This window comes from Cuniculiplasma divulgatum (genome assembly GCF_900083515.1).
Lineage (GTDB): Archaea > Thermoplasmatota > Thermoplasmata > Thermoplasmatales > Thermoplasmataceae > Cuniculiplasma > Cuniculiplasma divulgatum.
Map to the genome: position 1 here is coordinate 633,196 of NZ_LT671858.1, position 57,671 is coordinate 690,866.

The window sequence follows — 57,671 nt, forward strand, 5'->3', positions numbered from 1 at the left end:
TGTTATTTTATCCCCATTAAGATAGAGATCGCTATTTTCCATTTCAATCTGCTTTCTTTTTAGAGAATCAAGATTTTTCAGGCCTTCTCTTAAATCAACAATCTTCCTCTCCAGTTCATCCATCTCTTTCTTTGCTTTTTCTGTAGATTCTATTTGGGACTGCAATTTACCGGTTTTTTCAATAAATTTCCGGTGTTTTTCGTTTATGTTATCTTTCAGCCTTTCCGTCTGATCCATATCCAGATGATTCTTATTTTCCTCCAGAATCACATTTTTAAGTTCTTCCTCCTTTCTGGCCTTCTCATCATTTGTCTTTTTAAGATCATCTGTGAGATATTCATACTGGCCGATCCTTTCTGACATGCCTTTAACAATCCTGTCCACCTCGCTGAACGCCTTATCGTAATTTTTTAATCCTATGATCTCATTGAACACATCCTTTCTTTCGGCTGGTGATTCTTTAACAAGTGAATCTATTTGCCCCTGATCAACATAAATTGAATTTATGAAGGCACTTTTTGAAATGCCCATAATGTTCTGAATTTCATTAGAGACCGCACTTGCACCTTCTGCTAACTTCTGCCCATCCATAAGAAGTGCAGCGCTTCTTGTAGTCTCTCTGTCCTTTTTATTTTCTATCTGTCTGTATACTTCATATTCATGAGTACCTATTCTGAACCTGACCTGTATATTTGCCATTGTTGAATTGTATGAAACAACTCTCTTTCTCTCACTCTCTCCCTGACCGAAGAATGCGACCTTTATGGCCTCAAAGATGGATGATTTCCCCGATCCATTCTGTCCCAGTATGATGTTAATTCCAGTACCAAGATTTACATCACTATGACTGTGTGATAGGAAATTTTCCATCTTCACATTTTCAATGATCATTCAAAATCTCCTCACAGATCTTCAATATATCCTCATCACTGTGTTTTCCTTCCTTTATCAAATTGTATATTGATAGTGCCATGTTACCCTTTTTCTCATCACCAAAATATTTGGTGAATATTGATTCTATACTTTCTTCAAAAGATGGTGACATTTCAACAGCCTCTGCATTCTCTTCTATTATGGGCTGTCTGATTATGAATTTCTCCCTGTATTCACCAAGTTTTTCCCTCATGTATTTCACATTAGGCTTACCATGTATATGCATGGTGATTACTGGTTTCTTTTCAAATTCCTGATTATTAAGTTCGTCCAGTTTCTCAAGACATTCATCCAGGGTTCCTGTAAGATCTCGCTGGACCCTGACACTCTTCAGGATCACCCTTTCCATCTCTGTTTCATCTCCATCTGTATCAATAATATTAACACCCTTTCCCTGTCTTGTTAATCCTGAAATCTCATTTGTGCTTTTCACCTCAGTTGAACCTGCATAACAGAAAAGTGACCTTCCAAATTTTTTCTTTATGAACTGGTGTATATGGCCAAAAGCCAGATATGTGTAATTTACAGGAAGGTCTTCTTCCCTTGCCTCTGAGCTTTCCGGAGGGAATAATGGGGATATTGCCTGATGGGACATAAATACGGAAATTTTGTGCTCCGATGCCTCCCTGCTTGCCCTGTCATATTCATTCTTCAACTGTTCTCTTTTGAATAACTTCATATTGCTGACGCCACCGATGAATACTTCCTCATTTCCTTTCCTGAATATTGTACTTTCAAATCCCTCAAGTCCCAGTATTTTCAGTCCAAAAAGATCGAAAAGGAGGTGAGATGGATTATCCCTTACCTTTGGTCTGTCATGATCACCTGCAATGGAGAATACCGGAATATTGTTCTTTTGTAACAAGATCATAGATTCTTCAGCAACCCTTAGTGCCCTGTTAGATGGTCTTGCTGAATCAAACAGATCACCGGAATGAACGACGAAATCAACGTCCCTGTCTATTCCTATCTGTATGCCCTCCCTGAAGGCGTCATAGAAATCCAGTTCCCTTTCTGGAATTCCATACTGCACTGAGCCCAAATGTGTATCTGAAATATGCAGGAACCTGACCGTTCACACCAGCCCCTTTATGAAATCTCTATTCTTTTCAGGTGAGGTGGCCTTTTCTCTCAGCATTTTTGATTCCTTCATCAATGGCAGTATATCTATATCACCACCACCCTCTCGTGTTTCCCTTCTCCTGACCTTTATTATTACAGGAAATCTGACGAATTCCCCAACAAGTACAGCCTCTCCCGTATTCAGTGAAGGAAGGTCATTTATGATTGATTCACTAACACTCTCGCAGGATTCCTCAATTGCCTTCTGATCCATAGGATTGGTAACACGCAGAATTATTTGCGAGTTGCACTGGCTCAACACATCCTGATCTATCTTTCCGGGCCTCTGGGTGATCACAACAAGAAATGTTCCAAATTTTCTTCCTTCTGCTGCTATTTTCTTAATCAGTAGGGGTAATTTTCCAACTGTCTCTCTCCCAACAAAATTATGTGCCTCTTCTATGAAGAAAAAGACGGGATACCTGAAATTTCCTGATGTTTTCTGGTCGTATATCTCATCCAGAACCTTCAGGCAGAAATATGATATTATATCCTGATCAAGACCTGAAAGATCCAGAATGGAAAGCTGGCCAGGTCTCAGGTAAGATTCGACTGGTGTTGTAACATCGGTAAATATATCCTTTACAGCCTTGAGCAGGGCTATTCTCCCAGCAATCTTTGATTTATCCTGGAGAGGCATGGATTCATAGGCTCGCATGAAATCCTCAAAATTTCCCTTTCCCTTAATATTGGAATATAGACGCCTGACAATCTCCCTCATGTTTGTCCACTGCTCATCGATCCTCATTATGTTGAACAGATCATCCTCCTCAAGATCCTGAAATCTCAGTGAGAATCGTTCAGTTAGGGAATTGAGTTCAGTTCCATACCGGCCTGTGCTCATTGGTGTTTTGAACACCTTCGTTATATTAGCCATGGATTTGCTCGCCTTCATCAGCGAATAGTCCGCATGTGGATCTAATACGACTATGGTCGCTCCAGCTTTTGCAAGTTCCTCTATAAGAACGGCAGCCGTATTACTTTTTCCTGCACCCGTTTGTGCCATAATTGCAACATGCCTTCTCATTCCATTGATGGATATCCCTGTTCTCACATTATCATAATCTGTAAGTGATCCAAGTTCAAGATTTCCATCCTCACTGTAACCGAAGAGTGTCTTCATCTCATTCTCTGTCGATCGCCTTACTGGTGTTCCGGGTCTTATGAGTTCTCTGTTGCTTTTCAGAACTCTTCCATCATCAGTTATTGATCCAACTGTTCTTGCCCTTGCAACATCAACTATCTCTCTTATTTTGGTGCTGTTCAATTTCTTAACGGTCTCAAAATCTATACTCTGTCCAATGAGATCACTGAACGAAAGAAGCTTTTCAACTCTCCCTATAATGCTTCTCCCCTGCTGCACCACTGTTATATACTCCCACCTTTTGAGCACTGCTTCTGGACTGATCACGAACTGAAAATACTCGCTTTCACTCTGTCCTGTCACGTATCCTATATCAAAATCTGATTCTTGCACGTCTTTCACCCCTTGTTTCAACATATTCTGATCCAGCCATTTTTATGAAAAGTTTCATAATAATATCCTCAGTTTCCTCCCTGTGGAATTTTACCCTCTTGTCTGCAAGTGATATCCACAGGTTGTGATTTTTCAAACCTGTATAACCCCACATAATCCATGATACTATATCCCTGTGATCCAGATCAGACCCATCTGGTATGATGAAATCAACCTTCATAGGTGTATCGTCCATGGATGGAAGAACATGCATGGTATAGAATGATATCTTTTGATCCTTTGTGATTTCTCTTTCCACTAATATGGGCTCAGTATATCCTGGATTCTGCACTATAGATTTTATTAAGAGATGATCAGTTATTGACTGTTTTCTCACACTTTCAGGTACATTGCTGTCTGTTTCCATTATAGTTCTTTTGAGAATCATAGTTTCAGAACTCTTACCTATAAAGATCAGAATGACTTTTTTTTCTTTAACGGTTCGAAGGAAATCTACAAGCTTTTCTGTGTACAGAGAATAAATATCAGGTAGATCAGTATCAAATTTCTTTGTCCTCCAGTAAAGCCTGCCGGAAAGTGATCCATCCATAATGCATATTTTTGCGTCTTTCTCCAGCATTGACCTTGTTGCTACTATATGCTCGAGATTCTCCATTATTCTCTTTATGAGCTCACTTTTCTGTTCTCTGTCCACGTGAATAAGATGAAAACTATCTTCCTCAAGCTCTTCTCCTTCTATTTGGGAAACAGCCCTTGCAACTACAAGCTTCTGTCCATTATACAGTTCTCTTGAAAATTCTGAACCATCTGTTGCACTGATTCTGAGTTCAGGTTTTTTCTGCTCTGGGAGTTCATGAAATAATTTTCGAACCCTATCCTTAAAATAAATATACGCCGGATCTTCCTCGTGTAAAATAAGGCTTCTCCTTATTATCTCTCTGCTATTCTGGAGAAAGTCACTGTATTTTTCAATAAAATCCATGGTCAAACATGAATTACTGTATTATATCGTTTTTCAGTATTTCTCAGGCAATAATATCAGGATAGAAGTTTCAGGGCCACTTCCTCCATTAGCCTTGTCCCCTTTGAAAGAGCTGATTCATCAATGGTGAACTGTGGTGAATGGTTTGCTCCTGGATTTTTCTCATTCTTATCTGTTACTCCAAGGAAATAGAATGCTCCAGGAACCTGCTGCACATAGTATGCAAAGTCCTCCCCTCCCATCTGGGGCTTTGGATGTATTATGTTTTTCTCTCCCACAACCTTCCTTGCCACACTCTCTATAACTGACACAACCTCAGAATTATTTATTACAGCAGGATATCCGCGCAGAAATTCAAACTCAAACTCCGCCCCGTATGTCTTGCATAAATTGCTAACCATTTCCCTAAGGAAATTCTCACTCTTCACCCTGTCCTCCTCAGTGAATGTCCGGACTGTTCCTCTCAGTTCTGTATGGGGTGCAATAACGTTATACCTGAATCCCGAATCCATTCTACCAAATGTAATTACAGATGCTTCCGTTGGGTCAAGTACTCTTGACACTATTGTTTGCGCCTGTACTACAAGCATGGCACCAATCATCAGTGTATCAACTCCTGTATGGGGGTATGCTCCATGCCCTCCCTTGCTGTGTATCCTTATTCTGAATTCATCCGCGTTGGCCATGCACTCCTTTGGAAAAATTGCTACAGTTCCACTTGGAGCACCGGACATGACATGCTGGCCAACAACGTAATCAACATTTTTTAGAGCCCCGGCCTTTATCAGTTCTACAGCCCCACCTGGAGGCATCTCCTCTGCTCTCTGAAAGAGAAGCCTCACAGTACCGTTAAACTGATCTCTCTTCTGCATCAATGATCTCGCTACACCCAGCAGCATTGCCATATGAGAATCATGGCCGCAGGCATGCATTACACCATCATTTCTTGACTTGAAGGATATATCATTTTCTTCCCTGATGGGAAGTGCATCCATATCGGCCCTAAGAGCAACGGTTTTTCCCTCAGAACCTCCCTTAATATCTGCATACAGGCCACCCTTAGGAACTACATGGGGTCTCAGCCCCATGTTTTCAAGTTCCTCTATTATCCTTTCCTCTGTCTGTTCTTCCTGAAAACTCAACTCTGGAAATTCATGAAACTGTCTTCTCATCGTAATTACATACTTATCAATATTTGACAAATCATCTGCCATAATGCCAAATATCTAATTCTGATAATAAAGATTGTTGTATGTTATTTACTCCTGCTTAAAGATAGATTGGTACAGGAGTGAATGAAAGTATGAAAAGTATGAGAACCAGTATTCCGACACCTATTTCCAGTGCACCTATTGGTGATGTATCATCAAGGGCTGGTGGATGATTTAACCCAAGGAAAAGCACAAGAATTGCTATAAGTAACCAACCGGTGTAGCTTAATCCAAGATAGAAGAGGACAAGAATGAAAAAGTAACTCAGATATATTGCTTTTCTTCCAAGCATCCCTCTAACGATGTGGCCACCGTCTAACTGCCCAACAGGAAACAGGTTCAGGGCAGTTGCGAATATTCCAACCCAGACTGATATGGTCATTGGAAAAAATGGAGTTGTAACTGGCATTAATAATCCAAGAATATGATAAATAAATGGATAATGAAGGAAATAGGGGATAAAATGATGATAGAGTGGCATTGTCTTCTGAAGATAGTTTGCAACAAACAAAAGGGGAAAGGCGGTTGCAAAACCTGCAATGGGTCCAGCTGCTCCTATATTTGTCATTACCTTTCTGTTTGGAAAAGGGTCTCTTAAGGAAATGAAAGCACCAAATGTACCTATAGAATATGCCAGTGGGATAAAAGGAATGAAAAAAGGAAGGGAAGCCCTAACCTTATAATGTCTTGCAACAATGAAGTGACCAAATTCATGCACTCCCAGTATGGTCAGAAGTGGAAGTGTAAAAAATACAAAACCGTACAGTACAGTTCTCCAGAAAACATCTGCACCAGGTTTTATGAAATCTCCTGTAAAATAATATCCAGCATATAGTGTGGATAGTATGGTAAGAATAAGCATTATGAGGTTTACCTTACTGGATACAAATTTCTTCTCCTGTCCCATTGAAACCTGAACATAATGTTCGTAGCTGTTAACCATCTGCGGAATATAACCCATGGATATTAGCTTCTGACTCAATTCAGAGAACTTCTTCGTTATTAATGGGTTATCTGAATCCAGAAACATGAACTTAATAGAGAGTGGATTTACCTCTATTTCATAGGTATAAATGTAATTCTTTACAAGGTCTACCACTTCTCGAACCTTGGGGTTTTCGAGTTCAATGTTTCGATCACTATCCATGTATAACCTCTTGATCTTTTCCCCGTTCTAACGGGAACCATTCATTTTCCTGGTTCCTCTGACCCCCGGGGAATTTTTCGCCAGCCTCTGATCGGCATTTCATAGCAGGAATTAGATCCTATACTAGTGCAGAGGCCCATATGGCGAGGCGATTTATTGCCCTGTGTCGTCATATAAACTCATGAGATCATTTATACTAATCTCAGGGCGTTTCAGATATGGAAACATTTTAATTAAGGTTTGTTGATAAGAATTTTAAACAAAAATGGAGACTGTAATGTATTAAAACCTGCAGGAAAATAGAAGTGTGTTGCATAATTCCTCCTGCATAGTGAAATACAGAGGAACGATTTGCTGTTATGACAAATCAACAAATCACTGCTGCCGGTAATAGAAGCACAAGAAGGCACTGGATCGGTTCAGACAGAAGGTTTGACAGGTATTACATATCTCGTGTGAATAAAATTGAAGATCTCATTGATCCATCAATTCTCATGGATTGGAAGACATTCCTTATAAGAGAACAATGAGGGTAAGAGAGGACATCCTTCCAGAACACCCAGTGCATTCATAACATTTCTTGTCAAATTAAGGGCAATGTACAGCATTCCCTTCAGATCACATGTGGGAATTGCCAGAATATTTGCAAGGACCACCGGAATCTGTTTAGTGTGTTATACAAGCATATTCAGAAGAATCAGGAAGATCGTGCCAATTCTTCCTCTCAAAGATACCTGTGGAGAGCCGTGGGCTGAATAGATTCCACAGGATTCAAGATAACCATAAGGGGTGATTTCCTGGAAAGAAAATGGAACAGAACAAGAAGAGGATGGTCAAAGCTTCATGCTGTAATATCAATACATGATTTATCTGTACTGTCATTTGCAATAACAGATGAGCATGTGCATGATGCAAAGAGTGGAAAGGAGTTGCTGAAGCCTGTAATGGAAAGGATCAAAAGGATATTCGCAGACAGGGGTTATGATTCAAAGGCAATATTCAATGAATTCGGTTCCAACACTGTAATACCTGATAGAAAGAACGCATTAACCAGGAGCAGGGGATCACCTTCAAGATCAAAAATAGTCAGTCAGATTAAAAGGACATCAGAGAAGGAATAGAAAAAATTTATTGATTACGGAAAGAGATGGAATGTGGAGATATATTTCTCAGGATTGAAGAGAACCATGGAAGAAATAATCAAGGCCAATAGGCCAGACTACATTGCACAGGAGATTGCCTTAAAGGTGCAGTATTATAACATCCTCAGGGAGATAACACAAGCATATTAAATTGTGCAACAAATAGTATAACGAAGACACTAAATCTGGTCAATTTTACTCTGAGAAATTAATTGGTGCTAATATATTAACTGAAAGTAAAGTAAGTCCAAACAGCTATTTTATTAAGAATCTAGTTAGAGTAAATCCAGATAAGTTGCTCGGTATAGTATTAAAGAAAGTTTTTGAATATGAACAGAAGAAAAATATGAAGTCTTTTACTGATACATATTAATATAATATTTTATTTATATTCTCACTCTATTAGATTAATAATTTTGAAAGATAGTGGTTTTAGTCATAAACCCAGGAAGGAGGAATCAAATAATAGTGACCTGTAATTTTCTTAATTTCCTTTTCTGATCTTACTATATTTGTTAATGCATAAATTATACCAATTAAAGAGATTAAGATTTCAATAAATTCTGCATACCCTATAGCACCTGTCGATCTCAATTCTAAATCGGTAAGAACAAAATATACAATGAGCATAACCATTATTGAGAGAGATTTGGTTATGGCAATATTAGTAAATCCGAACAACGACCTTCTCATAGAAAATTTCTTAATAGAACTCTTCTTATATGATTGTTTTTCCTGTCTACTATAATAAACAATTACTCCGAAAAGTAATAAAACTAGTATAAGGGTAAATACAGCATTAAGATCAACATTACTCATATTAATTCACCATTGCTTTTCATATATTTTAATTTATCACGTTTTTACACATATCTCCTTCCTCTTGGAGTCTATTATTGGAATTGATCCGTAGATCATACCTTTTGTCCATTTTCATGAACATATCACCCGAATATTAAATATACAGGACTGGATAAACTTGCACTATAAGTTTCTCCTTCCTTACCCAAGTTTCCTGTAAGTGTTGTATTAAACAGAGTAAATCCCACGTTTTATGTGAAGTGATCAACCTGTTCAACCTGCGATCCTTTTTCATTTATGGAAGTGCATACGATTTGGTTAAATGCGTTTAAAATTAAATAACATCCATAGTTGAAATATCCATATGGCTCATTTGGGGCCTTGGATGTAGCCCTGTCACAGCATTCAAAGTGACCATTACAATTCAAATTATTGGTAATTATTGTTTTATCAGGATTGCACACGTATTCTTCAACTGCTACACCAACTGATATGGCAAACAAGATCACAGGAAGATAATTTGTAGATTCAGTTGCACAGGATATTGCTAGGGGTGTATAATAAAAATAGGTACCTGAGGACTTATCACATTATACCGCATTCTTATAATATACAGATTCTCCTGAATTACATATCTTTTTTGTATCATTTGATCTTAGAAACTTCTGATCACTAAACTATTACTTCTCTTTCAATTCTTTCCATCAATATAAAGCGAAAAAAGGAATAAATTAAAAGAAGGCCATCTTAACCTTCACATGATATCAACTCAACTAACTAATCATAAAATCCCTCTGGAGGTTTAATGGAATAGTGACCGCTATATCTTTTGAATTGTTTCTCTGTTTTTACGATCTGCCTAATAAGATTTAAAATCAGGATTATTAGAATGAATAGGATAAAATAGTCATATACTGCGAGATGAAGTAATTGTAATGCAATGTATACCCACGTTATGAGACTCCCTACAATGATACCTACAACTATATGTGTTATGCTATAGGAAAATACAATTTTTTTTCGGAGTTTGTTCTCTAAATCCGTTTCGGAATGAATTTTGCGGATCAGCCAGGAATTAAATAATAATTCTGAAGGTAGGATGAATATTAGAAGTTCGTCAAAATTGAACATGTTAATCACCCAAACAGCAGATACGCTGGACTGGTAAAAGAACCAGAATAGGTTTCTCTTTCTTCACATACATTTCCTGTCAATGTTGTATTAATCAGCACAAATTTTTCTCCATAGGTGAAATGATCCATAGTCGACGGATCATTATATCCTACTGACAAATTAAACCTTTCGCTAAACATATTTGAGGGTTGATAGCATCCATAATAGAAATAAGGATCTGGTATATTGGGTGCTTTATCAAATGCATTTTGGCAGCAGGTTAATTTCTGATCATTATTAACATTGTTTAATATTACAGGATGATCTGGATTGCCAAAATATTCGCCCAGAGCTATGGCAATGTTTACTGAGACTTCAGGGGCAACAGTAATCAATGTAACAAAAGATATTCCGTCGGTTAATACAGTTAATGAACCAAATATTAAAGCTGCTGCCAAACCTGCAACTAAATATTCCAGTGGAGTGTAATCACAAGTGGTTGATACACACGATGCTTGAAGATTTTGAAAATAGACTGACTGGCTAACACCTTTGCTGTTCCCGGAATATTCAAAGGAGTAGCATCTCTTATTCACACCCATCACATTTTTCGGAGATATCATGCTCTGGTAAAGATATACTCTGTCGGAATCACTCCTCAATATTATTCCTCCAGAAATTCCAGCGATTACCTTTCCTGTTGATGCATCAATAACCTTACCCTGTCCTGGAAACTCCTGTAAATCTGGTAATTCATATCCAGTATTGAAATTTACGTATTCGTTAAAAGAGTGGCCAAGATGATCCTGACATGTCCATTCTGATGTCCCAGGATATTGGTATGCAATTTCAAACCCACTGAAGCAACCTATATTGTTAACAGTTGTGCTGAAACACTTATTTTCGCATTGATATGCGTTTGAGGTTCCTAAAAGAATATCATTACAATTTTTGGTTACCTCAAAGTAGCCCTCTTTAACTGGCCCATTACTAGTATCAGAAGTTACAGTGTAAGATATTTTTACATGTCCATCTGATGAACCATTGGCAAAGCATGTGGATGATGGCTGGCTTATGTCCAGATTGGAGAGAGTTGGAGGATAGGTTGTAGTGGCTGTAGATCCTCCACCTCCCCCACTTCCACCACCACCTCCACCACTTTTGTGGATAGGTCTTCCCTGAGAGATTGTTGGTTCTATATTAGGATCAATGGTGTATGTTTCGTGAGCACTCAATTTTACGGGACCAAATGAAAGAATTAACGCATCATATCCATTCATCTTCTTTATCTCTCCCATGTGAAAGATATTTGAATCACATATCCAGTTTATGTTAAGTCCACCCATTTTAATGCTGGAATCATTCTGATCTAATATGAAATCATTTTGATTCAATGAATGAACAGAATTACCGTCGTTACCTGAAATTTTAAAGTTATTGGAATTTGGTAATACAACTGTGAAATCTACAATGTATACTGCACTTGCATTGATCATATTCTGGAATGCAACTGAAGAACTCATTCCATAACTGTCGAAGAAGAATGCATCTACAGCCTTCGTATGGTTCCCACTTCTTATTAGATCTGCAGATGTACATTTACCGTTTTGAATTTCTTTAGAATGATATGAATTGAAATTCACCACAGACACATTTCCCATGGCTGACGAATTGGAAACATAAGGTGATGCAATTTTATCTGACTGTGTGCCTATTTTAAAATTTCATACTGAACAGGATACTTAAAGGAACCAAAGGATATGATGGGCTGACTTCCCACAAAACAGACAGATTCACCACACTTTGAATAAAGGGCTTCAGGGACATTGCTGTTTACATTTGATACTGAATTAGAGTTCTGAGACGAATTGTTGAAAGTGATTACCGTAAAACCTATGGAAAAAATCATTATTAGAGAAAGGAAAACAACTGTTATTTTGCCTATACTTTTTCTTGCCTCTTTATTTATGTTAAGTTTCACTTCCACTAAAAAATATAAATCGCAATTATTTTTATATCTTGTGGATACTCAAATTGTGTTGCATAAACCATTTAATAATTTTTCCTGAAAATATAATGGATGCTGTTTGTGAAATTCAACAAACCAAATGATCATGGAAAAGATACGGTCACTGTACAATAGTTAAGTGTTAAAAGCCATGAGACGCATTCCAGTTCTTAATGATATTGAAGTTCACATGTATGATCTGAAGAATTATAACAGGAAGAAGAATGAAAGATCGTTTATCATTCCAGACAGGATCATTGAATTTATTGCAGAATCAGATCAGTGTTCAATGCATTATTCAGGTCACTGGAATCGTATCTGATAGTATTTGTATATGGCAGAGATTCCAGAAATATATTCTATATTTTGAGCAATAATAGCATAGATACAATTACTTCACTTATGAAGAATCTGAATTCGATGTCAAGAAATTTCACAACCTGAGGAAGAACGGATAGGAAGATCAGGGAACCTGGGTTAGATGAATGAAGATGTTTTGAGTAATATGTGAAAAGATGGACAGTTGAAACAGACATTTTAAATCCTAAAAGAATCATGAAAGAAATCATCAAAGCAAGAAAAAAGATTACATGATTCAGGAAGTTTGGCTGAAGAAGCTCTATTACAACACTATGAAGGATGATAGATTTTTATGCAACACAGTTGGAAAATAGAATAAATATGTGAGGCTATATGTTTAAGAATGAAAACGAATTTTATAATTATGGTGTTTTTATGGACGAAGATCAGGTAAAAAAACAGGAGGCAATAGTAAGAAATGTTTTGTACAAGAATCTAATGGAAGCATATATTCCCTTTCCGATGGACAGAAAAATTTCCACCCAATGGGCTGAACAGATGAACATTCCAAGAGGTGGGAAAGTCATAATCTACACGTCATTCATGTATCAAATGGCAACCATTTTTAAGTCATATGAAAAATATATCCCTACTTTCGGTTCACTTGGAACTTCAAGAATAGTTGCATCAATCGGTTCAAAACTGATCAGACCAAAGAAAGAGGATGTGGTAAGAGCAGATAGCATACTGAAGAATATTTACAGAATGATTTCAAAAAACGTTGAAAATGTAGGATATCTCTATGAGGATGAACCATACAGTGGTTCTCTCCTTCTGGAACTAGGGTTTATCGATGAGTTCAGGGAATATGGACTGAAGGTAGAATCTTTCTTAAAACAGAAGGGTGTGGAATCCATAATCACTGTTGATCCACATACAACCAACACACTGAATAACCTGAAAAGGTATATTGGCTTTGATATACCATTTACTTCATACCTTAAAATCATAAGAAGTGGAAATGGAAAGGGATCATTTGTCCTCCATGACTCATGTCTTTACTCTCGTTTTCTCGATATGTATGATAGTGTAAGAGTTCTACTAAAAGATTCTGGGGTAGAACTGAAGGAAGATCCCGTTGTGACAGGAAAGGGTAGTAGTTTATGCTGTGGAGCACCAATGGGTCCCCTAAGTGATCATCTCAGCAATGAGATGGCGAAATCAAGGGCAGAAGATCTAAAGAAGATCAGTGAAAACATACTGGTGGCATGTCCACTATGTTATGCCAATCTCTCGGAGTTTGCAAATGTGAAGGATATTGCAGAGGTGATAGCATGACCTGGGAACAGACAATAGGGCCAATAGCTAGGGGAAATAATGCGGAAGTTGAAAGGGTTTTGAAGCAATATCCGTATATAGAGGAAATCACGAAGCACCTAAGGGAACAGAAATTAAAGGTTTTGGATGATCTTGACAGTTACATAAAAATGACTGTAAAAAGTGTTGAAAGTGTTCATGGACATGTTCATATGGCCAGGGACAAGGAAGAGGCCAGGAAAATCCTTGGAGAACTTACCGGGCAGAACAAAACAATTGTGTTTTCTAAGACAAATGTTGCTTATGAAATAGGCCTTAGAGAATATCTGGAGAGCTTAAAAAATGAGGTCTGGGAAACAGATCTGGGCGAATTTCTCATTCAGATATCTAAAAGCTGGCCTGCACATATAGTAGAGCCTGCAATCGGGATGACACTTCAACAGGCTTCGGAAGCAGTTAATAAGTACGATGGTACAATAAACAAAAGCTCAAGCATTGAAGAAGTCGTTGCCGGAGTGAGAAAATTCCTCATGTCAAAATATCTTAAAGCAGATATAGGGATCACGGGCGCCAATGCGGTCGCAGCAGATAGTGGTTCTGTAGTTCTGGTTGAAAATGAGGGCAATATTAGAATGGATACAGTAATGCCACAAACCCATATTGCAATAACAGGAATCGACAAAATTGTCCCAACCATGAGAGATGCCATGGATGAGGCTATCGTTCAGGCTGCATATGCAGGTATATTCCCGCCTACATACGTTAATGTTACAACAGGACCAAGTTCAACAGCAGACATTGAATCACACCGTGTTTCACCTGCCACTGGACCGAAGAATTTTCACCTGATCTTAATTGACGATGGAAGAACAGTGGCAAGTAAGGATCCCGCCCTGAAGGAAGGTTTACTGTGTATAAAGTGTGGCAGGTGTTATTTCTCATGCCCAACATATAGGGTAATGGGAACAGACTGGATTTCAAGGGTATCTCCATATAATGGACCAACCGGGGTTATGTGGAATTATATAACAAACAAGGATCCATGGCCTGCCAGTTACTGCGTTCATTCTGGTGGATGCAAAGTAGTATGCCCAATGGAGATAAATATTCCTGAGGTAATAAGAGAAATAAGATACAGGGGATCAAAAAAACTTAAGAAATGATATTCTTAACAGCAAACTTTACAACATATCTCGCAAATAGAGTAAATAATGAAGAGGAAAAAGAATGACACATTAGAATTCAATTTCATTTGAATTGATAATCATAGACATTTTTCAGTCATTTTCAATTTTTACATTTTGCCTTTGATTTGTAGTTCTCATTAATACAACAAGGGCACACGAAATAATTATATTTATAAACATGATCTAATTCTGATGAGATTTAAGAATGCTTCAATGGAAATAGTCCCCATTATCATCGTAATACTATCCTTATTTACTGGCATTCAACCCACAGCCATTAATAGCAATCATAGTATAGCAAATGTTGCGAGCAATGATTTAAATTTAAAACTAGAACCAAAAATAGATCTGGCAAATGTTACCTAAGAAAGGAATATGATAAGGGACAAAAGATTTGTAGAGATCAAGAAAATTAATGAAAAAATTGATTCATACATTAGCATAAATTTAATATATTATACATCGGAAGCTAATGCCAAATCTAACCTTGCAATAAAAGAGACGGTATATCTAGATGGATTAGCCTTTTCATCGGCATTCATCTCAAATGTGAACAATAGTCTTGAAATTTTAAACCTTAAAACAAACGTTGAATCAACATCTATAACAAACGGAATAAAGATACATACAGAAAACGTAAATCCGGGACAAATTTTGTGCTGGACAGATGAAGTAGGCGCGAATGGAGGTTTTGTTTTGTCTTTTAACAACATGAACACTCAGAGGCTGGTGGAATATATCGGTCTTCCCACTTCAGGTGGCGTTACTGCAGTTTTGACTGGTTTAGTAGATAAAGCTGCACCCACAATCGCCATTGCATTAGGTGTCACAGCAGAATCACTTGAATTAGCTTTCTCAGTGGTATTAGTAGTAATGGCAGTTACTGCCGCAATTCTCGAACTCACTAATGCTCTGGGCGGTTATCATGGAATCTATTTTGGAGTAGGATTTAGTGTGGTTAACCTCTGGTTCACAACAATCTACGTGCCTTATCCCCTCCTTAATTCCAACCCGGCTTCTGGATTCGTACCTGTATCAACACAGAGCGTTTGAGAGGGATGAACATGGGAAAGGTAAATAATTTTATTAACCATTTCATAATACATATAAACTGGAACAAGAAGAATCTTGTTATTCTTGGAGTTCTGTTTACACCACCGACTCTATACGAATTTTATAGCATTTATCAAGCTTTGGCTGGTAACACTCAATCACCTGCAGAAGTGTTAGCATTTCTGATTTGTATCTTTTTTACTTTGTACGGTCAAATTGGTGGTATAAAATTTATGGACAGACCATCACGAAAGCAGAGTGAAAGTAATAAAAGACACATCGGATGACCATGATGCGCTATACCTTGTGGCAAGAGTATTTACCTCTTTTTCTTTTCAATTATTAGATATATCCTTCTTGTTATATTCCTCAAGAACCCCTTTTGGACCAACATGCATCAAGGACACGTCATGGAAGCCAATTTATGGGGAGAAATCAGATGTTGATTGAGATGCATATTTTACTAAATTGTTACCTAGAATAAAGAAACGCATATCCTACCACATCCCGAAGTATTGGAGGCACCTGATTCATAGATTGGTAATATGTGACATTCCTTCGAGAGTTCTTTCGCAGTCGCACCTTCCACTAGAGTGAAATCGGGAGGAAAACTCCACACTTTTGACATACCAACTTTGAGTAGGTTAATTGTTAAATTTAGATTACTATTTATAGTCATGTTTCATTTATCCCTCTTATCTTTCCGTTTCGAAAGTTTAAAAGCATGCTTCATTTTTCAGCATTTCCTGAATTTGCCTGCACCACTTCACAGTTAAAAAAGGGATTTGAATTCAAACATACTAAATAATGTAGTGAAAATGAACCATTGGTTTGTATCATTTGGGTTAGGTAACCACTATCGGCATCTGAACCAAAATGTAATCTCATGATTTGTCACCAAAAGTTATAAAGTGTCATTTTGTAACGAGAATCGAACAAGTTATCTCCATCTGACTTAGGTTGGTTCTTACTAAAACAGTTCATTCTCACCCCCTTTGTGAAATTCCAATTAAGGCAGTCACGAGAAGAATACCCAAAAACTGTTTACATATGGTCTATATACGTTTGAACTTAAGTTGTTTTTCTAGCGGTCCACGGTGAGCTACATTAAGACAACTCTTATATAAAAAAGTTAATGTAAGTATCACACTTAATGAAAGCGTGATAGTGGAAAGCGAAGATCTGAAGCAGCGAATACTGGATCAAAGACATGCCAACTTCGAAGACTCTGTAACTTATAATCTAACATCTGTTTTAGATACCAGTAATATCTCTCATCTCGCTTCCGCTTTAGCCGAAGTCATATTTGATCAGGAAATCAGTAATTGGATAGCTGTCAATCAGAATAAGATAAAGTCTGTCCCAGGGCACACTGTTACTATTACGTTATCGGAACATAGTAAAAGGAAATTGAAAGTATTAAATAAAAAATTCTGGAAAAGAATTATGAAATTATTATTACATTCTGAACCAGGAATATTTTTTAGAAATACCATATCTAAGGCTATAAATCAATCGACTTTTTTGCCTGCTCCTTGGGTCAAATATAGTGTCCTAAGAATTACAGTTAAAACGTGGGCCAAAAATGAGTTAAAAAAACTTAAGGGAAATATTTTCATTCATTAATAAAAACATATTTCAATTAGGTGTTAGTACATCATTGGATGCAATACAAGAGCACAGATGCTGATATTCCAGGACTCTTCAGGGTCATACTTCCTGTAAACGATACAGAAATGGCCTATAAATTTTACTCGAAATTACTTATCATGTGAGGAAACCTGGTCTCTACTGGAGACATTACTTTCAATATGGATATACCATACCTGCCTGTTTTGATCCAAAGAGAGACGGCGATAATTTTGAGTTACCACCAAATCCGGATCATATTTACTTTTCAGTCAAGAATCTCAATGATGTCTTTAAGAGAGCACAGGAACTGGGTGCCATGTTTTCTGATGGAATCGCAAAAAGACCCTGGGGAGAAATTTCATCCTATCTAAAGGACCCCTTTGGAAATAAAATCTGTTTCGTTCAAGAGGAAACAGTATTTCGAGGAAATGATATTTAGAAAATATCACTAATAGTATATCTAACTAAAACTCATTATTAACCCACAATCTCGTGTTTTAAACATAAAAGGAAATGGGCCTGGCCGGATTCGAACCGGCGGTCTTCGCTGTGTGAGAGCGACGTCATAACCACTGGACTACAAGCCCATAAAAGGGTTAATGCTCGAATGTGTTTAAATTTTGTTAAACCATTCATAAAATTCGTTTGCTATATAACGATAACCAGAAATCAGAATATTAATAAATTGTTGCACATTATTTCACTATGAAAGACAAGTTCAATGAAATCTTTAGAAGCAAGGGGATCAATTATTTAAGTGAAGATGTACCACTATCAGAATTCCTGAAATTCTTTGACTTTCATGGTGATTATGATCTTTTGGATCTGGGTGAATATGTTTCAAGTGAACTCATAGAAATAATGGATTTTGTCGATCACCATGGGAAGCCTGAACTCATTATGTGGAATCTTGATGGAAAGAGGATAGATTATGTAAGACTATCACCTGAGCACAGAAGGGCTCTTAAAAAATTGCAGGATTTTGGAGTTGTCACAAAAAGTGTTTCTGGCAAACAGCCATGGATGTACCATTTTGTATCCGGTTATCTTATTTCTGATTCAGGAATTTTCTGCAGCTTAACACTTACCGCACAGACAGCTTATGCGTTAAAAAAATATTTTAAAGGAAAGGAGAAGTTCTCTGATAATTATCTGAATAAAAATGATCCATGGTATGGTGCAACCTTTTATAGCGAAACGCAGGGAGGCAGTGATCTTGGTGCAAATAAAACGAAGGCTATTGAAACAGAAAAAGGATGGGTTCTAAATGGATCAGATAAATATTTTGCCAGCAATGCTGGAATAGCTGATGGTGCCATAGTTACTGCGATGACAGGAGATAAAGGAATAAGATCACTGGAAACGTTCTTCGTTCCTGCAATTAGGAAGTCTGGTGATCTTAATTTTAACATAAGAAGGTTGAAAAACAAACTTGGCACAATAGCTGTACCCAGTGGAGAAGTTGAGTTCTTGGAATCAGAGGCTTACCTGATTGGAGAAAGGGGGAGGGGAATATACTACGCCATGGAGATTTTAACCATTTCAAGAGTGGACGATGCTCTGGCAGCGGTTGGAATTGCAAGAAAGTCATTTTGGGAAGCATATCTATTTACAGAAAGAAGATCATCCTTCGGAAAGAAACTTAACGAACATCCACTCATGAAGAAGGATTTGATAACGCTGGAAGCTGAACTCGAGGCCTCTCTCATTATATCGTTATATGCGGCCCATCTATTCTCAGAATCATCTCATATAACACCACCATACAATGACACTTACAATTACGCCAGGTTCATCACGCACATTGCGAAGAATATGGCAGCCTGGGCATCTGACCATATTACACAATACTCAATGGAGATCTTTGGTGGCATAGGTTTCTTTGAGGAATTTCCAATGTCAAAGTTTCACAGGGATGCGCTTGTAACTTCAATTTGGGAGGGTACAAGCAATATTCAGGCTCTGGATATGTTGGAGACAATCATGAAGAAAGGAGTTGCAACAATCTTCTTTAACGACCTGAAAACAAGGAAGGAAAAGGTAAAAGATTTAAAAATGAAAGAAAAAATCGAAGAAAGAATAAAATTTGTAGAGAATCAATTTAACAGCCTGATGAAAAGTGATTCTCTGGAGATGAATTCGAAGGACCTTTTGAAGCTCTTTGGTCAGACACTTTCCCTAACACTTCTAGCACAGGCCGGATCTGAGATCGGAAGTGAAAGGCTTTTGGGGGTCTCCAAAGTTTACGATATAATAGCCTTTGAACCTAGCATGATTCAGTATGAGGAGATATTACAAAAAATGGAACTGGTAAAGTGGATGCATAAGAACTAAATTGGTACTTCCATTTATTCAGGAACCTTGTCTCTAATAATAGAAAATTATATTGAGATCTACTAGAATCACTGTAAGCTTTGTTAAATTCAAAAAAGTGGCGCCATCCATCACGAATAGGGATTACTTTCTGGTTTTAGGCTGGAAGTTCAGTATAACACTCTATGCTTGTTACATCTTAAATATTTTAGGAAAAGAATATTAAAATTATGAAGTATTTAAAAAATGAGTTAAATGATATTAAAGTATAAAATATGGAAATAATAAATCTTACTTAATATTCATTTAAATCTTGGCCAGTGGGATGTAACTCTATATATAAGCTACGAGAATTAAAATACGGTATTTCAATCATCCACCATAAGTGTTTTTCATGCTACCAAATCTTATCAATGATCTATGGGTTTTACTTGCGAGCTTACTTGTATTCACTATGACTATTTCTGTAGGGTTTCTAGAAATTGGAGAGCTAAACCACAAACTTGACAGAAGTCTGTATAAGACTCTAATAATAACTGGATTTTCGTTATTTTTTATGGGATTGATTGGCTTTAACATTGCTTTTGCACCAACTATTGGTGGGGTAATCGGCAATCCATTTTACAGTAACATTTTCATGGGTCTATTTTCTACAAACCTCTCGGGTGGTCTATCAGGTGTCTTCTGGCTTACTGGGAGAAATTTTTTTGACACTGGGCTCTCTACAGGGACATACTTTCTTTTTGAAACGGCATTCGCATCCGTAACTCTTGCTCTGGTTGGAGTTGTAGTTCTTAGAAAAATGAAGATGTCTGCCTTCATTTTATTTTCAATTATTTATTTTATATTTATATATACTCTTCCGGCTGCATGGATTTGGAATCCCACTGGATGGTTATACTTGATGGGCGTCCGTGATTTTGCAGGTGGTCTAGTTGTTCATGGCGCTGCGGGATTTGCAGCACTGGCTATACTTGTAAGAATATGGCAGGAAGAAAAGAAAAAAGGGCTCAAGCAGTCTAAAATAGAACATGCAAGCTTAAATTCTGGATGGTTGACACTGGCAATCATTTTACTATGGGTCGGATGGTTTGGATTTAATCCTGGAAGTGAACTTGCATTTACCAGTGAGACAGTCATGGTAGTTATAACAACCTTCCTGGCAGCTGCATCCGCAATGGTATCAACCTTGGGAACAAAATTCTTAATTTCAAAACATGATCCTGGATTAATATATGGCGTAAATGGTGTTTTAATGGGCCTAATTGTCATAACTCCACTCGCAGGATATGTTAGTCCAGGGAGTGCAGTTATTCTTGGTTTAATTAGTGGGCCAATATTTGTATATGCAGAAAAATTACTTTCAAGACCAAAGTGGTATAGTGACCCAGTAGGCGTATTACCAGGACATTTGGTTGGTGGTGTTTTCGGTCTTCTTATGATTGCCTTCTTTACACAAACAGCATTTGCAACTGCGTCAGGGGCATCAAATCTCCCTAATGGAATATTATTCGGAGGAGGTATAATGGCATTACATCAGTTTGGATTTGAAGCTTTTGCAGTAGCTGTAGTAGGGATTTTCGTTTTTACAGCATCTTATCTTTCAGTATTTGCCATAAGTAAATTACTGAAAGGGATGCTTCAGGAAAATGAATATACAGATCAAATTATAAACAACACAACGAAACCATAAATATTTTTATTTTTTAAAACAAATAGCTTTAGGAGGAATCACACTAAAAAAGAAGAATCATATTTGAAGTTTGAAGGGATTGGCTTACTTACTCAATAACACGTTATAATCGCATAAATGAGTAGGACGTAGTGTTATATAATTTAGTGTTCAGTTGTAGGATGCGGCCTTATATAAGAGCAATATATTTTCACATCATATGTATAAACCTATTCTATTAGATACTAAAATTCAGTTACTTTTCATATGAAAGGAACCCACATATTTTAACGAAATACAGGCAAAAATAAATATAGATTGGTATCTTACCTGATTACCAAGCTCTGATGGTGTAGCCAGGCCAAGCATACCGGCCTTTCAAGCCGGCGACTCGGGTCCAAATCCCGGTCAGAGCATACAATCATTAGGTATAGTTTACGCCAATTAAGGTTAAAGTTGGTATATAAAGAATAATTAAATAAGGTCATTAATATATTTGTAAACGCTGATCTGTGGTTAATTTTATTTTTTTATTTAGGTTATTTTTTTACTTCTTATAGTGTTAGAGATATAAGAGATCATTTCAGACCCATGCCATTTATGACACTAGTACATGATAAAGTCAGAATATTGCCTAATATACTATAGAAAACGATAAGAAACCTTACAGAAATAATTACTTCGTATAGTATACTGATCTACCAGAATGTATGTTAGAGAATTACTTAATATAGATATAGGAAAGTCATGCAGATTTCCTTACAGACTATTACGATTATTATATAGCACTAATTTAAAAACGATTTAAGGATAGTCCTTTTTGGTCATGGTAAAATTATATCACAGACCTGTTGGAGAAGCCTTCTACCTATAGCATTGATAGGTCTATCTTTTAGGATCAGATAAAGTTAGTTTCTAATGCTGATTTGTTCGATTGCTTTCTTATAGACTTCTTTATGAACGTATTTGTAGTGTGAGATGGATTTTATTTCTTTGTTACAGATGGTACAATAGAATCCTGACCTTATATCGCCTGAGAGGACATGCAGACGCCTGTACTGGAAATTCTTTCCCATTACAGACCCCTTTCTGAAAAATCGCCCGATGGTTCTGGATGCTTGTCAGATTTTTCAATGATCTTCTTTGCATTTTTTATAGAATCGTCTTCGGATTTTTTTATTTGTTTTTCGTACCTTTCTTCTGGATCATTAAACCCAATTTTCTTTATTTTCCTGCAATAGCTTCTATGAAATGTGCCTGACCTGTCCCTGTATGATTCCACGTATTCGTAGCCCAGTGGACAGCGTCCCTGTTCATATGTTTCTGAGTATTTCTTAAAAACCAAGATTTTCACCTACCTTCAATTGTTCCAGATCAGTAGGATCTGGTTCCCTTCCCCGATCTTTTGCGTACTGAATTTCAAATCTTAATGACTTCATAACATGGTAGTTGTGTATCATTCTGTCTAGTATGATTTGATAAACTTCCCTGTCAAAGACCATGTTTGGTGGTAAGTAATAGTCTATTGCCTTTTGTGGAATATATTTCCTTGCAAATCTTATAGCATTACTATTGTATAAGTCGATGTCATTCATGCAACTTATTACTATTAATTCCTTAAAGTCCTTTTGTTCCTGACTAAGTTTCCTATCAATATTATCTATACCTATGTTCATTTTACACCCCCTTATTTTGTACCAAATTCCTTAAAGAATTTGGATTTTTACCCCTTCTATCATCGGTTCTATCTTCCGTGCTTTCTTCAGTGCTAGTATGCTTATCCTTTTTGATTAAAGTATTTTGAAGGTCATCTAACTGTCGCATGTTGTGTATCCTTCTTTTTCTTTCATAGTCTTCTATTAGAGATGGTCTTGGTAAAGGAAAGTAGACGCTTCTAATAATGGTCTTTCCCTTAGTGAATGGTATAAGTTGGATATCTTTGCCATCGTCTGTAAGGACTGGAATATATGGACTGAATTCGCCCTGTCTTTGATCTTCTGTGTGGTCGAAGATGATGTCAATCATTAACCTGATGGACTTATCTAAGAAGTTTATGTTTGGTAGTGAGAAAATACTACAGTGTTGCAAGTACCTGATGGATTGGATGACCTTACCTAATGCTTTGCTTTCTTTGGTCATGCTATCCCGATTTCCTGAGGTAATGCCTGCTTCGTCCATAATCACGGTATGTCCTGCAGGTAAGGTCTTTACTGCTTCAATAAAATCTTCGATGGAATAGACCATGCTTGCGAGGTCATAACCTGTTTGCATATCTGGAGTAAGGTAATCTGCTACAGATAAAGACCCATAGGATTTGCCCCCGCCGACTTTTCCAGAGAAGAGAATGACCAAATTTCTATTTTCCCTTAGACGCCTACGGAAGAGGTCATAAACCAATTGCCTTCCATCGTAGTCATATGTAAATGAATAAACTTCCCTTTTGATAGGTTCTGGTCTTTCGTCTGTCCTGGTCAGACCTAAATCATATGCTAAATTTTCCAATAATTCCTTACGTTGCTTTGCTTCTTCCGTGTTCATTTCCCAATGATTCAGATATGGATCACCGTAGTTAAAATTAAGATTTTTCACATTGGAATCATAGGTATTTAGAATGTCTTTGAAGCCCCTGGACTGTGCCCGTGCCATCTGTTCAAAGATAGCCATTTCAGGAAACTGACCTTTTGTAAAGCTTCCATTGATCCTTAGTTCGTATGAGAATTCTTCATTCATTTTTATGTACTGCTGGAAGATGACTGAGTTAATCGGAATACGATGCAAATCAGCTTCATTACTGGATATGTCCATATAATTACATGTAGTTTTAAATTTTAAACCTTTCGTACAATATTAACTGAGGATGTAGTAATTTACCGAATCTTTCCGAAACATTACCGAAAATATGCCGTAAAATCCCGATTCCTTCCGAAAAATATTTTAAAAAAACCCATTAAGAAATATATTGCACATACACGCGAGGATCGGATTTTTGATTTTTGATTTTTCAGATTGAGATTGTTCTTTGGCCTGGATATCAATCCGATGTATCCTTTCCGATTTAGTAGTGTTATTTTTTCCTGATTAGTTAGGTTCTTTCGATTTATCGGATATACGATCTACTTATCATGGTGTTTGGTTTATGGTATTCTTATTTTCCATTCAGACCTTTATTGTTTTGTAGTAATGCCTGATTAGTTCCCCTGCATAGTCTGTTTGTTTCTGTACCATACTAAATGGTATAACAAATACGTTTGAATCTTTCATACTATAGTAACGGTCTATTGTTTCTGATGTAACTACAGTCATACAATGGTCTGTGACTTCAGAATACTTATAATGGAAAGGAGAGACGTCTTTATTGTTTTCGTTATAAATGTTTAGATGTTTAACGTACTTTGCTGTTATAGGATCTTCTAATATATCATAGTCTTCTTTGTACCTACAAAAACTTTCTAAATTTTCCTGGACACGTTTCTGAAATTCTTCTTTCCATGCTTCTTTGTGTTCTTCCCATACCATTCTGTTCAGCAGGTTGATGTCGTCTTCAGGATCTGGAAAATCAGGATCGATTGGTGGTGGTCTGTCTTCCTGCCCTGCAAAGACCTTCACAACGTATATTCTTTCCATTGGTATTCGTGCGTTACATTTTCTGCAGTAGAATTGAGGTTTTTCCTTCTTATAATGCCATATAAAATTTTTGGAATTGCTAAGGATTCCCCAACTACGCATGACCATGCTTCTACCTTTTTTTGACATTTTCTTTAACGATTTACTATAGTCTATTTTGTCTTTTATTTCACTGATTCTAGATTTTACTTTGCGTCTGAGGATGGTAAACATTTTACCTTTTTCTGTGGTTAAAAATTTTTGATAATTCAAACTGTTGGAGAAGTTGATGATGGAGATTGGTAGAGGATCGGAGTCAAAATTACTTAATCCGTTAGACAGGATAAATGTCCCATCTTCTTCGCCATCATGCAGATCGAAGAGATGGTATTTTGAACCGTATTTTAAGTCCAGATCAATACGATCCTTATAGACCATTACGCCCACATGATCAAGGATGTATTGAATGGTCATCCTAACGTTTTTAACAGGTTCGACACGACCATTTTTATAATGAAGGTTTTTAATTATGATCCCTTCATTGATAGTTAGTTCCTTTTGTCTGTCAGCCATAATATGCCCGAATCCGACAAAATGATAGTGAGAGCCATCTATACAATCTTCTGAGTAATGTTTGTCCCCATTCCTTCGGTAAGGATGCAGATAAATATAGCCCCCGAAACAACCCACTTCCCTGAGGATATTTATAATTTTTATGTTATTGTCTTTAACGTCTTGGTCAGTGTCAAAAACCATGTTTGGAATTGAGACAACCACATGATAAATCCCAAGTGGTGTGTGTGTTTTGGTAGCATAAATTAGAGTATTAATGAGATTTTTGCGCTGAATTTTTCCCATATTTTTATCAACCAGACTGTAAAAGACATTGCTTCTTCGATGATTAGTTTGGTGTTTGCTGAAAAAGAATTTTAGAAGTTCCTTTAAATTATTACCAGATTCTAGATTTATGAGTTTTGTTGTAAAGGACTGAAATTTCAATAACTTATCCGATTGAGATTCTATAGTCTTTTTGTAGACGCCAGCAGGTTCTGGATAACCTAAGTCATTGAGGATCAGGTTACCGAGAGAGTCACGTTTATGATTGCAGAGTTCACAGAGAATCGAGTTACAATTCAATCTATTAGTTTGATGGATATGCGCAGAATGAGTTAGATCGCCATACTGATCAGTAAGATCAGGAAGGGTGGATGTATGAGCATAAAATTTGTTTTCGCCATTATTATCATGAAGAAACATGCCACAATCATTTTTTTTAGGTTCTGTAAAAGGAAGAATGAGATAGATTTTCTTTGGTTGTTTGACTTCTTTTTTCTTCCCATTTTTGTTGACTAATTCTACATTAAAGGTTTCCGTTATAACTGGATTTTCAGATGGATCAGAATGATCAGAAGGTTTATTTACTGTACTTCGATTTATCATTGTTGTTAGTTACCCTGGTCTGAGACTTGTGGTTAGGTTTCAGACTTTTATTTTTTTCTTTATCATCGTCAAACAGATAAGCGAGAATACGATTTAATTCTTTCATGAGTTCAGCGTGTTGCATTTTCTACACCGTTAACTTTCATTGGTTTTACAATGATTTTGCCATTTTCGCCGATGAATATATCGACCGCCATGGTTTCATTTATACGATGCTGTTTTACGTATTCAAACGGAAGTCGCACGTAATAAGTGCTGTTATTCCTGGTTACATGAGATTTCATGATAATATACTAATAATATCTTATTATTAAATACTATCGTATAGATCGTTCGGAGAGCCAGTAATTTACGGTAAAAAAGATAGATAGACGGTATTTAAAAATATCGGTAATTTATTTTTTGATCCTTTTCTTAACGTCTTCTAATTTCCCATTCTTTTCTAATTCTACTAGTAGAGAAGCGAGGAGATCCAACTTAGAATCGTCAGGAAGATTATTCATGGTAGTCTTAAGTTCAGGACTTAATAGATCAGATTCCTGTAAGGTTTCCATGACCTTTTCCCTTTCTTCTTCAATCTTTACAAAGTCTTCCTGCTTCATTGGTGATCCACAGTTACTACAGAAGCGTGCTGACCCTGTATTGATTACGTGACACCTTGGACATTTCCTATTAACCTTAGATAATGGTTTCTTTAATTCTTCGTCTGTTATTTCGATTCCCTGAGCCTTTAGAATTGCAGTTATCTGACCTGTTTTGTCTAAGTGAGTGTAGTTGTCAGCCATTTTATTGGAAGCCCAGCCCATTTGCTTTACAAAGACCTGTAACGGTGTTTCTACTGCTAAGCGAGTAGCACAACTATGCCGGAATAAATGCGGTGAAATTTGCTTGGTTATTCCTGCCCTGTTCACAGATTTCCTTATCAATGCCCTAAGGTCTTCATAGGTTAGTGATTCCCCTAAATTTTCCTTACCAATGCCTACAAACAGATGGTTGTTTTGGTCAAATCTATCCTTCTGGATATCCTTCAGGTATTCTATATATTGAGGAATGATTACTACGCTGTCGCCTGTAAGGACAACGCTTCTTTGCCTGTAGTTCTTTGATCCTTCAGAAATGTTTAGGACTGCGTAAAGACCGTCTGTGCTTTTACTAAAGTCCTTAATCTTTAGCTTAAGTAATTCGCTTGCCCTGATTCCTGAATCCCACAGAAGTGAGATTATGGATTTATCCCTAATATTCTTACACGCCTTTAGGATTGCCTGTAGTTCTTCATAAGAAATCATTTGGTCAGGTCTTTTGTATCTGCTTCCTATTTTTTCACTGTGTATGTCATTCCAGAATTCTGGAAAGTCTTCCCTTTCTTCCTTAGGTAATTCTGCGTTGTATTTTTTGAAGCAGAATTTAACAAATTTCTTCATAGTCTTCTTAAGATCGGAGATAGTAGCAGATGAGTAGTGAGTTCCCCTTATGGTTATTTTGTCCCTTAATTTTCCTATGACCATTAGCACGTCTTTTTCTTTAGGATTTATTCGACCCTTAGAGTCCAGGATTTTATCCCCGAAGCTTTCGCCCAGTATCAGAAGTCTTTCGTAATAGTAGTATTCCCTGTGTTGTTTTATACCTGAGCCTTCCCTAAGAGTAAGGACAAATTCAAAAATTTTATCCTTCAGTTCCTTTGGAAGTCCTGAATTTTCCAATCTTTTTTTGACGCTTTCCACATTTTTACTGACATTATATATTTCAGCCATGATAGAGAAATTACGTAGCGTAATATATACCTATCGTTTTGAATTTCGGTCAGAGCATTTTGGTAAATTTAAACCAAGTTAATTTCCTAAACGTAGTTTCTTAACTTATATCGGTATTATACAGAGGAATCCAAATATGTTGATTTTAGGAGTTTGGTATCTTCTCTTTATAACCGGATTAAATTTATTATAAATATTGGATAATATCACGGTTCGCAATCAATGCACATTCCATTATTAACATATAAGAACATCATAATTATCAGTGTGCCACTGGCAAAGATTTCCATTCCACATATTATTTAGTTAATCTCCCCATATCCGGAACCGCCAGGGGTCATTAGAATTACTTCATCATTTGGCCCGAGTTCAGTTGTAAATTTGCTTCCCATTTTCTTTTTCTTACTACCATGCTTTATAAGCACAGATGATGGTTTTCCTTTTTTTCCTCCATTAAGTGCATACGGACTGATGATGAACCTATCTGCTATGAGGGAAAAGGAACTATTTTCCAGAACTCTGAAAGATCTGATAATACCATCTCCACCATTAAATTTCCCCTTGCCTCCGCTCCCTCTTCTAAGTGTATATGAGGTATAGAACAGTGGATATTCCTTTTCGGCCACCTCCACGGGTGTATTCAGTGTGTTTGTCATATTACTGTGTACTCCTGAGTAACCTTTATGTCCTGGTCCAGCCCCGTTACCACCACCAATGGTTTCATAGTATGACCAGTACTTTCCATTTTTTCTTCTACCGCCAATCATAACATTGAACATCGTACCGGATGAGGCAGAAGGTATCCCCTCAGCACACTGACTTAGTGCATGTAGCACCAGATCGGCAATTCTCTGTGTAGTTTCAACGTTTCCACCCGAAACTGGATATGGCCTATTGGGATTAACAAGAGAACCTACAGGGGCAATTATGTTTATAATGGAATAGAAGCCTTCATTTGTTGGTATATCAATATTTAAAGCACTCCTTATGGCAAAGGAAGTAGCAGCAAAAGTCATGCCAGGTACGGCATTGAGGGGATATTCAATTTCACTTGAAGTACCGGTAAAGTCAGCTGTAATACCTCCCTTCGAAATTTTAATTGCTACCTGCAAAGGTACCTTTTCTTTACCAATTTCAAGATAATCAACTGCCGTAAAAGTTCCTTCGTTCCACTGTGACATGGCTCTTATGCTTAAAACCCTAGAATTTTCAAGGAGGTTTTCCCAAGATGCATACACTACCTCTCTACCGAATCTGCTAAACAGCTCACCAATCCTCTTTGTCCCAGTTCTATTGGCAGCAACCTGAGCATTAATGTCACCCAGTGCAGTCTCAGGATCTTTGAAATTATTCAGTATAATAGCCAGTAGTTCACCGTCTAAAGCATTATGTTTTACCAGCTTTACTGGAGGAATTATAAGACCTTCCTGGAAAAGGTTCTTAGCATTTGGATTAAGACTTCCAAAAACTGGCCCTCCAACATCCACTATATGCGCTTTGTTTACCACATATGCTACAATATTATCCTCAATATACACTGGCGCAATTAGGGTAACATCATTCATGTGTGTACCAGAAATATATGGGTCATTTGTCATTAGCATTTCTCCATCTTCAAGTATAATTTTTCTTTCCTTAAGCCAGTGCATAATATTATTTATTCCAATCCTGAATGATCCAAGATGCACTGGTATATGCTCCGCCTGAGCAACTATGACACCTTCAAAGTTAGTTATGGCGCAGCTGTGATCCATTCTCTCTCTGATATTAGGGGATATGGCAGATTTCTTAAGTGCCACCCCCATTTCCTCTGCTACAAACTGTGTTGCCTTGCTTATAAATTCCCAGTCTGCCATTTATTTCAACCTCAAATTCAGTTCTCCAAACTTTCCAACTTCAGCAGTCCACCTCTCAGGTATTAACGTTGTTGACCCTGGTTCATCCAGAAGAGCTAAACCATCTATTTTTGTACCAGATGGAAGTGCGTTTCTTGCATATACCGGTACATCAATAAATTCAGCTCCTGAATATACCTTTCTGAGTCCTGTTGAAACAGTCTCGCTCACATCTTCAACAATTTCAGGCTTATCCCTTCTTCCAATGCCAAAGGCACGAATCGTAAATATTTCCACATCTCTATCAAGAGTAAACCCATAAGCTTCTCTGTGTAATTTTACGAATTCTCTTATGATCTTTTGTCTATCAGGATCAGATACCTTTACGGTTATTTCCGAACCCTGACCCGTGTACCTGCAATCTGCATATAAAATAAATTCTTTAGTTCCGAATTTCGACTCAAGAGCTTCTTCTAGATCTTGGAAATCCTTCTGAATATTATCCGGGAAGGATTTTCTCATCTCATACTTCCAGTCTGAGTTGAGTAGTCCAAGAGCGCTAAAAACTGCTGGGTCATGCGGAATAATGACTTTCCTTATGCCAATTTCCTGAGCTATCCTAACTGCATGTTGAGGCCCAGCACCCCCAAAACCAAAAAGCGTGTATTCCGTTGGATCAATTCCTCTTTCAACTGTCACCATTCTGATGGCTCTTGCCATTTCAAGATCAACAAGTTCTAGCGCTCTTTTCGCAACTTCAAATGGTTGGCCGAGCCTGCTGAACGCTTTTATTGCTAGATCTTTTCTAAGCAAGAAATTGCTCCCTGACATCTGTTCATTGAGAATTCCAAGCACCAGATTTGCATCAGTGATAGTTGGAAGTTTCCCTCCCCTGTTATATGCCACAGGACCTGGCTCTGAGCCAGCACTCATTGGACCAATGTTCATTCCTCCGGCAGAATCAAGCCATATAACGGTACCTCCACCAGCAGAAACTTCCGCGAGGTCAACAAAAGGATATCTCACAGGGTAACCACTACCCTTTATCATTCTTCCGTAATGCGACTTACCACCAACTTCATATTCCGAAGTGATCTCAATCTGTCCATCTGTAACTGTGCCTGCTTTTGCAGTTGTACCACCCATGTCGAAACTAATTATTTTCGAAATTCCAATCTTTTCGGCTAATACACCTGACGCAACCACACCTGCTGCGGGACCAGATTCAATTATTCCAACTGGGTTATTAGAAGCTTCACTTTCATCTATCAGTCCTCCGGAATTTGACATCACACTTATTGGTGGTGACCCGAAACAAAGCAGATTACCTTTTAATTTTGATAAATAGCTTGATATTACCGGCATAAGCATACCATTAATAACAGTGGTAGATGTTCTTTCATATTCCCTGGGTTCTGGTGCAACAGAACTTGAAACAGTAACATAGCTGAATTCCTTAGACAGCTCATTTCTAACAAGCTCTTCATTCTTGCTGTTCACATAAGAGTGAAGGAAGGAAATGGCGACACTTTCTGGTTTAACTTTCCTTATCTTATCAACAAGTTCAGCAATCTCTTTCATTTCCGGTGTTTTTAAAATCTTTCCAGTAAAATCGGTTCTCTCATCGACCTCGAATCTTAGATTTCTCGGAACAATAGTTCTGGGCCTTTCAAATTCCAGATCGTAGAGGGATGGTCTATTCTGTCTTCCAATTTCTATTACATCTCTAAATCCTTTAGTTGTGATAAGCGCGGTTCTTGGTAACTTCATACCAAACTGCCCAAGTAGTGTATTTGTTGCAATCGTGGTCGCATGAACAAAATTATTTATTTGGATAACACCAGAGTCTTTTAATCCATTAACAACTCCTATTTCTGGGTTTCCAGGGGTTGTGGGGACCTTAAGCTTTTTTACAACTCTATTATTTTCCAGCACTACTATATCTGTAAAAGTGCCACCTATATCAACAGAAACCACTATCTTACCCATGAAACCACTCAAACTCCTGATCAGGTAAAGGTTATATTTTAAGGTTGATCTGCGTTCTATACTTCTTTCTTTGAAAGATGTAATATAACAATAGTTTACAAATACTATTATGGAAGTTTAAAGTGAATTTCTAATATCGTCTACAATACTTTCAGCATCCTCTATTCCTACGGATAGTCTGTATGTTCTGTCTGTAATTCCAAGAATGCTCAATTCTTCATCATTTAGTGATCTATGAGACATGGTTTTTGGATGGGCTATAATGGAATTAACGCCTCCCAGTGTATTTGCAGGTCTTACTCTCTTAAGGGATTTGAAAATATGGTACGGATCATCATAATTATGAGTTATCCTAAAAGTGAGGACGCCACCATATCCTCTGAGGTTATCTCTGGAGTATTCAAAATCTTCATGATTTTCCAAACCTGGGTAGTCCACATTTTCTATTCCCTTTATGGAGGAAAGATTTCTTGCCACACTTATTCCGTTCTTGTTTATTTCTTTCATTCTTAATTGGAGTGTCTTTATTCCTCTTATGGTCTGATATGCTGTATTTGGATCCATATTGGTACCCATTGTTCTCCTTGTGAGATCGATCTTATCCATAATTTCGGCACTTCCAGATGCACTTCCACCTATGACATCATTATGTCCAGAAATGAACTTGGAAAGGCTGTGTATGATAATATCTGCCCCATAGTCTATGGGATTAATGTTCTCAGGTGTTGCAAATGTTGAATCACAAATTAGTATGCCTCCCATGGAGTGTACTATATCTGCTATTTTTCTTAAGTCATAAACTCTTAATGAAGGATTCGACACCGTTTCAACCAGTACCACAGATTTCTCGGTTATTGATCTCAACAACGAATCTGTTCCGGGATTTGTGATTTCACTTCTGATCCCCCACGTTCCCAAAAAATCCCTGATAAATCTGGAACTCCTGGCGAAGGTGTCAAGAGTTGTTACTACTCTGTCTCCAGGTTTGAGGAGTGAAAGTAGTGTTGTGGTGATAGCTCCCATTCCAGAAGAGAAACAAACAGTTTTCTCTGTTTTTTCAAGAATACTTATCTGTCTCTCAAGCTCCTCAACAGTGGGATTCGCCTCTCTTGAATATCTATATTTCTTTCCCTCGGGGAATACATAGGAAGACGTTTGAAAAATGGGGAAGGTAATTGGGAAATTCGGAGGGATAGCATTATCATTTATCACATGATCTTCGGTTTCATTCATAGACACCACCAGAAGGATATGAATCTGCCATTATAAAGTCTAAGCCCCTGGAATGGAAGTAACTATCCAAATTCTTACTGATTTCTAACCTGTCTGTTTTTCTGTCAATGAAGCATAGCATTGCAGGGCCTGCGCCACTCAATATAAGACCAATGGCACTATGCGCTTTGCATATATTCCTCACATCTGCCAGAAAGTTGTACCGGGTTTTTCTTGCCTGTTCCACTATGTGATCATCAAGACCGTATTCTATAAGATCTCGATCCCCAGTCAATATTCCTGCAAGTAGTGAATTTGAAAAATTTATGTTTTGTACTGCATCCTTAAAAGTTACCATATCAGGTATGAGTTTCCTGTTTTCCCTCGTCTTATTCTTTGATGTAATCAGTGGAACAATTACCATAAATTCTATACCATCTGGCACATTGAACTTCCTGATTCGCAGAGGATTTACTGAAAATACTGCAGAGAAATTCCCTAGAGTGGATGCAGTTATATTATCAAGATGGGGACTTCCCGATGCATATTTTTCTCCATAGGATGCGTATTTTACTATATCATTCACAGAGAGATTCAGATTGAATAGTTCATTTATGAGTACTGAAGATGAAACTGAAGCAGCCCCACTGCTACCAAGCCCCATACCTACAGGAATATTCGAGTTCACCTGCAGCGATATCTGGGAGCTAATATCAAAATCCTCTACCATTTTCCTCACCACATATATGGCACTGTTTTCTCTTATGTCAACTTCATTCAAATTGCTCTTGAAGTCAATTTTAAATGGTCCCTGTTCATCTATGATTGATAGTTTCACATCAGAAAAGAATGCGTTATGACATATACCGAATGAATCAAATCCTGATCCCACATTTGCAGAAGAACAATAAACTCTCCTGGATACTGTTTTCACAACAAGGAAGTGATTGAAATTAATTAATTATTTAGTCATTCAAAATTACTCTAAAGAATATTTCTACTTTCTGCTCTTTATAACATCAATAAGCAGCATCTTATCGTAGTCGATCTTGAATTTTATTTTTTTTGCCTTCAGAATCTTTGCAATCTGATCTCCGATCTCATGAATATTTTCATTTGGTGATAGTCTGGCAACTATCATTTCCTTTCTGTCCATAGGAAATAACAGAGATAGATCTGTCTGATCGGAATAAAATCCCAGAGGCTTTTTATTATTGTTTATTTCCCTCATATTAAGCTCATACTTTACCTGTATTTGCTGTTCCTCTTCGGGGATCTGCTTCTTCTCACCCTTTATCACAGCAAATATCTCCGTAAACGCCTTATCCAGTGATTTCCATGAAAAATCATCATCGAAATAGAAATGTACAGACCAGTTTTTCACATAACCATATATCTTGTCTTTATAATTAATTTGTTATAAGGAGTACAGTTTTTTCAGATACCAGTCTTGATACGAATCTATTGAAAGATTTTAATATAGTTGTTAAATAGGGAGTCATAGCTCTGTGGTGTAGTGGCCAAGCATAGTGGGCTCTGGACCCGCCGACGGCAGTTCGAATCTGCCCAGAGCTACTTCAAGATGATTGGATTTTTTGCTGGCATTTAAAATATACAAAATGATCGCTGTGATCTTTCAGAAGGCAATTCAAACTTAAATGTAAATAGTTTGACTTAATATGTGGTCATGGATTCAGGTTCCGATAACAGTGAAGATGTGAATAAGAGGTTCTGTGATCTTCTTGGGGATTTTATTGATAATAACTCACCCTATTTTCAGTATGATTCCAGCATGAAACTGGCATTTTCATCCTTTGGACTTGCAATATCGACAGGAATAAGGATAGATGCAACCAGAGAACTTCTAGAAATGGCAGATAAACTCTATCAGAACATCTCTGACACTGATACAGTACTATCAGATGAGCACAGGAAGAAATTAAATCATGCCGATGATGTGTGGCTTGACATGAAGGCAAAGATGTCAGCAGGAGATATACGTGCTTCGCACCTTCTTGCAGCTCATGCACACCTATCTGATGCGCTTAGCTATCTGACAGTTATGAAGAACGATGAAAATTTCAGGGAATTTATTTCTGATTATAATATGAAATATCTATCAAAATTGAGTGTTTTTGTCTACAGGGAAGCCATAGGTCACGTTATGCTTTAGGCAGATCCCTTATATAATCTTCGAACTTTTTCTCGTCCTTAATGAACCTAATAACTGAACTAGTTTCTCTATAATAATCCGTTGTTAACCTATCATAAAGTATCTTGTCCATCTTATTTTCTTCAATTAACTTTTCCTCAAGATTTCTAGATAGAAAACCGCTTGCCTCTTTTACTTCCCCTTTACCCATCTTTCTCCCATATATATTCATGGCATCGAGAAAGGTGATCATGGAACTTGAATTCGTATATATTGCCCCAATGGTCTTATCACTTTTTTTCAGTGTTTCAGCAAGATCATCCATATGCGTTGGACAAACTCTCCCTGTTTTTGGGAATTTATCGACACCCTTTGCAAAGAGATCATCAATAATCTTTAGAAAATTGTCGCCCTCCCCTCCGAATACAAATGATAACCTCACATTAAGATGATTCTTGGCCAGTGTGGTATTGTCCTCTCCTGTTCTCCTCGTTCTGAAATATTCATTGGTTCCATAATGGACATTAGCAGACGAAAAATAAATCAATCTCTGATTCTTATCAATCCTCTTTACCTCGTTTGCTATTGTTTTTATGCCCTGAACATTTGCATTGAAAGCCTCCTTCTCATTCTGCGAATAGGAATTGGCCATGTAATATATTATGTCAAATTCCTTAACTAATGGCAGTAATTTTTCCTGGTCTCCCACATCCCCCTCCATCCAGGTAAAAGCCTCATAACCCTTTTGATCTATCTTGTGGCGTGAATAGTATGAAGTTTCCTCATGATTCATTCTCTTCATTAGATTCCTTCCTATGTAACCGCTTCCTCCCACGAATAATGCTTTCATTACACTGGTATCCAGCCAAACAAAATATATTTTGTTATTTTATTTAACCCGCATTTGTTTTCATTTATTAAAAACATGGTTGCCTGAAAACAAAAAGAGCGTTTAGGATGGATATTATGGATCTTTTTTAAGAGCAATAGGTATTTAATAATTATTCATATCCAAGAATATTTTAATAGATATGAACAATATCAGTAAATGAGTGATTATAGGGATTTTTTTGGAAAAAATGCTGAGAAATACGCAGCAAGTGAGAGTCACAGAAATGGGAAAGATCTTGAAATATTGATTAATCTGCTTGATCTAAAGGACTCTTACAGGTGCTTAGATCTGGCAGCTGGAACAGGCTTCACCTCCATTTCACTGGCTAAAAAGGTGCAAAGTGTTGTTGCATATGATGGTACAGAGCAGATGCTTGAACAGGCAAAGATATTATCCGAGCAGGAGGGTGTTCATAATATATCATTTGTACTTGGTAGGGTAGAAGATCTCCCATTTAATGAATCTGAATTTGATGTTGTCACAACTCGAAGGGCAGCTCATCACTTTCATGATAAGGATCAGTTTTTGAGGGAGGCATTCAGGGTAATGAAAAAAGGTGGTAAACTGGGAATAGCTGATCTAGTTGAACCTGAAACAGATGATCAGGGAAACTACAATAAACTGGAAATTCTAAGGGATCAATCACATGTTAGGGCAGAAAAAATTTCACAGTGGAAGATTCTCGTTAAAAAGGCAGGATTTAACAATGTAATAGCTGAGGAAATGGTAGAGCCTACACATTTCCTAAAATGGCTATATCCCGTCGATGAGAATAGTAAGTCTGGAATGGATGTAAAAAAATACATTGAAAGTTTGGGCGATGAAGATTTAAAGAAAATGGATTTTGATATTCATAATATGATTCTACAAAAGCATAGAATGGTTCTGACTGCAGAAAAGCCTTAGATATAAAAGATCAGTAACTCAAATATTCAGGTTCAACATGGTGAATAATGAGTTTAGTTAATCTGTATATTATACCACATGGAGATGAACTGATAGATCTTCCGGATAAGGAAAGCGTCACAATGAGGAATTATATAGCCGAAATAGCCGGAAACGATGACTCCGATGTAATTGTTATACTTTCTCCGCATGGAATGACCATAAAGGATCATATGGCTGTTATAAATACTGAATATTTCAGGGCAGAAACAAAACTTGTGAATAAGAAACTTGATTTTCTGTGCAGTAACGAGAGAAAACTAACTGAGGAAATAATAGAAAAGTTCCCTGAATTCTGTCTGGATGTTAGATTTTCTACCTATTCTGGTGAGCTTAGTGTATTCCCTCTGGATTTTGGTAGTTCAATACCGCTATATTTCTTCATTCAAAGAAAAATTGTGATGATAGGTCAGCCAAGGATAAATGACAGAGCAAAACTTGTAGATTTCGGAAAATCACTATTTCACATTGTAAAAAATTACCCAAAAAAGGTAAGTATCATATTGAGTGCAGATCAGGCACATACACATTCTGCAAAAGGTCCTTACGGCTATTCAGAAGATGCAGATAAATACGAGAAGATACTTGTAAACGCCATAAAGAATAATTCATTAGATCCAATATACACCATTGATCAGGAGACAGTAAACAGGGGAAAACCTGATAGTTTCTGGAATATGTTGATATTAAAGGGTATAATGGATGAATCTGGGATAAAAATCATAATAGACTACCATTATGTTGCGGTTTATTTTGGTATGTTGCTTGCGCACTCAGTCACAGAAAAATGAAAAAATAGCTATTATATTAAAATTTTTCAAATATAGTTTTTAATACGCTGAAGTGATTATTACATGAAGAAGAATGATAACATTAGCAGCAAAAGCCAAATTACCAACTTTGGCAGGATTTTTTGATATATACACATTCAATGATGGGGAACCCAATGAAAATGCAGTAATTGTAAAGGGTGATGTCACAGGAAAAGAAAATGTTCCTGTTAGAATACACAGTGAATGCCTGACAGGAGATGTTTTTGGATCAAAGAGGTGTGATTGCAGAGACCAGCTACTGAAGTCTCTTGTATATCTGGGAGAACAACCCTATGGAATGCTTATTTATCTGAGACAGGAAGGCAGAGGAATTGGACTTGTAAACAAGATAAAGGCATATAGCCTTCAGGAAGAGGGATATGATACTGTTGAGGCAAACCTTAAACTGGGACTTCCAGCAGATCAGAGAGATTACACATTTGCAGTGGATGTAATAAATTATTTCAGGATAAAAAGCGTGAAATTAATGACAAATAATCCTGAAAAAATAAAGTTTCTTGAAGAAAACGGAATAAACGTCTCCGGGAGGATATCCATAAAAAGCCAGACGACGGAGTATAACAAATTCTACCTGATGACTAAGAAGGAGAAGATGGGTCACCAGATTTGATCAGAAACTAAAAATCACTCATGGAAAAATTCTTTTTATTTTAACATAAATAAGCTGTTTTGCAACAGACTGTGAATCCTGTTAAATTCATGTACAATATATTTCTTGTTCTAATTGGGTGGCAAATGTTTTTTAAAAATAATACACTGATCATATATGACAGCCGTAAATGCTTATATAACCAATGCACCAGATGGTGGGATAAAATATGAACAAGTTGAAATCAAGGATTCTCCAGGCAACGTTTCACTAAAGCCATTAGTAACTGGAATTTGTGGAACAGACAGAGGAATTGTAAACGGGGCACTTTCCTTCGCATACAACCCGGAAGGATATAATTTCCTGGTAATCGGTCACGAATCATTATGCATGGTGACCGCTTCCAAATCTAATAAATTCAAGAAAGGAGACATTGTTGTACCCATAGTAAGAAGGCCCGGTGATTGCCCAAATTGCAGGATAGGCAGGCCAGATAACTGCTCGGATGGGAACAAGCATGAAGCTGGAATTACAGGTCTTCATGGCTTCATGAGGGACTCGTTTAACGAATTCGATTACAATTTAGTTAAGGTTAAGGATACCGATCTTGGTGAAGTTGCAGTACTCACAGAACCCACAAAAAATGCTGTTAAAGCATTCGAGGTCTTTGATAAGGTAAGAAGCAGATTTATCTATGAAAATGAGTATTCAACTTTTGAAGGAAAGAACGCACTTATAATAGGTTCAGGTAGTGAAGCTTTTATTTACTCGTTCCTCGCAAGGGACTATGGTTTCAACACATACATGGTCAACAGGCATCCAATAGACCAGATACCCACAGAGCTCTGTAACGCATTTGGAGTTAATTTCAGGGACACATCAAAAGAACCTGAATTTCCAGGAGAAATGAAGCTTGATTTTATAGTTGACACAAGCGGTGATCCTGCTACAGTGCTAAGGTTTCTAAGAAAGATGAACCATAATGGCATCCTCATACTCTTTGGAACAAATGGAAAAGCACCTCAGGCAGGATTGTCAGGGGAGGACATAGATTTCATCGTGGAGAGAAATATAACAATAGCCGGTTCAGTAGACGCCGCTGAGATCCATTACCTTAAGGCGCTGGATTATCTTTCAAAGTGGAACCGTCTTCACAGGGGAATACTAAGTAGAATGATTACTAATAAATTTGCCCCTGGTGAACAGGGGGTTTTTAGCAAAAAGCCACAGGGAGAAATCAAAAGCGTAATTAAATGGGAATAGGATATAGGTCAGGTAGTGAAAACAGAAATCTTTAGTGGGAAGGCGTTTTCGAGCAACATTGATAGGGAAACTGAAAAGCTGGTAGAGAGGTTTGTCAGCATACAGGGAAGAAAACCAAAGCTTCTCATAATAGATCCAACACAAAGTGAAGAAACAAAAGTTTATGGCAGAAGTAAAATCAGGAAGGCTGACAGACTTGGAATAGAAACTTTCCCACTTTTTCTCACTTCCCCTGATTCAAATGGAAACCCGCTTGAAATTATGGAAAACATAATTTCTGAAGTTAATCCAGATGGAATAATTGTGGAAAGACCATATCCATTCTGGCTTGATTCATTTTATATAGAACAGATAATACCAGAATATCTCGATATCGAGGGAATTTCAATAAAATCACAGGGAAAGAACATGATCGGGTACCCATATATTCTTCCAGCAACTGCTGATGCTGCAATGCGGATAATATTGAGTCTGGGAGAAGATCACAGTAAGAATGTTTGTATTATAAACAGGTCAACAATAGTGGGAAGGCCCCTAGCAATGGCTCTTCTGAATAAGGATTTTACAGTAACCATGTGTCATAGCAAAACCAGAGATCTGAAGTCAATAACACGTGCAAGTGATATAGTTGTTTCTGCCATAGGAAAACCAGGTTATATAACTGCAGATTTTATATCAGAGGGTGCTTCACTAATAGACATAGGAACAACTGAAGTGAAGGGTAACATTGTAGGTGATATAGATTATAATTCAGTATTAGGAAAGGCTGCATTTGTGACACCTGTACCAGGCGGAGTTGGGCCAGTAACAACATCAGTATTATTCAGCAATATGATGAAAGCTTCCATAGACAGAATTGAAGAAAGGCTTAATTTTTGATCTCTCTCTGTTAATAAAATAGTCTGTGGGATAGAAATTCAACGGATAATTAATTAACTGGTAAGTTAATATCTTTTTTATGGCTCTATCTGAGAAGGAAAAATTAGTTAACTTTCTAAAATCTTCATTGAAGGATAAATCCGCAATTTTAGGGGTTAGCAGTGGAATTGACAGCTCACTGGTACTCATGTTACTTACGCTTTCCATACCAAAAGAAAAAATAATACCCATATTCCTTCCAGAGTCATCAGTAAGTCAGAATGATTTAAATGATATCATTGCACTGGAAAAAGCTTCAGGCATTAAAATAAAGACAGTATACATAGAGAACATAATCAAGGCATACAGCAATTTACTGGAAATAAAGGATATGAAATCACTGGGAAATGTAAAGTCAAGAATCAGAATGACTGTTCTTTATTATTATGCTAATATCAACAGTGGAATGGTTGTGGGAACAACAAACCTGACAGAATATATAACAGGATACTTTACGAAATTCGGAGATGGAGGCTGCGATATAGAACCAATCATAGGTCTTACAAAAACAAAGGTAAGGGAACTTTCTGCAGAAGTGGGTGTTCCAGAAAGCATAATAAAGAAGCCTCCCAGTGCAGGTTTATGGAAGGATCAAACTGATGAGAAAGAGCTTGGCTTTTCCTATTCATTAATCGACGAAGAGGTAGACTATTTCATCAGAAACGGAAGTTTCGAAGAAAATCATGTGGGTAAGAGGGTTAAATCCCTTTATGAGGCAAGCATGCACAAGAGAACACTTCCAGTGGGACCGGAAAAAGATTAACAATGCTGACACTTGAAAGTAAGGATTTCATTCAGCTCAGTTTGCTTCTAGTGATCGCATCTTTCTCTATTCCTATAGCTAGGAAGGTATCACTTGTTGAAATTCCAATTCTGATATCTCTGGGATTGTTATTTGGACCAGGTCTCGGAGTAATTAATCATAGCTTTGCGGAGTACATGATTCAGGATTTTGCAGGATTTGGCGTGGGAATACTCGGACTGGTAATCATACTGTATTACGAGAGTCATAACATAAATTTTAGGGTAATAAGGAAGTTTCTTCTTAACATCATATCCCTGAATACAGTAGGTATGGTTGTTACTTCTGTAGTTGCGGGCGTATTCTTCTCACTGCTCACAGGTGCGCCATTTCTGATTGGATTCCTGTTTGGAGCAATAATATCCCCAACAGACCCTTCAACCCTAATACCGCTGTTCAGGAAGATTAAGATAAAGGATGATTACTCGGGCACACTCATAGGTGAAAGTCTTTTCAATGATCCACTGGCAATTATTCTTGTTACACTGGCTATATCATTCATTTATTCAGGATCTTCGTATTCTACACTTTTCAACAGTGTTACAGGTGCAGTGGGCATTATTGGTGGCATTCCACTTTTCCTCGTGATCCAGATAGCTGTCCCATCGGTATTTGGAGTTGCCATGGGCTTCGGAATTATATATCTCAATAAATACCTAAATTTCGAGAACCTTATTGTTGGTCTACTCCTTGGTGTGGTATTGTTTGAACTTACTGTGCTTTACGGATTAGGCATAACTCCATTCCCAGCAATCATTGCAACGGGTGCAATAGTCGGAACATTCACAGACAAGAGTATATTCTGGTCAAGGGAATCAAATTTTCAGGAAAACCTCTCTTTCCTGGCACAGGGTATAATATTCATTCTGGTGGGGAGCCTAATAACGATTGGTGACATTACAGGTTATTTGCTGCAGGGCTTTATCCTTACACTCATTGTCATTTTTGTGGTAAGACCAATGGCAGTATTTATATCATTACCACCTGGAAGATCCAAGAATAAGGGTCCGGCAAAAAGCTGGAGAACAAAAACTTTCATAGCGCTTTCAGGACCACGTGGTGTCGTTTCTGTGGTTGAAGGGGCAGTTCCCTATTCAATTGGATTACTGTCTGGTAATGCCTTACTGCTTAAATGGGGACTCGTACTTGAAATAGATGTTACTTTCATAGTATTAATATCAATCCTTTTACAGACAATATACCTCCCAATAGTAGCAGGGAGATTATTGCCCCAGGATGCAACTCAAACCTGAATTTCCTCTGTCATATCCAGAGATTGAAAAACCCTTCTCCTATCTTTATAAAACTGGTTTACCATATAATAGAAGTCCTTGTAGTTTGAAATTCCCTTTTCGATCATCTTATCCAATATCCTTGTCCTGAGGTCTATCTCTTTCTCAAGTTCATCCTCAAATTTCCCCTCCTTCTCGGCTATTTTCTTTATGGCATAACTGAAGCCGGAATAGTTCTGGGTATCTGACTGTTCATTGAGGATGAATGCATTATTGATCAGTATATCCTTAGAAATGCTGTCCTGTCCAGCTATTTCTGAAATTGTCTTTATTCTCCTTCTTGATCCACGATCATCAGTTACATTCTGCAGTATTACTGCAACATCCAGTGTCAGGAGCAGATTTCTGGGAATGTTAATGGGTTTAGACTCCATCCTGTGAATGAAAGTACTAATATCATCTGCGTGGAAAGTGCCATAAACATATCTTCCAATGGACATTGCCTGGAATAGGGTGAACGCCTCAGCACCTCTTACCTCTCCCACAATAACGTAGCTTGGTCTCTGTCTCATAGTTACGGTAAGAAGGTCAAACATATCTATCTCCCCTGCCCTCTTTCCTGTTTCAGGGTCAAGTTTTCCATATCCCGTTCTTGTTACCATTGGAACCCAGTTTTCATGAACCAGGTTTATTTCTCTCGTATCCTCTATGGAAACAATCTTCTTTTGTGCAGGAATGAATAAAAGTATGGCGTTCATTAGAGTTGTTTTACCTGTGGCAGTACCACCCACAACCATCACATTTCCGCCATATTCCGTAAGCAACCAGAAGTATGCAAAGACCCTGGTGTTACATAGAGACCTCTGTATTAGGTCAAGTGGTGTCAACGGCTCTTCCTTGAATTTCCTAATGGTAAACGATGATCCCTTATTTGTTATGTACTTCCCTATGGATGCAGATATTCTGGAACCATCTTCCAGTGTTGCATCAACAATGGGGTTTGATATGGATATATGCCTTCCCACGTCCTGAAGTATCTTCTTAACAAAGGTCTCGAGCTCTTCGACATCGTCATATATTATATTAGTTGGAATAAATCCAAAGGCCTTGTGATAAACGAATACGGGAACCCCAGGAGCATCACAGGAAATATCCTCAATATTAGCATCCCTCATGATCGGATCTATTTTTCCGAACCCCTTTATATCTCTTTCAACATAGTATGTCAGGCTATCCATTTCATCAGGTGTGAAGGAGTTAGTCATTCTAAGTGCTTTTGTGAACTGGTCGACTGCATCATCCTTTGTTAGCCCACTTATGTTATACATTTCAGGGTCTGTTATGGATGCAATGAATTCATTCCTGTACTTAGCATATAACTTCGCAACTCTTTCTTTCACCTCAGGTTCATTAACCTCGTACCTGAAAATGGTAGCTCCTCTATCAAAATATACCCTTGAGAATACAGTCCCGGGTATCAACTCCTGAAAGAACTTATCCTCATTTGTCCTCTTCACAGTCCTGACAGGTGTTATTACCTGCCTGCTGAGGAATTTCCTCTTTTTTGTCTTCTTCTTTTTTGTTTTAGAAAATAAGGCCATTTAGAGCACCCCTATTATCGCTAGAACCATTATACTTATCAAAACCAATATTCCTGACATCATGGCACCTGAAGTTAGTCTTCCGTCCCTGAAAACTCCTGATATAAGTCCACTTGCAGCACTTTGAACAATTACACCTGCAGAGAATAACTTTTCTATCAGTCCATAGGAAGAGGAAGCAAGATTCAGAACGCCTCCACCGCTCAGGCCTCCACCTGCAATCTGCGGGAAGAAAAATGTATCCAGCATAACAATAACAAATAGGAAGACTCCGAATGATGTTGCAAGGGTAGTAGAATAACTTCTCATATCGGCAAATCTACTTTCCCTCATTAGGTAGGTTTGTGTTGTGAAACTTGATACCAGGGATATAACATCAGATGTATTGCTGCCTGATTCACTTGCCTTTTTTATAATCTTGCCAACCCTTATAATGGACGGTGATTTTAGCCTCTTCCCGAAATCATTCAGGGCAGTTTCTACCGGTATTCCAAGCTTAACCATTCCAGCTAGATGTTCAATTTCAATAGACAATGGACCATATTTATTTTCCGCTGATCTCAGTATAGCTTCTGACATTGGAGTTCCAAAATTTGTATGTCCTGCAAGATCCCTAAGGAAATCAGGAAGTCTTCTTTCCGCTTCCTCTATTCTCTTAACTCTTGCAAAGTCCGCAAGACCAAATGGGAAGAACAGAATTACCATGGCAATGGAGGATAATGTCAGCGGATGAACCAGTGGGTTGAGATCGTTTATCTTGAAAAAATACCCAGTAAAGAATAAAACGAACATTGTTAGAACTGATCCTGCAAGCGCCACATATCTAAGTTCAACCCCACCAATTTCACCCTTCATACATCCACCTCTCCAATGGTACTGCTAAGGATCAGAGCAAACATAACCGCTATTATTGGGATAATAAGGAACACAATTAGATATAGCACAGTATCTGTCAGTGACCCTTCCCCTGGTATCACGGAAGTTACCGTACCTATGATTACCATTAATATTAGCGGGAACATAATTCCAACTATTATATAACTTTCAGCGAGTACTGAGAGAGACTCTGTGTTCCTTTTTATTAGCGTGCTTAGTTCGGTCTGATACTGTACCGCCTTATCCTTGAAATAGCTCTTTAGGTCGCCACCAGAAGTGAGAGTGGTTATGATTCCCTGGAAGAATTCTGAGAGTCTCTGAGACGGAGAATTCGCGGCTCCATCCTTAACAGCATTGATTATATCCTCCCCAAACAATCTTGTTGAAACTGCAATGCTTTTTGCCTCTCTCGCAAGTTCACCATATTCAGTACTGTTTGAAAGCTCATACATAATATTTTCAACTGGCATATCAGCAGAGGCCATTGTTGCGATGTAACCCATGGCCAGTGGCAGTACTGCGTCAATCTTTTTTCTTCGCGTACCAGCTATTGAATTTGGATATCCGGCCATGACAGCGAAATAAACAATGACTGCAAGGAACCAGAAGGCAAAGGAAAGATATGTGTAGGATGGAAATTTCAGTGAAAATATATTAACCGCAATAAAGCTGACGACCATGAATATGACTGCAATCATGATGCCTCTTGAATAATATTCTATAGCATCTATCGGCATTTTAGCCTTTCTCAGGCTCTCATCCATTTTTTCAGTCTGAACATATTTTTCTACCAGATGTCCAAAGACTCTGACTGCGAACACGTCAAATATGGTAGGAGCTGGAATAACTACCTTTACGGGTTTTGGATTTAATTTTTTGTTCAGATTTGAGAGGAAACCATTGCTTTTGTTTTCCTTCTTTATCTGAATATCCTGACTTTTATGCATTAAATACCACTCGCCATTTTCATTGCAGTTTCTGGATCTTTATAATATATATTGATTATCCTTGTTATATTTGTATAATCTGTGATATTATTCTTAACCAGTCCGTCCAGTAGAGACTTGCGCCTTTCAAACTCAAAGTTCATTTCCTCCTGAGTCCACTGTTTTGCATCTCTTATTTCATTCAAAATTTTGCTGAAACCTGAAAAGACCTGTTCATTTTGGTTGAAGTCGTACGAAAATACCTTATTGTACATTATCTCTCCCGAATCCTGATCAGTACCAACAATTTCGTCAATCTCCATGAGTTTTCTCATATTCCTGCTTCCCACTCTTACAAATTTATTGAATATCACAATATTAAGTGCACCGATAAGTACCCTTGGTATATTTAACGGGTTTGATTCCAGTCTGTTTACAAGGGTTTCCATGGAATCTGCGTGAATGGTTGAGTAGGCAGTATGTCCTGTTGATATAGCCTGGAAGAGAGAATATGATTCTCTCCCCCTTATTTCACCAAGAACTATGTAGGTAGGTCTTTGCCTCATAGCCATCTTTACCAGTTCAAACATACCAATTGGTGGATTTTTTGAATCACCATTAGCGGTTGAATATATACTTTCTCTGGTTGAAGTGGCTACCCAGTTCTGATGCATTATATTTATCTCCCTGGTTTCTTCAATAGAGAAAACCTTTGTATTAGATGGGATAAACATTAAAATTGCATTTATGGTACTTGTTTTCCCAACACCAGGAACACCAGCAATGATTGCGGATTTTAGATTTTCGACAGCGAACCATAAATATGTAGCGAGTTCAGAGGTTGCTGCACCATACTTTATCAACTCCACAGGCGTGAATGGAGATTCTCTAAATAGCCTGAAGGTAAAAGCAGAACCTTTGGTTGAAATTTCATTACCAAATGTTAACTGGATTCTGTGACCCTGGGGAAAAGTTCCATCAATTATAGGTTCATTCATTGAAACTTCCTTTCCACACATCTGTGCAAGCCTTACAACATATGAATCCAGATCCTTCTCATTATCAAAAACTATGTTTGTTTTAAGTGAACCGTGTATTTTGTGTTCAACATAAACTGGAATTCCAACTCCATTACAGGAAACATCCTCCACTAGCGGGTCTCTTACAACAGGTTCCAGTGGCCCATAACCTTCGTAATTCCTCTTAATGAAATACTTGATCTTATCCACTGTTCTTCTATTAAGCTTATATTTCCTACCTTTGAGATAGGAATCTATAACTTTCTCTATGGTTAATTGTGATAGATCTTCTGGAAGATTCTTTGAACTTTTAACAATTTGTTCCATATTCTTTGATATTTTTTTAAGAAGTATCTCCTCATCTGAAGATAAAACAGGTTCATTTGCAATATATATTGATTCCATGCTCGTTGGATTCCATGAAATTTCAACAGTTACAGTCTGTGGTATGATATTATATTCATCAAGAATTTCGTACTTTCCTACACTCGGAACTTCAGTTATTCGTTCTTCCCTTTTGCTTGGGACATTTTTTACAGGTTTTTTTTCCTTCTTTTTGGTAGGAGAAAATAAAGGCATTAAAACATCTAATATAACGCATTAATTAAAGATTATGGTTGTCAGAAAATATAAAAATAGAAATAACACTAAAATATTATACCAAAGAAGTATTATCGGGACTATAGGGCTGGTAGATCAGAGGTAGATCGCTTCCTTGGCATGGAAGAGGCCAGGGGTTCAATTCCCCTCCAGTCCATAGGTAATGGTTTTGGGATTGCTGCGGTTTGAACCGTTGAACAATTTTGACTTTTTGTACAAATATAAATTTTTCACGAAGCTGTATTTAATTCATAAAATTAAAGAGTTCTGTCTAATTGAATTAAAATTATGTTCAAATACCAGATCTGATACTTTTATATATTCTTAGAGAAATGCCAAGGAAAACAAGCATTACTATGAGTAATATACCAGCATAAAAGAATGTGCCTGAAGTAACAGAAGATATAAGTGAATCTCTTAGTATATTGGCAATGAAACTCAGTGGATTTGATCCTGAAAGTGTTCTCAACCATAGTGGGGTAGTGGATGTTATAGGATAAAATGCAGTGCTTGCAAAGTCAAGCATAAAGAATAGAACTATTGTGATAGTGTTATATGCCTGCATGGACTTTGACAGTCCTGATATTATGAGGAATAGAGAGGAAAATAACATTGTTCCAACAACTATTGCAAATACTGACAGCAATATGCTTTCTGGAGTAACAATCACTGTAATAGGTATAAGTAGGGAAAATCCAAGCATGATCAGGGAACCAACGAGTGCAAAAATAATGGAAACAGTTATAATTCCTAGAAGATAATCTATTCTTCTGAATGGACCAACCATTATCCTTTCAAACATACCCCATCTTCTGTCGGACCACAACATGCTTCCTCCTATATTTCCTGCAGTGAATGATTCAAGTGCTATAATTCCCGGGGCTAGAAACGTTGTATATGATACAGAACCACCCGACTGGAGTGGAACACCTGTTGTGACTATGCCCTGAAACATGAATCCCATAACAAATAGATAGAGAGTAGGCAAACCAAGCATAAAGATAAGAGTTCCAATATCAATGTTTACGATTATATTCCTGATGGTTAACCTTATAAAAGCAGGTATCTTCATTTTTCAACCACCTTCATGAACACATCATCAAGAGTTGGATTATCTATCATTATCTTGTCAGTCTTTATTCCCATCTCAGACAGATTTTGAAGTATTTTTCCAACTATAGTTTCTATCCTGTCAGATACCACCAGAATCTCATTATTTGTAATATCAACCTCTGCAATATTTCCATTCTCAACTCCAGTGGTGATATCCTCTTTCTTAACACCTTTCTCAGAGGTATATCCTATTTTCAGTGTTCTTAACGAACCATATTTTGTCTTCAGATCTGATGATGTACCCTCTGCTACTTTTTTACCATTATTCACTATGCCAATCCTGTCACATATATAATCTGCCTCTTCGAGATTTTGTGTGGTAAACAGTACGGTCATTCCCTTCTTTGCCTGTGATTTTACATAATCGAGTATGGTCCTCCTCATTATTGGGTCAAGTCCTACCGTTGGCTCGTCAAGAAAGAATACGTCCATATTATGCATGAATTCCCTTGCTACCTGCACTCTTTTTTTCTGACCACCACTCAGGTCATACATTCTTTTTTTCCTTAGTTCATCAAGATCAAAAAGTTCTATAAGCATCTCCTTCCTTGATTTTGTCTCCTCTCTTGGCAATTCCCACATCATACCATACAGTTTGAAGTTATTTTCAACTGTGGTAAAATCAAAAGCTTCCTCCTGTTGTACCACACCTATCCTTCTTCTAATTTCAGTACCGTTCCTTGAAACATCGAGACCCAGAACCTCCGCTACACCAGAATCATATCCAATAAGAGTTGTAAGAACTTTTATTGTTGTACTCTTTCCAGCGCCATTTCTTCCAAGCAGACCGTAAACTTCCCCTTTCTTTACATTGAATGAAAGATGATCAACTGCTAGTTTCTTTCCATCGTATGATTTCACAAGTTCATCCACAATTATAGCGTCTTGCACGTGACCATGATGCTATAAAAGATAAAAAGAAATTGTATACACTTAAATGGCAAAAACATTTTCGAGAAAAAACTTAGAAATGTTCTTTCAGTTTAAGGAAATACACTCATATACAATTAAGTAAAGCTTAGGTGGTTAAAATGATTGAGGAGGATTACAGATACATCAGTTGCGGTGGTGATCCACTAACTTATCTGAAGAGTGCATTTAAAGCCATGAAAATCGAACTTGAACCAGGACAGGAGGGAAGAATGCTTCTCACGAAGGAGAAATTTCCCTATGAAAGGAACATATTCTCATCACTGGCGACTCAAAATGCAATGGACATCACAAAATTTGAGGAGAAGGATGGAGAATTAACCATAGAAATGGTTAGGAACCAGCAGAATTAAAATAAAAAAAGTCTATTTTACTTTTAGGAATTATCATTGTATAAGTAAGTTTTGGGAAACAGTTTTATTAAATCCCGCGTTCAAAATACATGAATGAAAATTATCCAAAGTTGGCCTATAGATTTCAACTTAACAACAATTTCACATTTTATGATGTTATCAGTACTATCCCATATCTGGCAAATTTAGGAGTGACACATATATATGTTTCTCCCATCCTCAAGGCTAGATCAGGAAGTTCTCACTGTTATGATATTGTTGATTTTAGATACGTAAACGAGGAACTTGGAGGGGAAGAGGGATTGAGAGAGATGGTTGATAGGGCAAGGGAGAACAATATGAAAATTTTAATTGACATAGTACCAAATCACATGGCTTACTCCCTTGAAAACACCTATATTCTTGACTTCATCAAAACTGGAAACCCTGATATACTGAGGTTATTCGACATTAAGCAGTCTCCATTGGTTATGGATGGAAAACTCATTTTTCCATTTCTTTCCTCTCCTTTGAATGATCTAATAAATATGGGAAAGGTGGCTATAACACTGGAGGGTGATATTTACTTAGATTTTGATGGAAATAAAATTCCCTGCTCTGACAGATCTAAGGAGTGGATAATTAGAAGATCAGGAGAGGAATTCCTGAGTGTGAATGCAATATTTGATAATAATGATGATTTCACGAAGAAGCGTATCGAAGAAATAATTCACGATGTAAATGGAAACAGAGATTTACTTAACAGTTTCATTGATTTGCAGAACATTATACCAGAATGGTGGCAGAGTAGCGGGAAAATCTTGAATTACAGACGTTTTTTCGCTGTAAACGATATGATTGCACTGCGTTCGGAAGATGCAACGGTAATAGAATCGAGACACAGTACAATAAGGAGACTAATAGAAGATTATGGTATTTCTGGACTTAGAATTGATCATCTTGACGGAATACATGATCCAGAATCATATCTTCACTTCGTACAAAGCGAGCTCCATCCTGAATTCATAATAGTAGAAAAAATCTTATCAGAAAACGAGTGTCTAAGTAATAAGCTGAAGACTGACGGCACAACAGGATACGATTTTCTCTGGAAAGTGATATCGCTTTTTACGGATTACGAGGGTTTAGACGAGATCAAAATAAACTACAATAATGATCAGGGGAAATATGAGCAGACAAAGGCAGATGAAGAACATTTAGTTTATAATCTTAAGGATCTATTTATGAACGAAGAATTTGCTGGGGATATACTCAATCTATCGTGGAACATATATGAAAATCTGGTTTTAAGGGATCACTATGAATTCTCAATAAAACAAATTGAAAACGCAATAAAAATTTATTTCAAGAATTTGAAAAAATACAGAAGTTATTCAAATCTTAATTCAATTGGGGAGCTTTCAGAAGATTTCACTAGAATAGGGCTAAAAACCAATGATCCAGTACTCGTCACGGCCGGTGAATATCTCAATCACAAACATAAAATGGGTGCTGATGCGTTCCTTCAACTTCAGGAATATTCTGGCGCAGTAATGGCAAAATCAGTGGAAGATAGGGCATTCTTTGCCTACAACCCATTTGTTTTTCTGAACGAGGTGGGAGGTAGCGTGTGGAATAGTGCCGTATCTAATAAAAACTTTATAAAGTTCCTGAATGAAAGAAAAAAATTTACACATTCAATGAATGAAACTTCAACTCACGATACAAAATATGGGGAGGATCTTCGTGCTTCAGGCATAGTGATTTCAGAATTCCCGGATCTTTTTAGAAAGGCAATAGAAGAGGCCAGGAACTCATATATAACTGAGGGATTGGCAGGGAGATTGCGCAACGAACATTTATATTATATAGTTCAAATGGTGGTTGCATCTGTGAAGTCAAGAGGATTATACAAAAGTTATAAAGATTCACTAAATTCACACATCATAAAAGCAGTGAGAGAATCAGGATTAAAAACAGGATGGAAAAACATTAATGTGGAATATGAGAAAAGCTGCATAGAATTAACGGAGAAAGTTGTTGAATTTGCAGAATTAAAACCCTCCTCAAACATAGGCAGATTATCTCAAATGTGTAAAGAGTATGGGCAGTTGAATTCCATATCCATGCTTGTTTTAAAGTTCATGCTTCCAGGATTCACATCAAACTATCAGGGTTCAGAAAACCACAACTATCACTTTACAGATCCAGACAACAGGATTCCAGTGGACTATAGTTTACTGAAGGATCAATCAGATCTTGACCTTAAAAAAGATTACCTCTCCATAGACAGTTTATACGAAAATGGATTCAAACTTTCTCTCTTCAGGAGACTTAGTCAGATCAGAGAAGAGAATCTATCTCTTATAAATGAAGGTGACCTCAGTCTTCTAGAAACTCAGGGAGAAGGGAGTTCAAGCGTAATCATAATAGGAATTAGAAAGAAAAATAGGCGGCTCATAATTTTCACTGGTAGATACTTTTCAAAAATAAAGGAAGGAAGTGCTCTCAATTATAGTAATACATTTTTAAGTCTTAATAAGGAATGGCAGGGGAAGTACACTGATCTGTTAAGCAACTCCTCGTTAGAAATAAGAGAAAAAGTGAATATAAGCGATCTAATGAAGCACAATTCATTTTTGATTATAAAGGCTGATGACTAAATTGAAACCAGACACTCTATCGTACCGGAAACTCAGTTATGAGGATATAGGACTGTGGAAGAATGGCAGCGAACTACTTGCAACAGTATGGGCACCTTTTGCAAAAAAAGTTGAGATCAAAATAGATGATCAGAAACTTATGGAATTGAGGAGAAATGACTATGGTATATGGGAAGGTTCTTCAAGCTTCAGGGAAGAATATAAGGAATACAGCGTAATACTCAATGGAAGAGAAAGATTACCAGATCCTGCTTCAAAGTATCTAGTGAATGGAGTTTATGGTTATAGCACCATAGTCGATTTAGACTTCAAAAATAATCTGGACACTGGCATTAATATAGATCTCAAGAACGCGGTTATCTATGAATTACATACAGGTACTTTCAGCGAAAAAGGTAATTTTGCAGGGATCAAGGAAAAACTAGACTATCTTGAAAAACTTGGAATTAATGTAATAGAATTAATGCCAATAGCGCAGTTTGAGGGAAGAAGAAACTGGGGCTACGACGGTGTGTTCCCTTACGCTGTCCAGAATTCCTATGGCAGTATATCAGAACTGATCAAATTAGTAAAGGATGTCCATTCAAGGGGCATTTCCATAATTCTTGACGTTGTCTATAATCATGCTGGACCAAGAGGAAACGTATTAAATAGTTTTGGACCATATTTTTCGGATAAATATAAAAGTCTATGGGGAAATGCCACGAACTTTGATGGCCAATGGTCAGATTACGTGAGAAATTTCTACATTCAAAACGCAGTATACTGGATTGACTTTTTTGGATTTGATGGACTCAGGCTCGATGCAATTCATGGTATTTATGATAATTCCCCAGTACATTTTCTTAAGGAACTCAGGGCAGATGTTAACAAATATTTTGAGAATAGTAATAAGAAACCAATATTGATCGCAGAAAGTGATGCAAACAATCCACTCACCATATCTAGCATCGACCAGTGTGGCTTTGGAATGGACGCTCAATGGTGTGACGATTTTCATCACTCTATCCATTCATATCTGACAGGAGAAGGCCAGGGATATTATTCTGACTATGGGCATTCATGGCAAATACTGAAGGCCATGGAAAGTGGTTTTGTTTATCGCGGGGAATATTCCATGTTTTTGAAAAGAACAAGGGGTGTGAGAGGTAAACAGATAAGCCCTAGCAAATTAATAGTATTCTCTCAAAACCATGATCAGGTAGGAAACCGTAAGAATTCAGATCGTAATGGCAGCTACTACGGAAAAGAAAAATCATTGCTATTTGGGGCAATATGTCTCTTGTCACCTTATGTTCCTATGATATTCATGGGAGAAGAGTTCTTCTCGAAAGATCATTTCTGGTTCTTCATTGATACAGATGATGCTACCTTTGCAGACATTGTTAGAAAGGGAAGAAATGAAGAATTCTCATATTTCACAGGCAATGTAGATATACCAGCACCTAACTCATATGAGGCATTTCACGAATCGCAATTAAGCTGGGGAGTTTTGAATAATAATGAGAATCTGGAATATTTGAGAGTTTATCAACAGTTGATAGCCATAAGAAAGAAATATAAACTCGGATATGGAGTTAGATTTGAGACAACATTGATTGGAGAAATTTTAAATATAAACTATTTCATTGATAAAAATAGTAAATTGTTATGCTTTTTCAATCTTTCAGGCAAATCAGTAAATATTAATCACATAAAGGGTGATGTAATTGTGAGCAGTACGGATAATACCTTGTCAAATTCCAAAATTGAGGCATATGGATTCAGGGTTGTATTTTGTTGTAATTAACTCGAGACAGCGAAATCCATTAAGTTTTATCTATCATTTCTTCATAAAATTACGCATTCTCTTGACATTGAGTTGAACGCAACACATTTGCTTCCATTAAAGTAATTTGTATCTTCAATTCTGACACCTCCCAGATTCTCAATGTACACTCCAGGTTCTATTGTAAAAACAGAATTTTTCAGAACTCTGTAATTATTTTTTGGAATTAAGTATGGCTCCTCATGTACTTCCAGTCCTAGCCCATGACCCAGTCTATGTATAAAGTATTTCCCGTAACCCTTACTTTCAATTATGTTTCTTGCGTTGCTATCCATTGCAGCATATGTTGTATCCTCTCCTATCATATTTCTCGTATCTTCATTAGCCTGCTTAACAGTTTCATATACGTCAAGCATCTTTTCACCAGGATCACCAAGGAAGAAAGTTCTGGTGCTGTCAGAAGCATAACCTTCATATTTCCCACCATAATCTATAACCACTGAGTCTCCCAGTTTTGCTTTTGTATTATCCGGAGAATGATGAGGCATTGCAGCATTTTTTCCAAAAGATACAATTGTAGAAAAGGCAACTCTAGACAGTCCTTGATTGAAAAATTCATTTTCGAGTATCCTTGAGAACTGGATTTCCGTTATTCCAGGAATAAGTTTTTCCAGGGATGCTTCAAGAGATTTTTCAGACCGTTTGACTGCCTCTCCTATAGCCATCAATTCATGCTCATCCTTCCTGATCCTCAGCTCTGTAAGTATATCATCCTTTAATTGTAACTCTTTCTTTAGAACCCTGTTCATCTCGTATAAATGAAAGAACTGGAGTCCTCCTTCAACTGCAATATTCTTAAATCTGCTTAACAGCTCACCGGTCATATTATAGGGATTATCATCATCGTTCCATGATAATATATTTCTTATAGGGGTTTCTTCAATTATCTGTTCCTTCATTAAAGAAGGACAGACGACTGTAAAATTGTCAGCATCTACAATCAGGAGAGTCAGTCTCTCCATTGATTCAGCTTCCATTCCCGTGAAGTAGGTGAAATTTGCACCCGGAGGAATTAGAAAAGCCTCAACTGAAGCCTCATCCATTTTCCTTCTTAGCTTTTCAATTCTGTTCTTAAAAGTAAAATTATCCAGTTTCATAATGTGATATAATTAACCAGATATTAGCAATTATGTAATATAAGAAGTGGCATCAGAGTCAAAATTATTTACAATCTTCATTTTACTTCCGTCTCCACTGGGTAAGAGAAGAAGGCTGGGATAAAGGTGCCACAGGTCAGAGGCTCCAATTCTAGCTGCAATATGATCCTCTCCAAAGGTCATCTTTGTTACAAAAGCTGTCATTCTCCTTGCTTCCATCTCATCAACATATCCAACAGAGTGAATGTATTCATGTGCTAGAACCGTGAAGAGGAATGAATTAAATTCTTTTGTTGTGTGAGTGGCTGAACGCATATACCCAACTATAGTTTCATTGAGAACTATATAATTTCCTCCAAGTTGCCAGTAGGCACCTATGGTGTTTGGGAGGTTTGATAGGGCTAACCCCAAACCAGTTCGTTCCTTCCCTAGAATATTCTTTACGCTTTTCTTAACAAGTTTGAATATCCTGTTATAATCGGTTCTTTCAGATTCAAGTATTTGGTCACCGAAAGTGCTTATATGTGGAAACTTATCTTCATTGAATGAGAAACTAAAGTCTGAGTGGTTACGTTCTCCAATATTGGTTACTTCATCAGATAAAAATAACATTTTAGATCACAGCAGTTCCATATTTATTGAATATTTATTGATTACGATTATTTTGTAAAGATTAAATCTATCTTATTCTTAATTTAATTAATGTTTATATCAAAATCAATGTAATATATAAAGACGGTACTTGGATAATTTTTTTATTAATAAGATGTGTATTGAAAATTATAGAAAATGATACGGGGTAACTTTATTGATGGTTACGAAACAACAGAAAATGTATTAAAAACTAATAACAACTTGTCGCATCACACTTTTACACTTATGCGGGTGCCGGGATTTGAACCCGAGGCACGAGCTTGGCAAGCTCGCGTGTTACCAGGCTACACCACACCCGCTTCGAACCCTTATAGTTAGAATAGTAATAAATTTTAGGTTTAATGATCTATCTGATTCCCTCCAATGTTTCCATACTGGAAAGTATTTCCCAGCCTACTGTCCATATGGTCAGTTCATCGTCAAATATGGAAATTGGGTTCAATTTCTTGTATACCGGACTTACAAAATCACCCTCAGAGAAACCTCCTATAAATACGCTGAAATCGGTTTTCCTAGTGAATAGATTGCTTGGTTTTATTTTTGCACCCTTCGGAGAAAGTAATATGCTGTCGTAACTATCATGGATAATAGAATCCCATTTTCCCTTTTCAACGTTCATTAGGATTTTTCCATCTGGTGACTCTACTTTTCCATTCCTCAATAATTTCTCCATCAAACCAATGAATCTATTATAAGACTTAGGAATTCTGGTTTCCCTATTTATTCTGATGATCTCATCATTTTTAGTATGAATTATAGTTTCCAGATAGCCCAATCTGTTTAGAATGGAATCCTGAGTCACGTTCAACAGGTGATAAAATATGTCTGGCCTTCCCACTCTATTAGATTTTCCCGGAAAAGCTCTATCTATTGCACCATGCATATAATTGGAATCAAGAATCATATCTTCTGGTCTTTTGTTTCTAGTATTAGCAATCTTTCTGATCTGATAATCGTCACACATCTCCTCAGGTACGAGTTCCAGTTCTGAGTCAATAATGTTAAGTTGAAGCATAAGTACCCATATGATTACATTTTAAATATGTCTTTTCTGCATTTTAGATGGAATCGCTGGGAATGATTAAAATATCTTAAAGAATTACAGTGTCACATGGCCGGGTTGGGGTAGGGGATATCCTTGGGGACTGTGGATCCCCGGACCCGGG

The 57,671-nt window shown here is 37.2% G+C and carries 52 protein-coding genes, 6 tRNA genes and 1 pseudogene (2 of these 59 only partly in view); 24 read left to right on the forward strand and 35 right to left on the reverse strand.

Annotated features, from left to right (window positions below; genetic code table 11):
• The 6 genes in view from CSP5_RS03135 to CSP5_RS03160 are tightly spaced (at most 56 nt apart) and all read right to left on the reverse strand, a layout consistent with a single transcriptional unit that may run on beyond the window.
• Positions 1 to 891 carry the beginning of an AAA family ATPase gene (locus CSP5_RS03135; protein WP_077076043.1) on the reverse strand. The gene continues 1,815 nt to the left of window position 1, outside the view, so the window shows 891 of its 2,706 coding nt (coding positions 1–891); the start codon lies at positions 889 to 891; its stop codon lies beyond the left edge, outside the window.
• Positions 881 to 1,996, reverse strand: a complete 1,116-nt coding sequence (locus CSP5_RS03140) for a DNA repair exonuclease (RefSeq protein WP_077076044.1) — start codon at positions 1,994 to 1,996, stop codon at positions 881 to 883. Before CSP5_RS03140 ends, CSP5_RS03135 begins: the two co-directional genes overlap by 11 nt.
• A 12-nt stretch (positions 1,997 to 2,008) precedes the next feature.
• Positions 2,009 to 3,532, reverse strand: coding sequence for a helicase HerA domain-containing protein (locus tag CSP5_RS03145; RefSeq protein WP_241810775.1), 1,524 nt, complete (start codon positions 3,530 to 3,532; stop codon positions 2,009 to 2,011).
• Positions 3,513 to 4,514 carry a DNA double-strand break repair nuclease NurA gene (locus CSP5_RS03150; RefSeq protein ID WP_021789804.1) on the reverse strand — a complete coding sequence of 334 codons (1,002 nt, stop codon included), beginning with the start codon at positions 4,512 to 4,514 and terminating at the stop codon, positions 3,513 to 3,515. The genes CSP5_RS03145 and CSP5_RS03150 overlap by 20 nt, the downstream gene beginning before the upstream one ends.
• Before the next feature lie 56 nt (positions 4,515 to 4,570).
• Positions 4,571 to 5,728 (reverse strand): M20 metallopeptidase family protein, encoded by a 1,158-nt coding sequence (locus CSP5_RS03155; RefSeq protein ID WP_021789803.1) that lies wholly within the window; start codon positions 5,726 to 5,728, stop codon positions 4,571 to 4,573.
• A 55-nt stretch (positions 5,729 to 5,783) separates the two neighbouring features.
• Positions 5,784 to 6,872 (reverse strand): site-2 protease family protein, encoded by a 1,089-nt coding sequence (locus CSP5_RS03160; RefSeq protein WP_021789802.1) that lies wholly within the window; start codon positions 6,870 to 6,872, stop codon positions 5,784 to 5,786.
• A 359-nt stretch (positions 6,873 to 7,231) separates the two neighbouring features.
• Here CSP5_RS03160 and CSP5_RS03165 point away from each other — a divergent pair.
• A pseudogene (locus CSP5_RS03165) lies at positions 7,232 to 8,164 on the forward strand (IS5 family transposase).
• A gap of 282 nt (positions 8,165 to 8,446) precedes the next feature.
• On the opposite strand, the gene CSP5_RS03170 reads toward CSP5_RS03165, so the two are convergent.
• The 4 genes from CSP5_RS03170 to CSP5_RS03185 all read right to left on the reverse strand — a co-directional run bounded on the left by CSP5_RS03170 (position 8,447) and on the right by CSP5_RS03185 (position 11,915).
• Positions 8,447 to 8,833: a hypothetical protein gene (locus tag CSP5_RS03170; protein WP_021789799.1), complete on the reverse strand. Its 387-nt coding sequence runs from the start codon at positions 8,831 to 8,833 to the stop codon at positions 8,447 to 8,449.
• A gap of 233 nt (positions 8,834 to 9,066) precedes the next feature.
• Complete coding sequence (locus CSP5_RS03175; RefSeq protein WP_077076046.1) at positions 9,067 to 9,318, reverse strand: hypothetical protein; 252 nt, start codon at positions 9,316 to 9,318, stop codon at positions 9,067 to 9,069.
• A 633-nt stretch (positions 9,319 to 9,951) separates the two neighbouring features.
• On the reverse strand, positions 9,952 to 11,571 hold the full coding sequence (locus tag CSP5_RS03180) for a hypothetical protein (protein ID WP_148689606.1): 1,620 nt from the start codon (positions 11,569 to 11,571) through the stop codon (positions 9,952 to 9,954).
• Positions 11,572 to 11,639: 68 nt separating this feature from the next.
• The gene (locus CSP5_RS03185; RefSeq protein WP_148689607.1) at positions 11,640 to 11,915 is read right to left on the reverse strand and encodes a hypothetical protein; all 276 of its coding nucleotides are present in this window, start codon (positions 11,913 to 11,915) and stop codon (positions 11,640 to 11,642) included.
• 172 nt (positions 11,916 to 12,087) lie between these two features.
• Between CSP5_RS03185 and CSP5_RS09690 the strand changes: the two genes are divergently transcribed.
• A complete protein-coding gene (locus CSP5_RS09690) occupies positions 12,088 to 12,258 on the forward strand; it encodes a hypothetical protein (protein WP_172399384.1) in 171 nt (56 codons plus the stop codon).
• Between the two features lie 37 nt (positions 12,259 to 12,295).
• On the opposite strand, the gene CSP5_RS03190 is transcribed toward CSP5_RS09690, so the two are convergent.
• Positions 12,296 to 12,493 (reverse strand): hypothetical protein, encoded by a 198-nt coding sequence (locus CSP5_RS03190; RefSeq protein WP_148689608.1) that lies wholly within the window; start codon positions 12,491 to 12,493, stop codon positions 12,296 to 12,298.
• A 178-nt stretch (positions 12,494 to 12,671) separates the two neighbouring features.
• Between CSP5_RS03190 and CSP5_RS03195 the strand changes: the two genes are divergently transcribed.
• The 5 genes from CSP5_RS03195 to CSP5_RS03215 all read left to right on the forward strand — a co-directional run bounded on the left by CSP5_RS03195 (position 12,672) and on the right by CSP5_RS03215 (position 17,864).
• Positions 12,672 to 13,574: a (Fe-S)-binding protein gene (locus tag CSP5_RS03195; protein WP_148689609.1), complete on the forward strand. Its 903-nt coding sequence runs from the start codon at positions 12,672 to 12,674 to the stop codon at positions 13,572 to 13,574.
• Positions 13,571 to 14,716: an LUD domain-containing protein gene (locus tag CSP5_RS03200; protein ID WP_148689610.1), complete on the forward strand. Its 1,146-nt coding sequence runs from the start codon at positions 13,571 to 13,573 to the stop codon at positions 14,714 to 14,716. The genes CSP5_RS03195 and CSP5_RS03200 overlap by 4 nt, the downstream gene beginning before the upstream one ends.
• Before the next feature lie 399 nt (positions 14,717 to 15,115).
• On the forward strand, positions 15,116 to 15,793 hold the full coding sequence (locus CSP5_RS03205; RefSeq protein WP_148689611.1) for a hypothetical protein: 678 nt from the start codon (positions 15,116 to 15,118) through the stop codon (positions 15,791 to 15,793).
• Between the two features lie 1,161 nt (positions 15,794 to 16,954).
• Positions 16,955 to 17,419 carry a hypothetical protein gene (locus CSP5_RS03210; protein WP_148689612.1) on the forward strand — a complete coding sequence of 155 codons (465 nt, stop codon included), beginning with the start codon at positions 16,955 to 16,957 and terminating at the stop codon, positions 17,417 to 17,419.
• Between the two features lie 145 nt (positions 17,420 to 17,564).
• A complete protein-coding gene (locus tag CSP5_RS03215; RefSeq protein ID WP_148689613.1) occupies positions 17,565 to 17,864 on the forward strand; it encodes a VOC family protein in 300 nt (99 codons plus the stop codon).
• A gap of 75 nt (positions 17,865 to 17,939) precedes the next feature.
• Here CSP5_RS03215 and CSP5_RS03220 read toward each other — a convergent pair.
• A tRNA-Val gene (locus CSP5_RS03220) sits at positions 17,940 to 18,012 on the reverse strand.
• 118 nt (positions 18,013 to 18,130) lie between these two features.
• On the opposite strand from CSP5_RS03220, the gene CSP5_RS03225 reads away from it, so the two are divergent.
• The 3 genes from CSP5_RS03225 (at position 18,131) to CSP5_RS03235 (ending at position 21,826) form a co-directional block, all read left to right on the forward strand.
• Positions 18,131 to 19,759, forward strand: a complete 1,629-nt coding sequence (locus tag CSP5_RS03225) for an acyl-CoA dehydrogenase family protein (protein WP_148689614.1) — start codon at positions 18,131 to 18,133, stop codon at positions 19,757 to 19,759.
• Positions 19,760 to 20,132: 373 nt separating this feature from the next.
• Positions 20,133 to 21,431 carry an ammonium transporter gene (locus tag CSP5_RS03230; RefSeq protein ID WP_148689615.1) on the forward strand — a complete coding sequence of 433 codons (1,299 nt, stop codon included), beginning with the start codon at positions 20,133 to 20,135 and terminating at the stop codon, positions 21,429 to 21,431.
• A 320-nt stretch (positions 21,432 to 21,751) separates the two neighbouring features.
• Positions 21,752 to 21,826: transfer RNA gene (locus CSP5_RS03235), tRNA-Glu, on the forward strand.
• A gap of 659 nt (positions 21,827 to 22,485) precedes the next feature.
• Here CSP5_RS03235 and CSP5_RS03240 read toward each other — a convergent pair.
• From CSP5_RS03240 to CSP5_RS03285, 12 genes are all read right to left on the reverse strand, one after another.
• Positions 22,486 to 22,755 (reverse strand): hypothetical protein, encoded by a 270-nt coding sequence (locus CSP5_RS03240; RefSeq protein WP_145983929.1) that lies wholly within the window; start codon positions 22,753 to 22,755, stop codon positions 22,486 to 22,488.
• Entirely contained in the window at positions 22,745 to 23,086 is a 342-nt protein-coding gene (locus tag CSP5_RS03245) for a hypothetical protein (protein WP_077076060.1), read from the reverse strand. Before CSP5_RS03245 ends, CSP5_RS03240 begins: the two co-directional genes overlap by 11 nt.
• A 1-nt stretch (position 23,087) precedes the next feature.
• Positions 23,088 to 24,215, reverse strand: coding sequence for a hypothetical protein (locus tag CSP5_RS03250; protein ID WP_077076061.1), 1,128 nt, complete (start codon positions 24,213 to 24,215; stop codon positions 23,088 to 23,090).
• 351 nt (positions 24,216 to 24,566) lie between these two features.
• Positions 24,567 to 26,453 carry a hypothetical protein gene (locus tag CSP5_RS03255; RefSeq protein WP_077076062.1) on the reverse strand — a complete coding sequence of 629 codons (1,887 nt, stop codon included), beginning with the start codon at positions 26,451 to 26,453 and terminating at the stop codon, positions 24,567 to 24,569.
• Positions 26,428 to 26,577 carry a hypothetical protein gene (locus CSP5_RS09695; protein ID WP_171970427.1) on the reverse strand — a complete coding sequence of 50 codons (150 nt, stop codon included), beginning with the start codon at positions 26,575 to 26,577 and terminating at the stop codon, positions 26,428 to 26,430. Before CSP5_RS09695 ends, CSP5_RS03255 begins: the two co-directional genes overlap by 26 nt.
• Positions 26,564 to 26,737, reverse strand: coding sequence for an AbrB/MazE/SpoVT family DNA-binding domain-containing protein (locus CSP5_RS10040; protein ID WP_394329577.1), 174 nt, complete (start codon positions 26,735 to 26,737; stop codon positions 26,564 to 26,566). Before CSP5_RS10040 ends, CSP5_RS09695 begins: the two co-directional genes overlap by 14 nt.
• A 111-nt stretch (positions 26,738 to 26,848) precedes the next feature.
• Positions 26,849 to 28,204, reverse strand: coding sequence for a site-specific integrase (locus CSP5_RS03260; RefSeq protein WP_077076063.1), 1,356 nt, complete (start codon positions 28,202 to 28,204; stop codon positions 26,849 to 26,851).
• Between the two features lie 302 nt (positions 28,205 to 28,506).
• On the reverse strand, positions 28,507 to 30,060 hold the full coding sequence (locus CSP5_RS03265; protein ID WP_148689616.1) for a hydantoinase B/oxoprolinase family protein: 1,554 nt from the start codon (positions 30,058 to 30,060) through the stop codon (positions 28,507 to 28,509).
• Complete coding sequence (locus CSP5_RS03270) at positions 30,061 to 32,028, reverse strand: hydantoinase/oxoprolinase family protein (protein ID WP_172399474.1); 1,968 nt, start codon at positions 32,026 to 32,028, stop codon at positions 30,061 to 30,063.
• A gap of 117 nt (positions 32,029 to 32,145) precedes the next feature.
• The gene (locus tag CSP5_RS03275) at positions 32,146 to 33,261 is read right to left on the reverse strand and encodes an aminotransferase class I/II-fold pyridoxal phosphate-dependent enzyme (protein WP_148689617.1); all 1,116 of its coding nucleotides are present in this window, start codon (positions 33,259 to 33,261) and stop codon (positions 32,146 to 32,148) included.
• Positions 33,254 to 34,174: a homoserine kinase gene (locus CSP5_RS03280; RefSeq protein ID WP_172399385.1), complete on the reverse strand. Its 921-nt coding sequence runs from the start codon at positions 34,172 to 34,174 to the stop codon at positions 33,254 to 33,256. The genes CSP5_RS03275 and CSP5_RS03280 overlap by 8 nt, the downstream gene beginning before the upstream one ends.
• Before the next feature lie 63 nt (positions 34,175 to 34,237).
• Positions 34,238 to 34,624 (reverse strand): hypothetical protein, encoded by a 387-nt coding sequence (locus CSP5_RS03285; protein WP_148689619.1) that lies wholly within the window; start codon positions 34,622 to 34,624, stop codon positions 34,238 to 34,240.
• 118 nt (positions 34,625 to 34,742) lie between these two features.
• Between CSP5_RS03285 and CSP5_RS03290 the strand changes: the two genes are divergently transcribed.
• Positions 34,743 to 34,815 (forward strand) — tRNA-Gln (locus tag CSP5_RS03290).
• A gap of 112 nt (positions 34,816 to 34,927) precedes the next feature.
• Positions 34,928 to 35,413 carry a DUF1940 domain-containing protein gene (locus CSP5_RS03295; protein WP_148689620.1) on the forward strand — a complete coding sequence of 162 codons (486 nt, stop codon included), beginning with the start codon at positions 34,928 to 34,930 and terminating at the stop codon, positions 35,411 to 35,413.
• On the opposite strand, the gene CSP5_RS03300 is transcribed toward CSP5_RS03295, so the two are convergent.
• Complete coding sequence (locus CSP5_RS03300; RefSeq protein ID WP_148689621.1) at positions 35,403 to 36,242, reverse strand: NAD-dependent epimerase/dehydratase family protein; 840 nt, start codon at positions 36,240 to 36,242, stop codon at positions 35,403 to 35,405. The two genes, CSP5_RS03295 and CSP5_RS03300, sit on opposite strands and share 11 nt — an antisense overlap.
• A 198-nt stretch (positions 36,243 to 36,440) precedes the next feature.
• Here CSP5_RS03300 and CSP5_RS03305 point away from each other — a divergent pair, with 198 nt between their 5' ends.
• The 7 genes from CSP5_RS03305 to CSP5_RS03335 all read left to right on the forward strand — a co-directional run bounded on the left by CSP5_RS03305 (position 36,441) and on the right by CSP5_RS03335 (position 42,887).
• The gene (locus CSP5_RS03305; RefSeq protein ID WP_148689622.1) at positions 36,441 to 37,190 is read left to right on the forward strand and encodes a class I SAM-dependent methyltransferase; all 750 of its coding nucleotides are present in this window, start codon (positions 36,441 to 36,443) and stop codon (positions 37,188 to 37,190) included.
• Positions 37,191 to 37,237: 47 nt separating this feature from the next.
• Complete coding sequence (locus CSP5_RS03310) at positions 37,238 to 38,020, forward strand: DODA-type extradiol aromatic ring-opening family dioxygenase (protein ID WP_148689623.1); 783 nt, start codon at positions 37,238 to 37,240, stop codon at positions 38,018 to 38,020.
• A 73-nt stretch (positions 38,021 to 38,093) separates the two neighbouring features.
• Positions 38,094 to 38,672 carry a GTP cyclohydrolase II gene (ribA, locus tag CSP5_RS03315; RefSeq protein WP_077076073.1) on the forward strand — a complete coding sequence of 193 codons (579 nt, stop codon included), beginning with the start codon at positions 38,094 to 38,096 and terminating at the stop codon, positions 38,670 to 38,672.
• A 156-nt stretch (positions 38,673 to 38,828) separates the two neighbouring features.
• Complete coding sequence (locus tag CSP5_RS03320; protein ID WP_148689624.1) at positions 38,829 to 39,914, forward strand: glucose 1-dehydrogenase; 1,086 nt, start codon at positions 38,829 to 38,831, stop codon at positions 39,912 to 39,914.
• Between the two features lie 15 nt (positions 39,915 to 39,929).
• Positions 39,930 to 40,793 carry a bifunctional 5,10-methylenetetrahydrofolate dehydrogenase/5,10-methenyltetrahydrofolate cyclohydrolase gene (locus tag CSP5_RS03325; protein ID WP_148689625.1) on the forward strand — a complete coding sequence of 288 codons (864 nt, stop codon included), beginning with the start codon at positions 39,930 to 39,932 and terminating at the stop codon, positions 40,791 to 40,793.
• 79 nt (positions 40,794 to 40,872) lie between these two features.
• A complete protein-coding gene (nadE, locus tag CSP5_RS03330; RefSeq protein WP_148689626.1) occupies positions 40,873 to 41,595 on the forward strand; it encodes an NAD(+) synthase in 723 nt (240 codons plus the stop codon).
• A gap of 2 nt (positions 41,596 to 41,597) precedes the next feature.
• A complete protein-coding gene (locus tag CSP5_RS03335; protein WP_148689627.1) occupies positions 41,598 to 42,887 on the forward strand; it encodes a cation:proton antiporter in 1,290 nt (429 codons plus the stop codon).
• Here the strand turns inward: CSP5_RS03335 and CSP5_RS03340 are convergent.
• From CSP5_RS03340 to CSP5_RS03355, 4 genes are read right to left on the reverse strand one after another with little or no spacing between them, the layout of a single operon-like run.
• Complete coding sequence (locus tag CSP5_RS03340; RefSeq protein WP_021789553.1) at positions 42,878 to 44,467, reverse strand: type II/IV secretion system ATPase subunit; 1,590 nt, start codon at positions 44,465 to 44,467, stop codon at positions 42,878 to 42,880. The two genes, CSP5_RS03335 and CSP5_RS03340, sit on opposite strands and share 10 nt — an antisense overlap.
• On the reverse strand, positions 44,468 to 45,322 hold the full coding sequence (locus CSP5_RS03345; protein ID WP_148689628.1) for a type II secretion system F family protein: 855 nt from the start codon (positions 45,320 to 45,322) through the stop codon (positions 44,468 to 44,470). It abuts the gene before it with no gap.
• Positions 45,319 to 46,290 (reverse strand): type II secretion system F family protein, encoded by a 972-nt coding sequence (locus CSP5_RS03350; RefSeq protein ID WP_148689629.1) that lies wholly within the window; start codon positions 46,288 to 46,290, stop codon positions 45,319 to 45,321. Before CSP5_RS03350 ends, CSP5_RS03345 begins: the two co-directional genes overlap by 4 nt.
• Positions 46,290 to 47,867: a type II/IV secretion system ATPase subunit gene (locus CSP5_RS03355; RefSeq protein ID WP_148689630.1), complete on the reverse strand. Its 1,578-nt coding sequence runs from the start codon at positions 47,865 to 47,867 to the stop codon at positions 46,290 to 46,292. Before CSP5_RS03355 ends, CSP5_RS03350 begins: the two co-directional genes overlap by 1 nt.
• A gap of 106 nt (positions 47,868 to 47,973) precedes the next feature.
• Between CSP5_RS03355 and CSP5_RS03360 the strand changes: the two genes are divergently transcribed.
• Positions 47,974 to 48,045 (forward strand) — tRNA-Ala (locus CSP5_RS03360).
• Positions 48,046 to 48,180: 135 nt separating this feature from the next.
• Here the strand turns inward: CSP5_RS03360 and CSP5_RS03365 are convergent.
• Positions 48,181 to 48,960, reverse strand: a complete 780-nt coding sequence (locus tag CSP5_RS03365; RefSeq protein WP_148689631.1) for an ABC transporter permease — start codon at positions 48,958 to 48,960, stop codon at positions 48,181 to 48,183.
• Positions 48,957 to 49,892, reverse strand: a complete 936-nt coding sequence (locus tag CSP5_RS03370) for an ABC transporter ATP-binding protein (RefSeq protein WP_148689632.1) — start codon at positions 49,890 to 49,892, stop codon at positions 48,957 to 48,959. The genes CSP5_RS03365 and CSP5_RS03370 overlap by 4 nt, the downstream gene beginning before the upstream one ends.
• Before the next feature lie 140 nt (positions 49,893 to 50,032).
• Between CSP5_RS03370 and CSP5_RS03375 the strand changes: the two genes are divergently transcribed.
• From CSP5_RS03375 to treZ, 3 genes are all read left to right on the forward strand, one after another.
• Complete coding sequence (locus CSP5_RS03375; RefSeq protein WP_148689633.1) at positions 50,033 to 50,284, forward strand: hypothetical protein; 252 nt, start codon at positions 50,033 to 50,035, stop codon at positions 50,282 to 50,284.
• Between the two features lie 89 nt (positions 50,285 to 50,373).
• The gene (gene treY / locus CSP5_RS03380; RefSeq protein WP_148689634.1) at positions 50,374 to 52,926 is read left to right on the forward strand and encodes a malto-oligosyltrehalose synthase; all 2,553 of its coding nucleotides are present in this window, start codon (positions 50,374 to 50,376) and stop codon (positions 52,924 to 52,926) included.
• Between the two features lies 1 nt (position 52,927).
• Complete coding sequence (treZ, locus tag CSP5_RS03385; RefSeq protein WP_172399386.1) at positions 52,928 to 54,715, forward strand: malto-oligosyltrehalose trehalohydrolase; 1,788 nt, start codon at positions 52,928 to 52,930, stop codon at positions 54,713 to 54,715.
• Between the two features lie 41 nt (positions 54,716 to 54,756).
• Here the strand turns inward: treZ and CSP5_RS03390 are convergent, their stop codons facing one another.
• The 4 genes from CSP5_RS03390 to CSP5_RS03405 all read right to left on the reverse strand — a co-directional run bounded on the left by CSP5_RS03390 (position 54,757) and on the right by CSP5_RS03405 (position 57,520).
• A complete protein-coding gene (locus CSP5_RS03390; RefSeq protein WP_021789562.1) occupies positions 54,757 to 55,851 on the reverse strand; it encodes a M24 family metallopeptidase in 1,095 nt (364 codons plus the stop codon).
• A 30-nt stretch (positions 55,852 to 55,881) separates the two neighbouring features.
• Positions 55,882 to 56,463 (reverse strand): hypothetical protein, encoded by a 582-nt coding sequence (locus CSP5_RS03395; RefSeq protein ID WP_021789563.1) that lies wholly within the window; start codon positions 56,461 to 56,463, stop codon positions 55,882 to 55,884.
• Positions 56,464 to 56,731: 268 nt separating this feature from the next.
• Positions 56,732 to 56,804, reverse strand: a tRNA-Gly gene (locus CSP5_RS03400).
• 47 nt (positions 56,805 to 56,851) lie between these two features.
• Positions 56,852 to 57,520 carry a ribosome biogenesis protein gene (locus CSP5_RS03405; protein WP_021789564.1) on the reverse strand — a complete coding sequence of 223 codons (669 nt, stop codon included), beginning with the start codon at positions 57,518 to 57,520 and terminating at the stop codon, positions 56,852 to 56,854.
• 99 nt (positions 57,521 to 57,619) lie between these two features.
• Here CSP5_RS03405 and CSP5_RS03410 point away from each other — a divergent pair.
• Positions 57,620 to 57,671 (forward strand) — tRNA-His (locus CSP5_RS03410) (it continues 20 nt past the right edge of the window).

Coding starts and splice junctions, on each gene's coding strand:
- CSP5_RS03270 (WP_172399474.1), bottom strand. CDS start 32,028: ATGGGTAAGATAGTGGTTTCTGTTGATATAGGTGGCACTTTTACAGAT.
- CSP5_RS03250 (WP_077076061.1), bottom strand. CDS start 24,215: ATGGACATATCCAGTAATGAAGCTGATTTGCATCGTATTCCGATTAAC.
- CSP5_RS03295 (WP_148689620.1), top strand. CDS start 34,928: ATGGATTCAGGTTCCGATAACAGTGAAGATGTGAATAAGAGGTTCTGT.
- CSP5_RS03260 (WP_077076063.1), bottom strand. CDS start 28,204: ATGGCTGAAATATATAATGTCAGTAAAAATGTGGAAAGCGTCAAAAAA.
- CSP5_RS03150 (WP_021789804.1), bottom strand. CDS start 4,514: ATGGATTTTATTGAAAAATACAGTGACTTTCTCCAGAATAGCAGAGAG.
- CSP5_RS03275 (WP_148689617.1), bottom strand. CDS start 33,261: ATGAATGAAACCGAAGATCATGTGATAAATGATAATGCTATCCCTCCG.
- CSP5_RS03200 (WP_148689610.1), top strand. CDS start 13,571: ATGACCTGGGAACAGACAATAGGGCCAATAGCTAGGGGAAATAATGCG.
- CSP5_RS03350 (WP_148689629.1), bottom strand. CDS start 46,290: ATGCATAAAAGTCAGGATATTCAGATAAAGAAGGAAAACAAAAGCAAT.
- CSP5_RS03155 (WP_021789803.1), bottom strand. CDS start 5,728: ATGGCAGATGATTTGTCAAATATTGATAAGTATGTAATTACGATGAGA.
- CSP5_RS03190 (WP_148689608.1), bottom strand. CDS start 12,493: ATGATTCTTTTAGGATTTAAAATGTCTGTTTCAACTGTCCATCTTTTC.
- CSP5_RS03300 (WP_148689621.1), bottom strand. CDS start 36,242: ATGAAAGCATTATTCGTGGGAGGAAGCGGTTACATAGGAAGGAATCTA.
- treY (WP_148689634.1), top strand. CDS start 50,374: ATGAATGAAAATTATCCAAAGTTGGCCTATAGATTTCAACTTAACAAC.
- CSP5_RS10040 (WP_394329577.1), bottom strand. CDS start 26,737: ATGAAATCTCATGTAACCAGGAATAACAGCACTTATTACGTGCGACTT.
- CSP5_RS03340 (WP_021789553.1), bottom strand. CDS start 44,467: ATGGCCTTATTTTCTAAAACAAAAAAGAAGAAGACAAAAAAGAGGAAA.
- CSP5_RS09695 (WP_171970427.1), bottom strand. CDS start 26,577: ATGCAACACGCTGAACTCATGAAAGAATTAAATCGTATTCTCGCTTAT.
- CSP5_RS03405 (WP_021789564.1), bottom strand. CDS start 57,520: ATGCTTCAACTTAACATTATTGACTCAGAACTGGAACTCGTACCTGAG.
- CSP5_RS03255 (WP_077076062.1), bottom strand. CDS start 26,453: ATGATAAATCGAAGTACAGTAAATAAACCTTCTGATCATTCTGATCCA.
- CSP5_RS03365 (WP_148689631.1), bottom strand. CDS start 48,960: ATGAAGATACCTGCTTTTATAAGGTTAACCATCAGGAATATAATCGTA.
- CSP5_RS03170 (WP_021789799.1), bottom strand. CDS start 8,833: ATGAGTAATGTTGATCTTAATGCTGTATTTACCCTTATACTAGTTTTA.
- CSP5_RS03265 (WP_148689616.1), bottom strand. CDS start 30,060: ATGGCAGACTGGGAATTTATAAGCAAGGCAACACAGTTTGTAGCAGAG.
- CSP5_RS03320 (WP_148689624.1), top strand. CDS start 38,829: ATGACAGCCGTAAATGCTTATATAACCAATGCACCAGATGGTGGGATA.
- ribA (WP_077076073.1), top strand. CDS start 38,094: ATGATAACATTAGCAGCAAAAGCCAAATTACCAACTTTGGCAGGATTT.
- CSP5_RS03310 (WP_148689623.1), top strand. CDS start 37,238: ATGAGTTTAGTTAATCTGTATATTATACCACATGGAGATGAACTGATA.
- CSP5_RS03390 (WP_021789562.1), bottom strand. CDS start 55,851: ATGAAACTGGATAATTTTACTTTTAAGAACAGAATTGAAAAGCTAAGA.
- nadE (WP_148689626.1), top strand. CDS start 40,873: ATGGCTCTATCTGAGAAGGAAAAATTAGTTAACTTTCTAAAATCTTCA.
- CSP5_RS03375 (WP_148689633.1), top strand. CDS start 50,033: ATGATTGAGGAGGATTACAGATACATCAGTTGCGGTGGTGATCCACTA.
- CSP5_RS03305 (WP_148689622.1), top strand. CDS start 36,441: ATGAGTGATTATAGGGATTTTTTTGGAAAAAATGCTGAGAAATACGCA.
- CSP5_RS03245 (WP_077076060.1), bottom strand. CDS start 23,086: ATGAACATAGGTATAGATAATATTGATAGGAAACTTAGTCAGGAACAA.
- CSP5_RS03345 (WP_148689628.1), bottom strand. CDS start 45,322: ATGAAGGGTGAAATTGGTGGGGTTGAACTTAGATATGTGGCGCTTGCA.
- CSP5_RS03335 (WP_148689627.1), top strand. CDS start 41,598: ATGCTGACACTTGAAAGTAAGGATTTCATTCAGCTCAGTTTGCTTCTA.
- CSP5_RS03225 (WP_148689614.1), top strand. CDS start 18,131: ATGAAAGACAAGTTCAATGAAATCTTTAGAAGCAAGGGGATCAATTAT.
- CSP5_RS09690 (WP_172399384.1), top strand. CDS start 12,088: ATGAGACGCATTCCAGTTCTTAATGATATTGAAGTTCACATGTATGAT.
- CSP5_RS03195 (WP_148689609.1), top strand. CDS start 12,672: ATGGACGAAGATCAGGTAAAAAAACAGGAGGCAATAGTAAGAAATGTT.
- CSP5_RS03230 (WP_148689615.1), top strand. CDS start 20,133: ATGCTACCAAATCTTATCAATGATCTATGGGTTTTACTTGCGAGCTTA.
- CSP5_RS03160 (WP_021789802.1), bottom strand. CDS start 6,872: ATGGATAGTGATCGAAACATTGAACTCGAAAACCCCAAGGTTCGAGAA.
- CSP5_RS03205 (WP_148689611.1), top strand. CDS start 15,116: ATGATAAGGGACAAAAGATTTGTAGAGATCAAGAAAATTAATGAAAAA.
- CSP5_RS03395 (WP_021789563.1), bottom strand. CDS start 56,463: ATGTTATTTTTATCTGATGAAGTAACCAATATTGGAGAACGTAACCAC.
- CSP5_RS03355 (WP_148689630.1), bottom strand. CDS start 47,867: ATGCCTTTATTTTCTCCTACCAAAAAGAAGGAAAAAAAACCTGTAAAA.